This window comes from Mariniflexile sp. HMF6888, from assembly GCF_044335535.1.
Classification (GTDB): domain Bacteria; phylum Bacteroidota; class Bacteroidia; order Flavobacteriales; family Flavobacteriaceae; genus Mariniflexile.
The window spans coordinates 864,594-922,264 of sequence record NZ_JBIQVZ010000001.1 but is presented as its reverse complement, the minus strand read 5'-3'; the positions used below and the strand labels follow the sequence as shown (position 1 = coordinate 922,264).

Genomic DNA, 57,671 nt, shown 5'->3' with positions numbered 1-57,671 from the left:
TTGAACATAAAATCGGGAGTGTCTTTTTTAAAGGCTTAAAAAAATTTGAATATAAATAGGATAAAAATATCCGAAATAAACAATGATATGGAAACATTACATAAAAACACCCAAAAACAAATAGGGCAATTTGTTGCCGAAGATTTTAGAACCGCAGCGGTATTTACAAAATATAAAATTGATTTTTGTTGCAATGGCAATAGAACCATAGAGGAAGCCTGCACTAAAAAAGGTATAGACAGTAACATGCTAATAGATGAACTAGAAGCAGTTTTAAACTCTAAAACAGATCAAACGATTGATTATAAATCATGGCCTTTAGATTTATTGGCAGAATATATTGAGAAAAAGCACCACCGCTATGTGGAAGAAAAAATCCCCATTTTGCGTCAGTTTTTAGATAAATTGTGTAACGTTCATGGGGAAAGACATCCAGAATTGTTTGAAATTAATAAACTTTTTACGGCTTCAGCAGGTGAATTGGCAGCTCACATGAAAAAAGAAGAATTGGTTCTTTTTCCTTTTGTGAAAAGAATGGTGAACGCAAAATTGGGAAATACTACCATACAGCCGCCACCATTTGGAACAGTTGAGAACCCAATAGCTATGATGATGCAAGAACACGATAATGAAGGGGTACGCTTTAGACAAATTGCTGAATTGACAAATAACTACACACCTCCTGCCGATGGTTGTAATACCTACATAGTTACCTTTGCCATGTTAAAGGAGTTTGAACAGGATTTACATTTACACATTCATTTAGAGAATAATATTTTATTCCCCGAAGCTATTAAATTAGAACAACAATTTGGTTAATAGCAATAGCTTCAATTAAAAATCCAGAAAGACTTTTTGATTTTCTGGATTTTCTATGTTTATTGGTACATCACTTAAAGATAATTTGTAATGCCTAAAAAACTTGTTTTAGTATGTTTGCTTAACTTTTTTATAGCAGCTGTTTTTGGGTTATTATTGCGGTATGCTTTTGTACAGCCCATAGCGTTTAACTATCGGTTTTTAACGCATGCCCATTCGCATGTTGCTATGTTAGGTTGGGTGTATTTAATGCTTTTTACACTCATAGTCAACTATTTTATTCCTGATAAGAAGCCTATTTATTATCGGTTGTTTTGGGTCACTGAATTTGCTGTTGTTGGTATGTTGTTTAGTTTTCCCTTTCAAGGGTATGCAGCGGTTTCCATTGCGTTTTCAACATTGCATATTTTTTGTAGTTACTATTTTGCTTATTTAATTTTCAAACATCATAAAACCAACAATAAAGTTACAAGTCGTTTGCTTAAATGGGCATTGGCTTTTATGCTACTATCAACTATTGGAGTGTGGTGTTTGGGACCGGCAGTTGTTATGCTTGGGCAGGCATCGGCATTTTATCAAATAGCGATTCAGTTCTTTTTGCATTTTCAGTTTAATGGGTGGTTTTTGTTGGCTGTTACTGCTGTGTTTTTTCATAAGTTACAGCTTCAAGATTCTAAACAGTTTAGGTTGTTTTTTAAATTTTTAATCGTAGCAACTATTCTCACTTTTGCATTGCCTGTAAACTGGTTTGCGCCACATCCTGTTTTGGTATTGATTAACGGCTTTGGCGTTATTTGCCAATTATTTGCCTTATACTATTTTGTAATAATTATAAAACCGGCATTAAAAGCGTTCATTAAAACGCAGGCCAATGTTACTAAGTTCATGTATGGTTTTGCATTGATTTGTTTTGTGCTTAAAATGCTGCTGCAATCGGCATCTTTAATTCCTGAAGTTTCAAACATAGCATATCAACATAGAAATTTCGTCATTGGATTTATCCATTTAACCATGTTGGGTGTCATTTCTGGGTTTTTGTTTGCGTTTTTATTACAAAATAGTTTAGTAAAGCATTCTAAAACACTAACTTTTGGGATGTATGCCTTTATCTTGGGTTTTGTATTAACGGAACTTATTTTATTAATTCAAGGAGGCTTTTTTTACTTTGGAATAGGTCTGTTACCAAATTATTACTTAATACTATTCTTATTCAGTATCTTATTGCCTTTAGGTATTGGGTGCTTCATTATCAATGAAGTGGTTTAAACTTTTTTGATTGAAGCGAAAAATAGAGATTTTTTGCTCAGTTGAAGGCTTTTTTGAACTGCATAGCATCGTTACGGAGTAATAAAAAGACAAAAAGTGAGTGAAAAACATCATTTTGTAGCCAATTGAAAAAAGTTTAAACCAGTTCAATATTATTTAAACACTAAAAAAAATGTCCCAAAAACCACTTAAACGTCACAAAGCTTTACAGCCTTTAAGCAGAGAGCATCACCATGGTTTATTGTTATCATGGAAAATTAGAGCAGGATTCAGCAAAAATATAGCACCAGAGCGCATTAAGGTGTATGCCGATTGGTTTTTTAAAACGCATTTAATGCCGCATTTTGAAATGGAAGAACAGTTTGTTTTTCCGGTTTTGGATTCAAATAATGAGCTTGTAAAAAAAGCATTAGCAGATCATAGACTTTTAAAGCGTTTGTTTGAAGATGAACATATAGAAATTGCTTTAAGCAAGATTGAAAAAACGCTAGATGAGCATATTCGATTTGAAGAACGCGTTTTGTTTCCGGAAATTCAAAAAGCGGCTACCGAATTGGAATTACTGGAGATAGAAAAAATTCACCAGGAAACGGATTTTGTAGATAAGCTTGATGATGAATTTTGGAAGTAGATTTTATTATTCTTTCACTTAATCCCAATCCAATAGCCTTTTTTCGCCCTCAAGTTTCTGAATATCGGTTACATCTTGAGACATCTCAACAACACCTTTATATGTTTTGTTTTTATCCCGGATGGCAAAATACCGGATATGGATGATTCTTCCTTTAAAGTTAAACCAAAATTCAGCAACATCTTTAGTGCCTAATCTGAATTCTTCAACAATACGTAACACCATATTAACGCTTTTTGGCGGATGGCAAAATCGTACTTCTCGACCAATAATGCCTTTGCTTCTTGCAAAAACACGGTCGTTTCCTCGATTGTAAAAAATAACTTTGTCGTTTTCGTCAACATAAGTAATATCGACAGGTAAAAAGCTTAAAAGTAAATTGACTTGTTCAGGTGTCATATAACCTTCATCGTAATGAAAGGTGTTTTCTAACGAAAATGATAAATCCCTCTGACTGTGATCTTGACTTGGGTGAAGGTAGGCTTCTTCTTTTGTAACTGCAGGATAAGGTGTTGGTTTTTCTTTTAGCATCCAACCAATTTCCTCATCACCTATATAAAAATCCTTCCATTCTTCTTCGGTTATCAGTTCCATGGCGTTTGGAAATAGTCTTATATCTTCAATTGTCAACAAGCGTTCGATGCCATTTAATAAATAGGGGATATTCTCAATAATTTTTTTAATATCTTTTTTGGCGTTGTAATTATTTAGCAACTTTATCTGTTCCCGCAAATTATCATGAAACGACCACATGCCTTGACTGGGGCCTTCCCAACCATGCTTCTCTAAATAAGGAAATAATTGATTTTCTTTTCGTGCAAAACGTTTTTCAATGGTGGTTAATTGGTTGAAAATATTTAAATATTTCTGAAAATCTTCAACAGGATTGACAAGGTTTAATTCTAAAATTAAATCTTGTATTAAAGCACTTTCAGTATAATATATTTTTACGGGGTGTCCTTCTGCTAAGGTTTCAACAATGGGGTAAAATGAGTTCACTTTTTATGTTTTTTTTATGGAAGAGGCTGTCTAAATAGTCTAGTTCTATGTCATATTGAGCACTTCGACAAGCTCAGCACAGGCTTTGTCGAAATAGTTTAATTACTGATAATCAATATCGGTTTCGACAAGCTCAACCTGACAAATTAAATTTAAAGGACTTTTTAGACAGCCTCTTTATGATTAAATAATTTGTTAGGGTGTCATCTTTAAAATAGTTTCAATGGTTTCTTTGTTATCAACTCCCAGGCCTTCTTGTTGATGTTTTAGCTCCCCTTGCGGATTGAATACAGATATGATGTTGGAATGTGAAAAATCTATGGGTGAAATTTCTTTGTATTTTACCGATAACACATTGGCGAACTCACGAACACCGCTTTCGCTACCCTGTAAAAAAGTCCAATGCGCGTCGTCCATAAGGTTTTCTATGGCAAAAGCTTTTAGTTTTTCGGGGGTGTCGGTTTCTGGGTCGATGCTTACCATAACAAACTGAATGTTTTTTATTTTTTCATCGGGAATTTGAGATTCAATATGTCGCATATCGGCAACCAATCGGGGACACGCTGCTTTGCATGAGGTATAAATCATGACCATTACCAAAGTCTTTCCTTTTAAATCTTTAAGTTGGATAGCCTTGCCTTCTTCGGTATGCCAAATAGAGGTTAAATTGAAGATGGATTCTTCTGAAATACCGCCATCCTCCACTAATTCTGAGTTATTTTCAACTAGCGCTAAATCCATCTTACAAATCGGGCAACTTCCTTTTTCGTTATATGTTTTATCGCCTTCACATTGCATAGGGCATTGATATATTTCAGTCATATCGTCTTTTGATTTTTTATCAGACTTACAGCTTTGAAATGCTAAAGTGGTTATTAAGACTAGAGATATGTATTTTAAATACTTCATAGGTTTATTTTAGATTGAGATCTTTCACACAACGAAATCCTAAATTTTTCATAGAATATTTGGCTTTTAAACTACCACGAATGGCATAACGCATAAAAGCGGCATAATTCATTAAATCGGTAGCATTTACTGCGGCACTACCACAAAATAGATTGCTGTCTTTGTCTACGTCTTTTCTTGATTCTCCAGTAATTAAAACGGAGTTAAAGTCTAAAGTCCATTCCCAAACCAAACCATGTAAATCGTGTACACCCCAAGCATTTTTTGGTGTGCGTCCAATACTGTTTTCGTTAGATCGAGGGGCTTCATACCAAGCTAATATCTGTTTGTTGTATGAAGGCTTCACGCGGGCATCCTTGGTTGTTTCGTCTGCCATAGCCACATATTCCCATTCATCAACAGTTGGTAAACGCTTGCCTTGGCATTCACAATAATCTTTAGCAGCAAACCAAGACACATAAGTAACAGGGCTATTTGGTTTTTCTGAATCTTTAAGTTCTAAATCATTTTTCCAATTCGATAAATAGCTATCATCCACAAATAATTTGATGCTTTTTGTTTTTTGCCACTTTGGATATTTCTTAACAAAAGCAACATATTCGGCATTTGTAACAGGATAGATGTCCATTTCGAAATCTTTTACTTCAACAACGGTAGAATCTCTTCCGTATAGTGGGATATAGCGACTTCCTTTTATGGAAACCATGCCTTTAGATTGTGCAAAAACAAATGTTTGAAACACTAATAAAACAAGTAATATTCTAAAGGCATGGTTTTTCATTTGTAGATATTTAGCCCCCTAACCAACCCCCGAAGGGGGAACTCATACTGGTTCTAAGGGTTGTGTTTATTTGTTTATTTGTTTATTCGTTTATTTGTTAATTCATAATTCTGAATTCATAATTCTTCCAGTTACATTATTTCCTTTGTTTTACTTTATCTACCATGGCTTTGGTAACTACTTTTTTGGAGTTGCCCCAACTATTATAGACATAGGTTAATACATTTGCAATCTCATCAGATGATAATATTTGTCGCGTCATAACGCTGTTGTATTTCTGACCATTTACGGTAATCTCTCCTGTTAGTCCGTTAAGTACAACCCCAATGGCTCTATCTACATCGGCATTTAAGTAATCGGATTTTGCCAATGGCGGGAAAGCATTTGGAACGCCTTGTCCTTCACCTTGGTGGCAAGCAAAACAAGTTTGCATATAGGCTTGTTTTCCAAATTCCATTTGTTCTTCAAAGGATTTTGCAGGTACTTCTGAAGCTACAATCTCACCGGTTGTCGGCATTGATTGTATACCTGGACCTTCAGGCAAATAAATGTCGTCGCGTATTTCTCCTGAGTATATTTTTTTGTCTTTTTCGCCTTCTACTTTCAGCATGCCTAAGGCTCCTTTGTTAAAAGCTCTAAAAATAGAGTGGTCCACTAGAATAAATGTGCCTGGTACGTCTACACGAAATTCTATCATAGCAGCACCACCAGCAGGAATTAAAGTAGTTTGAACATTTTTATTAATTAAATCGCCACCTTCTATGTGTACGCGATCAAATATTTCTCCAATAACATGAAAAGACGATACCAATCCAGGACCTCCGTTACCCACAAAGAGTCTAACGGTTTCGCCAACTTTGGCTGTTATGGCATTGTCGCCAGTAAGTGCACCAACTTTGCCATTAAAAACAACATAATCGGCTTTTTCATCCACAGCTTTTTGCATATCGAAAGGCTGTAACCCACGTTCGCCATTTGCGCCTTTTGTATAAAAATCGCCTTGCATAATATAGTATTCTTTATCTACTAGCGGTAAACCGCCGTCTGGCTCCACTAAAATTAAACCATACATGCCGTTGGCAATGTGCATGCCAACAGGCGCCGTAGCGCAATGGTACACGTACAACCCTGGGTTTAAGGTTTTAAAGGAAAATACTTTTTCATGCCCTGGCGCCACAAATGATGATTCGGCACCACCACCTGGTCCGGTAACGGCATGTAAATCGATATTGTGGGGCAATTTATTATCTGGATGATTCTGCAAATGGAACTCCACTTCATCGCCTACACGTGTTCTAATAAAGCTACCGGGCACAGTGCCTCCAAAGGTCCAATATACATATCTCACGCCGTCGGTCATTTCTCCTTCTTTTTCAAGAATCTCCATTTTTACGATAAGCTTTTTTGCTTTTCTTTTTCCAACAGGTGTTGGTACATGGGGTGGCGATGTCAATTCCGCAATCATTTCCCTATTTACAGGAATGTCTGCTGCGTTGTCGTAAACCGTTTCTTTGTTATCGAAACAAGATGTTAAAAATAGCATACTGGCTACAGAAAACACAAGTGATAAATTTAAATGTCTCATTTTTAGTATTTTAGTTTATTAATAGTTTTTATTGTTTATTATAAAGGACAAAAATATCCTCTTTATTCAAAAATACGTGTAGAATTTGTTTGAGAATATGACATTTGTCAGATTCTAAATAAATTTATGAAACTCAGATAGTCTCTCTCAAATTTAATAGCTGAAATTTAACTATTATAAACTTATAAGATAGGTAGGATAGATTTTATTACCAAATTATTGCCATACAAAAGATAGGTTTATATACAGATTCCTGCTCCGCTATCGCGAGCGTCTCGCTCGTGACGGCATGAGTGTCAGGTGATTGACGATTGATAATTTAGAATTCAGAATTCAGAATTCTGGATTCAGAATGTGGAATTGAGAGCACAAATCTTGAAGCAAGAACAGAACCCGAGAGGTTAAAAGATGTTTTAAAACGATGACAAGATACCTTTTACGATTTCTGATTAACAATTAACGATTGACGATTCACGATTCCCCTTTCTCTAGACCTATCCCCAATCTAAAAATCTAAAAAGTCTAACATTCTAAGAAGTCTAACAATCAGAACCTTGAACCCAGAACGCTAACAAACAAACCCGTGACACAAATTGACACACATTGACACACATTGACACAAATTGACACAAATTGACACACATTGACACAAATTGACACACGTGCCTAAAAATAGAGGGGTTTTGTTCGAGTTTTGTTCGGGTTTTGTTCAGCTATGGTTCGGGGGTCTATTTTTTGGATGGGGGTTTGCCTGAACAAAGGGCGAACGAAACTAAACTAAGACTGCTGTCATACCTACTTTACATTTTAAAATGTTTTTTGTAGGTGGTTTTTTATTATATTCGTAAACCTAACAACATATAACTAGTCATAGCACCCTAAAGGGATACTACGATAGTTATACTAATGTTGTGTTTCATTCGTAAAAGCCAACCACACATTAAGCACATTTGGTTTTTTCCTCCACACATTCCAAAGCTGAAAAACCAAAAGAGCTTAATCTCCCCACCGCTCCCAATAGTTACGATTTTGATTTTCTTCTAGTTGGATACAAGACTTGCTGTTCTTTGAATTAACCGATTTCTTCTCTGAGTGTTTGATTGATGTTTTGGATTAAGTCATTTTGAAATTTCATAATACCCAATAAATCGTGCATTGCATTCAGATTTTCTAATTGTTTATAGACTATTTGCTCTTAGTCAGCTTTGGTATATCGTTTACTCACAGTGGATGTTTTTGAATTATATATTGTAATACAATACAAATATATACTGTTTTATCATATTTTACAATACATTTTTATATTGTAATTTCACATATTAATATAAACCATTCAAAATACAGTACTTAAACATATTATTAAACTGTATAAAAATGGTTTAAATGTCTCATAAATGAGCAGAATGAATAGGATTAAAGAGGTATTAAAAGAACAAGGAAGGACACAAACTTGGCTAGCTGAACAGATTGAAAAGAGCTATGTAATTGTGACTAATTATTGTAATAATAATGCACAGCCGAGTATTGAAGTACTCCGAAAAATTGCAAACATATTAGACGTTGATGTTAGAATATTATTAGTCCCCACAAAAGATAATAATCTAGAGGATGAGTGAAAAGAAAACATATATTGACCTTTTTGCAGGTTGTGGAGGACTTTCACTAGGACTTTATAATTCTGGTTTATGGAAAGGATTATTTGCAATTGAAAAAAGCCCTGATGCATTCGAAACATTCAATCATAACCTGATTGAACAAAACAGTCATTTCGAATGGCCAAATTGGTTGCCTAAAACAAATCACGACATTAATGAAATTATTAAAAATTACCCTAATGAATTAAAATCATTGAGAGGTAAAATTGATATGGTTGCTGGTGGACCTCCTTGTCAGGGTTTTTCAACCGCAGGAAAAAGAATTGAAAATGATTCGAGAAATAAATTAATCAAATCATACATTAAGTTTATTCGTCAAGTACAACCAAAAGTTGTATTCTTTGAAAACGTAAAAGGGTTTACCCAAAAATTTGATAAGAATAAAATTCAAGGAAAAGTATATTCCGAATATGTCAAAAGTGCATTGGAATACACTCCAAAAGACGGAAATTATTTAGGATATAAAGTGGAAGGTCGACTTGTCGATTTTTCTGAATATGGAGTCCCTCAAAAAAGAACACGTTTTATTTTAGTTGGAATTAGAAAAGACATAGCTGCCAAAACTAAACCTGTTGACTTTTTTGATTCATTAAGAAAGGAAAGAGAAAGATTCTTAATAAACAAAGGAATAGGTCTAACAAATAGTTTGGAGGATGCAATATCCGACTTATTGAGAATCAATGAAACGATATCACCTGACACTGCATCATTTAAAGCAGGCTTGTATAATAAACCTCAATCAGAATATCAAAAACTTTTAAAAGGAGACTACTCCGAAAAGATTCCTGATAGTCACAGGTTTGCAAAACATAGCAAAGCAACAGTTGAAAAGTTAGAGTTTATTTTGAAACATGCTGAGAAGAACAAAACCCTTTCAAGTGATTTAAAAGAAAAGTTTAATCTTAAAAAAAGAACTATAATCCCTTTGTCTGGCAGCACTCCTACCCCGACAATTACGACTTTGCCAGACGATTATATACACTATTGTGAACCCAGAATTTTCACTGTACGCGAATATGCTAGAATACAATCTTTTAATGATTGGTATGAGTTTAAAGGGAAATATACAACTGGAGGAAAAAGAAGAACACAAGAAGTTCCTAGATATTCACAAATTGGAAATGCAATTCCCCCACTTTTTGGAGAGCAAGCTGGTGTCACTCTGAATAAAATTATAGGATAATGGCTGAACAAAAAGATTTACATTTCAAAACGAATGTTCAGCTAAAGAGTATCATTGGTAAAGACCTTATTAATGATGATAACATAGCCATTTTAGAATTGGTCAAGAATTCCTTTGATGCAGATGCGAAACAGGTTAAGGTGAAATACTTTAACTTAAAAAATAATGACGATAAAAATGTAGAGTATTTTTCATCAAACACTTCACGATTAATAATTCAAGATGATGGTGTTGGAATGGATATTAATGATATTAGAGATAAATGGCTCAACATTGCCTATTCCGAGAAAAAGACAAATAAAACTCAACACAAACGCAGAATGGCTGGAGCCAAGGGTGTTGGTAGATTTTCTTGTGATCGACTTGGCGAGTATCTTAATCTATATGCAAAAACAAATGAAGATCCTCACTATTACAAGCTATCTATAGATTGGAAAAAATTTGAAATTGAGGACGAAGACAAAGAAATTCAATCTATCCCGTTAAAATATGAGATATTAACTCCAACTGAATTTCAATCATTAGGGTTTTCAAATTTCGAACACGGAGTATTGCTTGAAATAATAAAATTAAGAAGTAACTGGGCTTATCCTATTTCAGACAAAAGTGGAAATATCACAGACTGGGATGTCTCCAAATTTGTTGAATTAAAGAAGTATCTAGAAAAACTAATAAATCCTAATCAAGCTTTTGAAAGCAATGATTTTGGAGTGTATATAGATGCACCAGAATTTCGGGTGGAAAATAATTCACTAGAAGACAGTTCAAAATTTATTGGCAAAGTCGAAAATCGAATTTTCGAACATTTAGATTTTAAGACAACTAGTATTGAAACATATCTTACAGATGGAGGAAATGAGTTATTTACCGAATTAAAAGATAAGGGAGAAACTATTTTTTGGATTAGAGAAAAAAATCCATTTTACCCTGAGATAACGAATGCAAAAGCCACTGTTTATTATTTAAGTCCATATGCAAAATCATTTTTCACAAAACAAACTGGCATAAGGTCTGTTGATTATGGTTCGGTGTTTTTGTTTATAAATGGATTTCGTGTCCCACCGTACGGTGAATTAGGTAATGATTGGTTAGGAATTGACCAAAGGAAGGCACAAGGCTACAGTAGAAATATTGGACTACGAGAATTAGTCGGTCAAATAGAAATACTTGATGAAGAAAATAAATTTCAGATTGTCTCCAGTCGAGAAGGAATTGTGAAAAATGAGAGTTATGACACACTAACCTCATCTGAAAAAAACAATAGTTTTTTTTTCAAAGCTTTTAGGAGATTGGAAAGATACGTTGTTGAAGGCTTAAATTGGGATAGTGCGCCCGAACACAAGAACTTATTAGAAATTCACAAGAAAATTGTTAGCGGAGAAACTACTGAAGAAGATCTTGAATACTCGGAGGATTTAATTACTAAACAAAAAAGAGTTTATTCAACGATTCATAAAATTATTTCTGCAAAATCAAATGAAGTCATTGAGTTATATATAAACGAGAACCTCATTACCCAAAAGATTGAAGAGGAAAGAGAAGCCTCTGAAAGAGAATTCAACCAACTTATTGAAGATTTTAGCAACAAAAAAATTGATGGGGATACATTAAATAAAATACTTCAGAAAAAAGCACAAGAGAATGAAGAGCTAGAAAAGCAACTCAAAGAGTTTTCAAAATACACTACTAATGAGGCTACATCTAAAGCTATTTTAGAATTACAGGATTATAAAAACACAATTGAGAAGCAGACTCTTTTAATTCAAGACTTACAAAGTCAATTGGAGGAATTAAAACAACAAAAGGAATCTGCTGAAAAGTCTGCAACAACTTTAAAGGAAAAAGTCAATAAGGTCGAATCAGACTTATCAATTGAGAAAGAAAAAAACTTATACCTATTAGCAACTCGAAGGACGTTAAGTCCTGACGCAGATGGGTTGATTCATACTATCAAGATCAACAACGTTGAGGTTCGAGATGGTATAGAGAATATAATAGATGACCTTACTGAGAATGACTATAATGTCCAAGATTTAATTAAGAGACTTGGTTTTTTAAAAATTTGTGCTGAGAGGTCTTTGAAAATGGCCGAATTTGTAACAAGAGCAGATTTAAAAGAAGATATAGAAAAAAAGGATGTTGATGTTGTTAAATATATTATAGAATATATTTCACTTTATGGAGATACCTTTTCTGAGAATTTAGCTTTTTCATTTTCAAATAATCAAGAACAAATATCAAAAAATCTCAGTGTATTGAATATGTCAATTATACTGGACAATTTAATAAGCAATGCTGTAAAATGGGGTGCTGACAAAATTCAAATTGATTTTGAAAAAGTCAATGAAAAAAAACTTTTAGTATTTTTCTCTGATAATGGAAAAGGCCTTTCTGATAAGTTTATAAAAAACTCTGAAAAAATATTTGAATTATCTGTTCGTGACATTCCTCCTTCAGGTTATAGTGGGTCGGGCATAGGACTGTTTTACACTAAAAACTTACTTAATGAAATGAATTGCGATATTGAATTTGTCGGGAATAAGGAAGTATTGTCTGGGGCCACTTTTAAAATTACTATCAATACAATATGAGTGTAAAGAGACTACTTTATATCGATGATTCTAAAATCCCTGAACAAATAGGAAGTTTAAAGAAAAAACTTAAATCAAGAGGTTTTGACTTAGATGAGGTCTTTATTGATTTAGGAGATGATACTTTCAAGGTTAGAAATAATAACGGTAAAATCGTACTTGATAAAGACAAAATACACCAATTCATAAAAGATAATCTAGCAAATCAAAACTTTGACATAATTGCTTCTGATTATGATTTTAAAGACCCAAATCTAGACGGTTATGAATTATTAAGAAGGTTAAAAAGAGATAGTGAATCTCAAGGGTACAGATTTAAACGAGCCAAATTTTGTTTGTATTCTGCAGATCAAGATAATGTTGTAAAAATATTTGATACCCCGAATAAAATTAAAGAGTTAATAAGACTAAAAATAGATGATTTTATCAAAAGGGAAAATATACCTACAGAATTGACCGAGTTGTTTACTGCTAATGAGAAAACGTATTCTTTTAAAAATCATATTATTCCATATTTAGAGAAATACGGCACTTTCAAATTTAAAAGTGTTTATCCAAAATTCAAAGATAAATCACTTGCTGATATAGCTCACGAAATAGATAAGGATAATCACCACGGTATTGCACTCCAAAAGTATTTAGTAGAGTTAACGGTTGCTCATTTAATTGAACTTAATAATTTCCCAAAGGAGTGATTCAAATAATTATTTCCATAGATCCATCTACTCAATTTTTGTTTGAGATAATTACAAAGCTTAAGAGTTACAGCAATAAGTGTAATGTTTATGAAATTCACCCTAATGATGAATCTTATTCTAAAACATTTGATATAATTTCTAGCCTTGAACGAAATTCACGAATTCTTTTTTTGGGACATGGACAATCTAATCAATTATATGGTGGTGAATGTTTGGACTCATTTCCCAAAAAAGCATTTATCAAATTGAATGAAATGAGTGTTTTTAAAGACCAACACTTGTTTCTTCTTGCTTGTGATTCTGCCGCTTTAATTAAAAGCTCTTTTAGAAATTCTAAGATGTCAAAATCAATTGGATTTGGAGGCTTACCAACTTCAATGGAGGAGGTAGAAAAAGACAAGAAACTATCTTCAGAAGGTATTTCTGAACAAACAATTGAAGATTTCAAAAATGAAATTGTTTACACGGTTTCTAATGCTATATCAGTACATTATCAAGATTTCAATAAGTTGTCAGACTATTTGACGCTTTTACTTGACCAGAGAATAAATAATGCGGTTCTAGTGAAAAAAGACAGAAACCTAGCTGATTTACTGTATAAAATGAGACATGAAATGGTATTATATTAATAAACTCAACCCTGACAAGCCACACACATTGCCAAGTCGCACAAGTCGACACGCAGACCAAAACTTGGCAAAGAGTGTGTCTGCCCAACCGCTGAAAAAGAAGAAAAAATAAAGAACGAAAACACAACAATCTGTATAGTACATAGCTACCCTGCGGGATAGCTACGACACCATACATGGAACGTTGAAAATATTAAATCAACCTATAGCAGCGATTTTAAACTAAAGGAAACCACCACTTTGAGTGCGTCTAGGCAATTATTTTCTTCTGGTATGGTATTATTTATTGAGTAGTTTCTCCAAATACTCGATTTTGTCTTTTTCGGCTTGAACTAGACGCTCATATAGTTCAACTACTTTGTCTAAAGGATTAAAAGTACAATTGTTATGATTTACTTGAGCTGTACTATTGTCATAAAAATTACTAAAGTAGTTAAATACCGCTTCCTCAGAAAAATTCTCAATAGCTTCCTTTGTTACTCCCAAAGCATTGGCAATCTGCACCAATTTATCATCCTCAATCTTTTCGGATTGTTCCAAATTAGAAACGGATTGTTGGCTAATTCCAAGTTTTTCCGCCAAGGTTTCCTGTTTCATGCCTCTTAGCTCCCTGATACGGCTAATCTTTCTGCCTATGTGGTTTGGTTTTGTTGCTGTTTCCATGAACCAAATATAAGGTTTTTTGTGAAATTTACCACACTTGTAAAAAACAAATTCGATTTGGTTTTATACAACCTCTAACCAATATTATTGTAATACAAAAGATAGGTTTATATACATATTCCTGCCTTGTCTTGGTATGTTATTCCAATCGGCATAGGTTGAATAGTTGGTGTCGAATATATTTTCAATGCCGTATTTTAGCACGGTTTTTTGGTTGTTTATATAAAATATATTTCCAAGATTTAAATTTAAAACGGCGTATGGTGGTGTTTCGTCTTCACCATAAAAACGACTGTACTTACTTTGGTTGCCATTTCCTTCAAGTTGGATGGCTGCATTAAAGCTGGATGTGTTATAATTTATTTCAGCTAAATAAGAAAACGGTTTTATAAGCGGTAAGGGTTCTTTGTTACTCCCTTTTCCGTAGTTATAACCAACCGTTGCATTAACCGAGAATGTTTTTGAAAGTTGGTATGATGAATTTAAATAGACATCAAAAATGGTTGCATCATTTAATTGGGTATATACTTGCACACCATTAGCGCCAATAGTCATGGGACTTAATGTCGCATCAATTTCACCAATGATATAATCCGTAATATGAAAATAGGAGGATTCAATACCTATATGGAATTTTTTATAATGATAATTAGCTTTCAAATTGGCTTCTATAGCTTTTTCATTTTTTAAAGTGGGGTTGCCTATATAATCGTAATTATCAAAACTGTTGAAAAGGAAAAAACCGTAACCTTCACTAACTGTTGGTGCTCTTTCACCATATCCCAGACCAAATGCAACATCGAACTTGTGTTTTTTTATCTCATAATTTGATGACATGCTGGTTAGAAACCGGCTTTTTGACGCATCAATTTCAGGATAGAATATTTGAAGACTTTCCAAACCTGTTTTTTTTGCAATCCTGTTTTTATGAAAACCAAAACGAAGTGATGTTGAAAGGGTTTCATTTTCATTAAAACGATAGCTGTCTTTTGCATAAACACCTGTATAAAGTGTTCTGATATCTGGCCACGTGTACATAAACATAGCGGGTTGATTGGTGTCGTTTGGGTACATGGTCATTTCTGCCAAAGACCGGTTGTAAAATCCGTTAAAATTGAAAATCACATTATGCTTATTTTCTTTAATACTTGCTTTACTGTAAAATCCATAGGTGTCGCTCCACCCAGGCATATCCATGCGAATAGGCACTACGGGACGTTTGGAGTCGTCCATAATATGGGTTATCGTATTAAAATATATTTTTGTTTCCAACGATTTTATAAATGTTGAATCGTTTGCGTAATGATGTGTTAACGAAGTGATGAATGCTTCAGCCAACGAAACATCCATGGGTAAAGCTGGGTAACCGATGTTGGTTGCTTTATCATAGATTATATGGGCATCTAAAGATTCATATCTGCTTAGTTTATAACCGCTTTGTAAAGAAATGTTATATTTTTCAAATTGGGAATAGAGTACTTCTTTGTTTCCTCCAGCTTTATAATTATCGGATTTTCTATAAATTCCGTCGGCGTTTAAATAGAATTTATGGTTGGAATATTCCATGTCTAATCCCGTAGTTTTATAGTTGCCATTGGTTTCATACCCCACATCCATACTTGTTTTTAACCCTGAAACTCCAAAGGTGGATTGTGGTAATTGCAAGTCGATACCACCACCAACACAATGACCATGTTCGGTACCTTCTTGTCCTGAGCCAACACTTACTTTTTCAAGATTTGAAACATCAACATACGATGTAATAGGATCCATTTTATCCGTACAGGCTCCAAAAATTTGCATGCCATCAATAGTTATGGATAGCCTGTTGCTATTCATATTATTTAAAGAAGCCTCCCAAGCATAATTTCCACGCTTAATCATGGTGATTTTGTTGGATTTTTCTAAAAAATCATCAATACTGGATAGTGTTTTTTCCTGACGGTAGTTGCTTAGCTTATGCCTTCCAACCACCATAATTTCATTTAAATTAATAGTGTCCTTTTTTTCAAGGTGGTTTTCTATGTCTTGAGCGCATGCTAGTGTAGCAAATAGCAAACTAACGCCCCATATAATATACTTTTTCATTGGCAAAACTTTGTGAGACTGTCTAAAAAGTCTATTTAGAAGCAAATTGTCACATTGAGCGCAGTCGAAATGCATTGGTAATCTGATTCATAAGGTTTTCGACTGCGCTCAAACTGACATGAAAGTTTACTTTTTAGACAATCTCATATTAAATGTTGTTTAAGCTTAAAACTCCAACTCTAAATAAAGCGAGCTTTGGGTGTTTTCGGTTGTAACATCTTCACCTTTTAATACGTCGTTTTCAGCATTTAGTAACTTTAAATTAAGTACCCAATATCCTGTCATGGTAAGCGATAAATTGCCATGATACATAGCGTCCTCTGTATTAAAGGTTAAATCTGTGTTGTTGGGTGAACTGTGATTTCCCATCCCTGGCATGCGTGGGTCTAGGGTGATTTTATAATTTTCAACAACAGGAAACGACATCATGGTTTCCATTTTAAACAAACCAATTTTTAAATTGTTAATAGCAATTTTTGGTGTTTTTGGCTCAATGATAGCCATGACATAACGATTGTTATCGCTCCCCATAAAACTAGTTACATGTTGTTTAGCATTCTGTATGACGGTTATAGTATCTGTTATGGAATATTCAACGCCATTTATAGAATAATTAACAGTCAATGACCAGCCAGAACCATCCATACCAGTCATTTGATAAATAATAAATCCTTCATAGACTGTTTCTTTTCCTAAAGCTTTTCCGATAGCTGATTTAGGACAAGAATGTTGCATGTCCGGCATGTGCATTATTGGATTCCAAGATACGGTGGCATTTTCTATATAGGTGTTGGACGTATTGTCTTTAATTCGAATACTTATTGCATTGTATCCTGTTTTAAATTGCCCTGTAGCATTATATAGTTCAATAGTATGGGTACTGTTTGAAAGGTCTTGGATTTTAACAAGTCCTTCAATCTCATTAATCGTTATTTCGTCATCATTGTCGGTTGAGCAAGATGTTGCTAGTATAGCAATGAACACTATCTGTAAAATATATTTTAATTTCATCTGTTATTATTTAGCCCCTAACCCTAAGCCTCCCCAACCCCTCCGAAGGAGGGACTTAACAAAGGTTACTCATACTGGTTTTAAGGGTTTTGTTTGTTATTTTAATTTTGGTTAATTGTTAATCCTTAACCCGTGGTTAGACTCTTTGCCCATAACTCATAACTCATAACTCATAACTCATAACTCCTTCAGTTATGGGCATTTCATCTATATTATTTTTTAAATTTCGCGTAGCATGACAAACCACACATTTTTTTGTAATGCATAATACCTCATGCTCGCTTAGGTTATAAGCCAGAAAAGGGTCATTAATAAGCTGTAAAAACTAGTGTCCTGTCAACCCTACTTTAGCCATTCCAAGTCTTGTTCTTTTTCACCTGACCTTCGTTAAAAAACAGTTCCGTAGCTACGGCTATGCAACATTTTTTTGCCTTGGCCAGATAAAAAATAACGGCGACTTAAACGACACAGTAGCATTGACACGACACTAGATGAATATGGGAGGTGGCGTATCGATATCGAAATACGTGTGAAGTAGATTTTGTGAATATGGGCTAAACCCAATTTGGTATGCTTTATTTACAAAATTTAGATGTTCTGAGGAATTAATTTTATAAAGACAAAATGCATCTAACGAGAAACGTTTTGTTTCTTGCACAGGTATCGTTGTATTTGATTCCGGGGCATTTTTCTTTAATTCCTTCATTAAATGACATTTACCGTTACACCCTTGTTGGTTGTCTTTTTGAATACACAGGGTTTTTGCAATGAAGTCCTGATTTATAACGAAATCGCCAATAATAGCCAGTGTGTTTACATTATGTGCAAATAATATAAACACTAAAACAAATGCTGTTATTTTATTAGCGATTGTTGAAATCATGGGTCAAATTTACTGAACTCTTTTAAACTTAATATGATATTTTGAAATAATTAAAAATCCTTCTTTTTTGCCTTAAAAGTGATGCTTAAAACGGGTAAAACCACCCAAAGGGATAGGGCTATAAATGACACAATTAACCCGAAACTAGTTCCGAAAAATTGTTTAAAAATAGCGCCTGTATATCCCAATAATGCCGAGATATCAAGTTTTAAAAGAATGAGTGTTCTCGATAAATCTATTGGATTTAGCATGGTTCCTATTAATGACATTTTATCTAATGGATACGCTTCAAATAATATTAATGACATTAAAAAGATGCCATCGTAAATAATGCCCAAAAACAACCATAGCAGAATGGCATATCCAAAGCCTTTAATTTTGTTTTCATTGGATAAGGCAATATTAAACGCCAATGCTGTAAATATTAAGGTTAAAAAAGTGCCGGTAATAAGCAATAATGAAAAATCCCAAATAGCATGGCTTTTAAATAATCCGTAAAAAATAAATGGCAATCCTAAGCCTAAAATCAAACTCATAGACAATGACAAGGCAACACCTAGATATTGACCTAAAAATATGGAAGAGCGTTTTATGGGTTGTGCTAAAAGAAGCTCGGTAAATTCTTTGGAATTGTAATAATACATAACACCAAAAATGGTTCCGATTAGTGGCACTAATATGATGATCACATTCATTAAAGTAATGACTGCTTTAGATAGATCATTGTTTAAAAAAAGGAGGACTATCCCAAGCATTAAATAAAAAGCGAAATACACATAACTCCAGCGGCTTCGCATTAAATCGTAAAAACTATATTTTAATATTTTAAGCATGGTTCTCGGTTAAAATGGATGCAATGGCGTGTTCGAAATCGGGTTGATTTGTTTTTATTTTTAATTCTGAAATGCAACCTTTAAAGTAAATTTTCCCTTCTAAAAGAAATACGACTTCATCGGAAACTTCTTCAACAAAACTCATGATGTGCGAGGTTATTAAAATGGTTTTTCCTTTAGCCTTTTCTACTTGAATTAAATCTTTAAGTCTAATAAGTGATATGGGATCGAGTCCGGATGTGGGTTCATCCAAAATAATAAGCGGACTATTAAACATAAAGGTTAAAACCAGATTTACTTTTTGCTTGGTTCCGCCAGAAAGTGTTCCTAATTTTTTGTCTAAAAACGGATTTAGTTTGAATAATTCAATAAGGTGTTCGTCGTCGCTGGTTTTACCACGCAAATCCTTAATCATTTTAATAAGCTCTTTTACTTTTAAATTGCTAGGGAAGTTGGCGATTTGTGGTAAATAATCAATGTTATAGCGGTAATCCGAATTGTTTTTTATGTTTTGACCATAAACAGATATGGTGCCTTTATTGGGAATTACCATGCCTAATATAGATTTTATTAAGGTGGTTTTTCCAGAGCCGTTAGGTCCAAGTACTGCAAAAATACCCCCTTCTTTAATAGATAAGTCGACACCACTTAGCACGGGGTTTTTTCCAAACTTTTTATGTAGATTTTGAATACTTACCATGAGATTTTTTTTGTTACAGGATTGTTGTCTAATAGATTATCGGGTGTAAATACGGGTGACACTTTTTCGGAAAAATCTATAATATCAATAAACAAACTTCGCAATAGAATGATGGTTTCCGGTGTGCGGTTTACAATGTATGAAAACAACTTGACCGGTCTGTAAGGTACATCGCCAATACCATCTTTATTCAAATCGTAACCCGTGTAGTTACTCCAATAATTTTTGTCAAAAACATTGTCGTTTATATTGCTATTATATGAGATATCGAAAGAGTTATATAAAAAATTGTTTTCAAGAAAACTGTTGGCATAACAGGCGCCACGAACCTTAATTGCCCATCCATTATTAATAAAATTGTTGTTTTTATAAATAATTCTGTTCGAGCCTTCTATGTTGATGCCTACGGTGTTTTCTTCAAATGTATTCCCAATAATTTCAGCGTCATTTATTTCTTTTAAAAGCATGCCGTATGATGCAGTTCCCCAATTTTCTTTAAACGTATTGTTGAACATTTTTATCTTTTTTGAAAACATCACCGCCACACCAGCACCATTGCTTTCGAACGTATTGTCTTGATATATATCGTTATTGCTGAACATGAAATGCAACCCATAGCGTAAGTTCTGTGCGCTTACATTATTTTTGATGAGGCAATCGTCTGAAAACTCTAAATAAATCCCATCGCGAACATGTTCGATATAATTATGTTCAATCTCTATATGATTACTATACCATAATTGGATGCCATTTCCGGAATTGTATTCCTGTACCGCATCGCCAATTATTTTGTTGTGGTAAATTTTTCCGTAGCTTGATTTTTCTATATAAATACCAAAAAACAACTTTTCCAAGACGAGGTTTTTGATAACAAAATGTTTGCTTTGTTTAATACGAATTGCAGCATAATCTTCGGTATAACTAGAGCCAACATTTATAATGAACAAGCCATCAATCGTTACATGGTCTGAAATAATGGTAAAAATTTCACCTTTTTTTTCACCATCTATAACGGGGTGGTTTTTTCCAATAATTGTGAGAGGTTTATTTACTAAAATTTTATGCGCTTTATAAGTCCCTTTTTTTACTATAATCGTGTCATAATCCTTGGCTTGAGCTATGGCTTCCTTTAATGAAGTGATGGCACAAGAATGGCATACTTCAATTTTTTGAGCATAATTGGGGAGAGCCATTAAAATGACCAGTAAAAAAATCACTGTTTTGTACATGATACTAGTTTTTTAGATGTTCTAGTAGTTGGTTCCAGGAATATAGCATCCCGCCTTTTTCCGATTGGAATTTTTGTGCTTCTCCTTCAGTTTTAAAGGCCGATAAAAACGCTCCCATTGGGCTCGGGATATTTTTACTTATTAAAAAAGTAGCTTTGGTTGCGTCTATAAGAGCTTCGGGTTCTGTGTAATTATTTGAAAGGTATAGTTCAATTTCGGCATTGTCGAATTCATCCATAAAATGAATCATGCATTCTGTTGAATCAAATTTATATAGTTTGCCTTTTTTAGTAACAATTTCGGCAGCGTGAACTTTGTCTACAATAGTCATTTTACAAAAATAACAACCATCGTTACCATAGTTTATGGCTTTTGGAGATACATTACAGCCATAAAATAACAGCAATAGTGAGCCTATTAATAATTGTTTTAGTGTTTTCATGTTATAGTGTTTTAGTGTTTTTTGAGATTTTTTTTTCTACATAGCCTTTGTTTTTTTAATGTTTTTTTTTCCAATCAGATAAGCAATAAATGAGGCTGCAATACCCAACCCTAAAAACAAAGCGCCTAATCTTGGGTACGAATGTGCCGTAAAATTTAAGATGTATTTAGTGCCAAATAAAGGTGGTTGAAAGCCCATTACCGAACCATCAGGGTTGGTGAATTTCATAATCGCTTTGGGATCTAAATTATGACCGTAATCATGCTCCCATAAATAAAAATCGTATAGCCCAGCTGTACTTAAAACGATCATCAATATGAACCAGTATAAGAACCATTTATAATTGCCTTTAAACGCAATGATGAGTCCCAATAAAGTCGTTATCAAAATACCCGTAGGGAAAATTTTGAATTCAGGAATGGCATCTGGAATATATTTCATTCCCACATAATGATTCATTAAATTGATGTTTTTAATATCAAAAGGGTTCACATCTGAAAAATCATTAATATGAATATACATTCCTAAAGGAGTTGGATATTGAGGTGCTTCTAAAGTAATTTTCCAAAGTGGGAAAAAAAACAATCCTAAAGGCAATAAAGCCGCAATAAGCATTATTATGTTTGACTTTTTCATCTGTTTGTATTTAATTGTTTTAACTCGTTGGGTATAATTGCTTTATCAATACTAATTTTATATAAATTGTCACATTGAGCTTGTCGAAATGTATCTTCTAATGTCTTCGACAGGCTCAGACTGACACTAGAGTGCTAAATTGACTTTAAATTATAATCAAAATTCGTTATAAATTAAATTTTCTTAATTTCAGCCAACGGATTTGTTTTAATGTTTTAAAAGAAAGGCGAGAGCGACAATTCAACTCTCGCCTTATATGGGAAATAAACACTAAATAAAATTCCCCAATACTATATTAGTCTCCTAAAGACCAAGATAATGGTATGCTAGATGATGCAGGAGATACGCGAACATAACCTTGCATTTCTTGATGTAAAGCAGAACAGAAATCTGTACAGTAAAATGGCCATACACCAACTTGTTTTGGTTCCCAAACAAACGTTTCGGTTTGCCCTGGCATTATTAGTAGTTCAGACGTATTGGCTCCTATCATAGCGATACCATGAGGGACATCATAATCTTGTTCTAAATTGGTGATATGAAAATATACTTTGTCGCCTACTTTGATACCTTCAATATTATCAGGTGAAAAGTGACTGCGTATCATGGTCATTTGTACATGAACCTCTTTGCCATTTCTAACCACTTTAGTATCGGCATCACTTTTAGCAGCATATGGATGTTTGTTTTCTGCCAGTTTATAGAGTTTTTTAGAATTGGCTTTAATTAATGATGCAGGGCAACCAGCAGCATAATGCGGTTCGCCAATAGTTGGGAAATCTAAAAGCAGTTCCATTTTATCACCAGAGATATCATACAGCTGTGCCGATTGTGTTACTTCAGGACCTGTTGGTAAGTAACGGTCTTTGGTAATTTTATTCATGGCAAGAACATATTTGCCAAAAGGTTTTGCTGAATTTCCTCCAGGTATCATTAAATGCCCCACGGAATAATATGTTGGTTTTCTATCAATAACTTCCCAAGTGCCTAATTTCCATTTTACAACTTCCGAAGAAATAAAGAAGGTGGTATAGGCATTGCCTTTGCCATCAAATTCTGTGTGTAATGGTCCTAATCCGGATTGTTTTACTGTACCTGCAAGCACATCTTCAAACTTTAAAATTGGAATGCCGTAAGCTTCGCCATCATGTTTTTTGTTGGCAATAGCATCCTGCATTTTGGTAAAGGAATGTACTGTGAGGTCAGCTGAAAGTTTTCCGTTGCCAACAATATATTCTCCACTTGGATCTACATCACAACCATGAGGTGATTTTGGTGTTGGTAAAAAGTATATGGCACCAGGAACATCTAATGGGTTAACTGTTAAGACTTCTTTGATCATAGTAGATGTTGCAGAATGTGTTTCTTCGCTATATAAATTATGCGCATAATTAGTAGGCATTTTGGTGCCACCTCCATTATTTACATATGCTTCAATTTTTTTCCAGTTAATGGCTGCAATAAAATCTTTATCATTTTGTGAGGCATTAACTTCTAAAAGTGAACTAGCTTCCTCGGTATTATAAGTAGTAAAGAAGAACCATCCATGAGACTTTCCACGTCCTGGGTGTGATAGGTCATAATTAAATCCAGGCATTAATATTTGAAATTTTATAGACATTTCACCATTGTCTGGATTTATTTTAAGGAATGATAAGGCCCCTTTAAAGTTTCCTTTATAGTCTTTTATAGACATATCTTTTTGAGGAATAGGTACAGAAAAACGAGTTCCTGCAACAACATACTCCGTATTTTCGGTTACAAACGAAGAACTGTGATTTCCTGCGCTGTTTGGAATTTCAATAATCTCTGTAGTTTCAAATGTTGTTAAATCTATTTTTGCGATTCTAGGTGTATTGTTCGCATTAATATATACATATCTTCCATCTAATTCCCCTTTAGTTTGGGAAATGTCTGGATGGTGTGAATCATCCCAAGGAATAAATCCATGAGATGTATTTAGCATAGGTTTGGTTTCTTCATTATATCCATAAGCTTTTTCTGCATCTTGGGAGAAAACGGGGATAACTTTAAAAAGGCGTCCCGATGGCAAACCATAAACAGATAACTGTCCGCTAAATCCACCAGAAATAAAAGCGTAAAATTCATCATGCTGCCCAGGGGCAACATATACTTTTTCGGCAGCATTCGAGCTTAGCGCACCGTTTGATTTTGAGGATTCTCCATTATTACAACTTGTAAAAGTGAAGGCAATAATTAGAAATCCAATGGAAATATTTAATATTGTTTTCATATGTAGATAATTATTTGTTTTTTAAAGGTCATACCTGCCTGCCGGCAGGCAGGTGGTATCGCATTAATCTTCATTGGTGGTTGTGTATCCAAATCATGGCGATTTCATTATGTTTTTTGTTTAAAATGTTTAGTTTTCTGGTAAAATAACTTTGTCAACTACATGTATAATACCATTGCCGGCAGATACACTAGCGATTATTTTGGCTCCTCCAACAAATACATCGTCACCAATAACCTCAACGGTTACATTTTGATTATTGGCCTGACCTAATTTTTTGAACTTTTTAAGAAAGTCTTTTGAGTAGTTGCCCGGCGTTACATGGTTTAATAGAATATGAGCCAAAGTCGCTTTATTCTCTGGCTTTAATAGGTTTTCAACTGTTCCTGCGGGTAACGCAGCAAAAGCTTCGTTTGTAGGCGCAAAAACCATTAATGGACCTGCATTGACCAAGGCATTTTCCAATTCGGCAGCTTGAACAGCAGCCACAAGTGTTGTGTGGTCTTTGGAACCAATGGCTATTTGCAATATATTAGGTGTTGAGCCGTCATCTGCTATAAAGGCTTGTCCTTGTTTTTCAACAGTTGATGTTGTTGTGGTGGTGGTGTTTGTGGATGTTTCTACAGAAGTTTCTTTATTATTTTTACAATTAAAAAAGAAGACAACAAGTAAAACAGTAAATAAAATGTTTAAGTTGGTTTTCATCTGACTTTATTTTAATGTTCTAAAGTATTCAAGTACAGCTCTGGCTTCGACTTCCGTAAGATTTTGATTAGCCATAGGAGCACCGTTAAATTCGGTTAGTAAATCTTTAGCTAAAGGATTGCTTTGAATCATTTCTTCCGGGTTTAAAATCATATTCATAACCCATTCAGGAGTTCTGCGTTCTAATATTCCGGTAGGCGCAGGTCCAATAAATTTTTTGTCTGCTCTGTGGCATGCTGTACACATTTTTGTGTATATATCTTCACCATGAGTAGCCATTGCTTGGTCTATTTCGGGTGTTAACTCCAGCGATTTTATAGGACCAATACCTTTGTCGCTTAAATTGACTCTTTTTGATGCAGGAACAGATTCAACCGCAGGTGCAGTTTGTTCTGTAGGCACTGTTTTTTCATAAGAAAAATTCTCTTTTTTCTTTTCTTTTCCACCACAACTTATAAAAATGGCTGTGGTGAGAAGTATTAATAATTGTGATGTTTGTTTCATATATAAATATTTATTGTTTTTTTAATGGTTATATAGTATCGCTTTATTTTCATTGGTGTTTATCTCACAAATTTTATTTTCATTGGTGTTCGATGATTATCAATTGCGTTTCCGAATCATGGCGATTTCATAATATGAATTATATTAAGTCAAGCAAATTTATGTACCTTATTAAGGAAAAAATATGACAAAAGTCATAAAAGGACTTTTTTGTCCTTTTTATTTTTGCATTATTAAAATGGTATAAATTAGGTGATTACAAGAATTAAGAAAAGCCAATAATAAGCTTAAACAAGTTTAGCCATTTTTGAAGTTAAGTTTTTTTGTTAGGTTAAAAATAAAACCTCACAAATGGTGCCCAAGGATCGGCATAAATACTTTTTTCATCATCATACAATACGTCGTATCTAACACCAAATGTTACGTTGCCGTTTCTATAGCCAACGCCTAAGAATAGGGCAGGAGACCAATAGGTGTCGTTTTCTAAATTTAAACGACTATCGTAGCGTCTATTAACGTGAAGTTCTTCAAATTCGGCAGATAGTTGAATCTCATTAATAGGGCTAAATAGGCCTATTAGGCTACCTCCCAAAATGGTGGATTTGTAAAAGTCTTTTTGTTTATTGTAAGTTCCGTTTAATCCAAACCCTAAAGCGACTTGGTTGTTAAACTCATAAATAGCACTTGGAGCCAGTGTACCGCTAAAAAAACCATCACCAAAACTCAATCCAATACCACCGCCAAAGCGCACGGAATCCCAGAAATTATCTTGGCTTTGTTGGGCGTTTAAAGTACTTACAGAACTAAGAATTATGAAGAAAAACAGTAACGTGATTTTAATGATTAAATAAAATCTATTCATATAATTAGAAATATTTAAAAAATTAACATAAAAAAATAATTTATCAATATTACGATTGTAATTGGCTTATAAATATAGCAAAAGAAACACCTGTTTTTGGTAAAAGTTGTACTTTTGCATGAAATTTGATTTAAATTAAGTGTATCAATATTATAATGGATAAATTTTCCTTTTTAAACGCAGCACATACATCGTATTTTGCCGATTTATATGACCAATATTTACGAAGTCCAGATTCAGTAGAGCCCAGTTGGAGAGCCTTCTTTCAAGGGTACGATTTTGGTAGTGAAAATTATGGATTACAAGGTGAAATTATTGAAGGTGTTTCAACTCAAATGCCAGAATCTCTCCAAAAGGAGTTTCAAGTAGTAAAACTTATTGATGGCTATAGAATGCGAGGGCATTTGTTTACCAAAACAAACCCTGTACGTGAACGGAGAACTTACGAGCCATCATTGGCAATCGAAAATTTCGGACTTAGTGCAAACGATTTAGATACCGTTTTTAGTGCTGGTGAGATTTTAGGTATTGGTACTCAAACTTTACGGGAAATTTTAATTCATTTAGATAAAATTTATTGCAGCTCTATCGGGGTTGAATACATGTATTTGCGTAATCCAGAAGTTATAGGATGGTGGCAAAGTCAATTAAATATTAATGATAACCAGCCTAATTTTAACGAGGATTCTAAAAAATACATTCTTTCTAAATTAAATCAAGCAGTTACTTTCGAGAATTTTTTACAGACCAAATATGTGGGTCAGAAACGATTTTCGTTAGAAGGTGGCGAGTCGCTTATCCCGGCATTAAGCAACACATTGTATATTTCAGTTGAAAAATATGGCGTAAAAGAATGCGTATTAGGAATGGCACACCGTGGTCGTTTAAGCACTTTAGTTAATATTTTTAGAAAACCAGCTCACGAACTTTTTAGCGAGTTTGATGGTAAAGATTTCGAAGATTTAGATATCGATGGTGACGTGAAATATCATTTAGGCTTAACCCTAGATAAAACCTATCAAAACGGGAAAACCATTAAGATGAATTTGGTGCCAAATCCATCACATTTAGAAACCGTTGCATCAGTAGCCGAAGGTATTACCCGTGCTAAAATAGATACCGATTATAATGGTGATGATTCTAAGATTTTACCAATTATAGTTCATGGAGATGCTGCGATAGCTGGTCAAGGTATTGTATATGAAGTGGCGCAAATGAGCCAACTTAATGGGTATAAAACTGGAGGAACGGTTCATATTGTTGTAAATAACCAAATTGGGTTTACTACCAACTATTTAGATGCACGTTCCAGTACCTATTGTACCGATGTTGCTAAAGTAACATTATCACCTGTTTTACACGTAAATGCAGATGATGCCGAGGCCGTTGTACATGCAGTGGAATTAGCATTGGCGTACAGAATGCGTTATAAAAAAGATGTTTACATCGATTTATTAGGCTATAGAAAATATGGGCATAATGAAGGTGATGAACCTCGTTTTACACAGCCAAAACTATATAAAGAAATAGCCAAGCATAACAATCCGTTTCAAATATATTCAGATAAATTAATTGCTGAAAAAACAATAGATCAAGCATATACCGATGGTATTGTAGACGAATTTAAAAATGTTTTAGAAGAAGCTTACGAAAAATCTAAAGACGAAAAATCGTCTAAAGTAAGAGAGTTTATGATAGAACGATGGAACGGTTTTAGTCGTAGAGGACTAAAAGAAATGCTTCAAACTGAAAATACATCATATCCTAAAAGTAATTTAGAAGGTATTGCCAAAGTAGTGTCAACTGTCCCAGATGGTGTGAAGTTTGTTCGTAAAGCAGAGCGAATTTTAGAAGGTAGAGCCTCTATGGTTTTTGAAACCGACACCTTAGATTGGGGAATGGCTGAGACACTAGCTTATGGAACTTTGCTGGAAGAAGGTTATAATATCCGTATTTCAGGACAAGACGTCGAACGTGGTACATTTAGTCACCGTCATGCTATTTTACGCGATGAAATCTCTGAAGAGCGTATTAATTTATTAAATACCAACCCTTTGAATAAAGGTAAAATGGATATTTTCAATTCCTTTTTATCAGAATATGGGGTACTTGGTTTCGATTATGGTTATGCCATGGCAAACCCAAATACATTAACCATTTGGGAAGCTCAATTTGGTGATTTTAGTAATGGAGCTCAAATTATTTTCGACCAGTATTTATCAGCTGCTGAAGATAAATGGAAATCCCAAAACGGTATTGTTGTATTGTTACCTCATGGTTACGAGGGACAAGGATCTGAACACTCATCTGCAAGAATAGAGCGTTATTTACAATTATGTGCAGATGATAATATGACGGTTGCAGACTGTACAACACCTGCAAACTTTTTCCACTTATTGCGTCGTCAAATGAAACGCGATTTTAGAAAACCTTTAATCGTATTTACGCCAAAAAGTTTATTGCGTCATCCAAAAGCGGTTTCAACATTAAATGAACTGGCAACTGGTGAATTTCAAGAAGTTATAGACGATACTTTAAATCCAGAACAAGTCACTAAACTTGTTTTCTGTACAGGTAAATTCTATTACGATTTATTGGCACAACGCGAAAAATTAAATAATAATAGTGTAGCTTTAGTTCGAATAGAACAATTGTTCCCACTTCATGAAGATAAGATAAAACAAGTGATAGCGAAGTATCCAAATGTAAAAAATTATGTTTGGGCACAGGAAGAACCAAAAAATATGGGCGCTTGGAGTCATGTAGTACAACGCTTGGATTTTATTAAGCTAGAAGTTATGTCAAGACCTTATAGTTCTGTACCTGCACCAGGTTCTAGCACAAGAGACAAGAAAAGACAACAAACAGTTATTGACAACGTATTTGATATAGTATAACATATAAGTTGAGTTGGAAAACTCGTAAAAATATTAAAATAAGAAGAATGATTTTAGAAATGAAAGTGCCTTCACCAGGCGAGTCTATAAAAGAAGTTGAAATAGCAACTTGGTTAGTTCAAGATGGCGATTATGTTGAAAAAGATCAAGCTATTGCAGAAGTAGACAGTGATAAAGCAACATTAGAACTTCCAGCTGAAGCAAGTGGTGTTATTACCCTTAAAGCAGAAGAAGGTGATGCCGTGGCTGTAGGTGCTGTAGTATGTTTAATTGATACTAGCGCAGCAAAACCAGAAGGTGGAGCAGAAGCACCAAAACAAGAAAAGAAAGAAGAAGCTCCAAAAGCTGAGGCTCCTAAACCAACCGCAGTAGAAACAAAAACATACGCAACGGGAACAGCAAGTCCTGCAGCTAAAAAGATTTTGGCCGAGAAAGGCATGGAAGCTTCATCAATTTCTGGAACAGGAAAAGACGGACGTGTAACTAAAGAAGATGCTATAAGTGCTGTTCCATCTATGGGAACACCAACAGGAGGTAGCCGTGGCGCTTCAAGAAGTAAAATGTCTATGCTGCGTCGTAAAGTTGCAGAGCGTTTAGTGGAAGCTAAAAATACGACGGCGATGCTTACGACTTTTAATGAAGTTGATATGTCGCCAATTTTCGCTTTGCGTGATGAATATAAAGAAGTATTCAAAACGAAACACGGCGTTGGTTTAGGGTTTATGAGTTTCTTTACACTTGCTGTTGTAAGAGCATTAAAAATGTATCCTGCTGTAAACTCTATGATTGATGGAAACGAAATGGTTTCTTATGACTTTTATGATATTAGTATTGCGGTTTCAGGACCAAAAGGATTAATGGTTCCTGTAATTCGTAATGCTGAAAATTTAAGTTTTAGAGGCGTTGAATCTGAAGTTAAACGATTAGCTCTTCGTGCAAGAGATGGTCAAATTACTATCGATGAAATGACCGGGGGAACATTCACAATTACTAATGGTGGTGTTTTTGGTAGTATGTTATCAACTCCAATTATTAACCCTCCCCAAAGTGGTATTTTAGGTATGCACAACATCGTAGAACGTCCAGTTGCCGTTAATGGTAAGGTTGAAATTCGCCCTATTATGTATGTCGCATTATCTTATGATCATAGAATCATTGATGGAAAAGAAAGTGTTGGCTTTTTAGTAGCTGTAAAAGAAGCTTTAGAAAACCCTACAGAGTTGTTAATGAATAATGATGTGAAAAAAGCTTTAGAACTTTAATAAAATACGCTTAATTAAATAAAAAAGTGCTAACAACGTTTTTAATGTGTTAGCACTTTTTGTTTTTTAAAAAGCGACCCCTATACAATAAACAATGTTTATGGTTATTACAATAACAACTAACATAGCTAATCCAATTATAAAGTATTTATCTAGATAACGGTTATCCTTTTCCATAGTTTTTAGTTTTCGGATATTTAAAATAGCATTGATAAATTCTTTACGCATTTTAGCGTAGAGAATTTATATAGGTTACTCTTTTAAATAAATGATTAATTAATAGCACTGTAAAAGTATGTTTTGATTAAGTGAAAAAAAATACGCACTTCTACGTATTTTTTGTTTAAATCAGTTCCCCTTAAGGTTTTAAAAGCCCTGTAGGTATGTTTTCTCTAAACCTAAACAGTACAATCCCATACTAAAACCATCCCGTTTCCGGTTTCTTTTGGCGAAACTGAATCCATTGCTTCTTTTAAAGGAGAAGAACTTTAATGGCAGTAAATACGATAATCATATCCGTCTTCAAATCGAAGCAACAAACAACTTCTTCCCTTTATTAATAAGGGAAAGTGGATTTAAATCTGATAAGATTTAAAGACGGAAGAGTGAAATGCTTTGGAGGTCAATATATTGGTCTCACAGGGCGTAATACATTTCAAAGATTAAACGTAAGATTGATAGAAAACAAAGAAGGCTCTAAACATTATGTCTAAAGCCTTCTATAATTCTCCCTAAGAACTAATTAATAGCACTGTAAAAGTATGTTTTGATTAGGTGAAAAAAAATAAGCACTTCTACGTATTTTTTATTTAACACCATTTCAAAGATTAAACGTAAGATTGATAAGAAAACAAAGAAGGCTCTAAACATAGCGTCTAAAGCCTCCAGTGATTCTCCCTAAGAACTAATTATTAGCACTGTAAAAGTATGTTTTGATTAGGTGAAAAAAAATAAGTACTTCTACGTATTTTTTGTTTAACACCATTTCAAAGATTAAACGTAAGATTGATAGAAAGCAAAGAAGGCTCTAAACATAACGTCTAAAGCCTCCAATGATTCTCCCTAAGAACTGATTAATAGCTCTGTAAAGGTAATATGTGTAATTGATAAAAAAAATAAGCACTTCTACTTATTTTTTATAGATGTTGCTTGTTAAGGTTAGCCCAAATTGAAAGAGATGTAGGCTTATTATCTAAACCTAATTTGCTAACAATATTGCTTCGGTGTTTGTCAACTGTGCGAACCGATATGGAAAGTGCTTCGGCTACATCAAGACTTGTTTTGTTTTCGGAAATAAGTTTTACAATTTTCAATTCAGCTTTGGTAAGTGAATCTAATTCCGCTGGTTTATTATTTAAATTACGGTTTAAGTACGAAGCTATTTCATTACTAAAATAAGCTTTGTTGTTTAGAACATGCCCTATACACGTTTCAATTTCTTCAACAGCAAATTCTTTTAAAATGTAGCCATACACATTAAATTCCTTTGCTTTATCGTATAGTTCTTCTTCTTTGTCAAAAGTTATAAGGATAATTTTTGTTGGAAGATTGTTTTTTTTACAAGCTTCGGCAATTTCTAAACCTGTTTTATGGGGCATTCTAATATCCAGAACGGCAATTTCAGGCTTAAGTTTTACAATAAGATTGTAAGCGGAATTGCCATCTTGCGCACTTCCAACAATGTTAAAACCTTTAGCGGTCAAAAAATCGGTAAGACCGCGAAGCATCAGCGGATGATCGTCTGCAATTACAATTGAAGTGTTCATTAAAGGGAGTTAAATGCTATTAATTTATGCTATAAATATAAGGATATTAAAGTTTTAAGTACAGGTATTTCTTCTCATAGTCTATAACAGCATTCGATTTCTTTAAAATATCGGCACCAATAATGCCATCAACAGGTTTTGATTTATGATTTATAAGTGCCGTATTTACATGGGTAAGATTAAATAAAACCAAAACAACTTTTTTTATTTCCCATTTGCCGATTCTAATCTTGTTCTTTTTAGACATTTTAGTTTCCATATTACTGGCACCAGCTCCAGCTGCCAAAATATTGGAATTTTTTACTTTTAAATTAAAATGGTCTACTGCTTCAAAACCAACACACGAATTTGAGGCACCAGTATCCAATATAAAACGCCCTTTAATACCATTTAAAGTTGCTTTTATTTCGAAGTGATTGGTTTTGGTAAGGCGTAACTTTACCCTGATATAGCCTTTGTTAAGAAGAAATTCCTCTAGTGTTTCTGTCATGTCTTTTAAATTTCAAAATTAAAAGTAACACAATGCTTGCTATAAATATGCTAAAAATTATATAAAATGTGGTGTTGTCCGATTTTGCTGGTTCAAGTGTTCCGTAATAAACAAAAGCACTCCAGTAATAAGGTGATTTTTTTACATTGTTAATGGCTTCATTTTCTATGTAGTCTATTTTTGATTGGTGATTAGCTAAATATGCCGATTCCGATGTATTGTAATTTTCATAAAAAGATTGCATGATTTGAGAGGTCGATAAATCATTAATTTGCCAAAGTGAAAACAGTAAGTTTTCTGCACCCGCATATTGAAATCCTCTAGCAATACTCATAGCGCCTTCACCTTTATAAAGTGTGCCAATACCCGTTTCGCAGGCACTTAAAACTACTAAATAGGGTTTTAAGTCTAAACTGTATAATTCATTTAAAAACATCGTATCGTTGTAAAACGATATACTGGCTGGGTTTGCAAAATCACCACTACTAGCATGACTGGATACGTGTAAAATATCATAATTACTAGCGTTTTCTATAAAATTTTGTTTAGATGCATTGGCATTCATAAACAGCTTAGAAGACATTTCTTTTTCAATGGCATGAGCTTCGTTAACCGAATAAGTGAGTTTTTGATTGGTGTTTTCAAAAACAGGAAAAAAACCAAGCAGGTCTTTGTTCTTATGTTCTTGATTTTCGGTTAAATATAGTGTTGCACTCGAATTATAAATAATATGTTGACTTTTAATTACAAAAGGCATTTTTGAGAATGATGTGGTGGTGGTTTTAGAAGTAAGGAGTGCTTCAAATGGTATAAAATTTAACAATCCGTCGGGAATTATCACCACATTTTTAAGGGTTGAAAGCTTATTAAAGTTTAGTAATTTAAAGATAGTAAAAGCCTGATCGGTGTAGTTGTTTATATCATTATTTATTATGGAAGCATTATTAAATAAATGAATAAAGCTTACGATGTCTTTTTTGATTTTTTCGGTTAGCTGAATGCCTTCAATGGCGATATCTTTTTCTGAAATCACGAATTGGTATAAGGTGTTTTTGCCAAAGAAATATGCAACCAAAACAGCTTTATCCTTTGCTAATTTGCTTTGAAGACTTTCTAAAGTATATGCTTTGTTGCTTTCTGGATACTTTTTTGAAATCGCTGTTTTTAGTGTTTTTAATTGAAGGCTAATAGTACTTAATTTTTTGCTTAAATGGTTTACTGTTGAAGCTTTATTGGTGCCAAGTTGTTCGTTTTTTAATAGGCCTGTGTAATATTCTTGGGTTTTTAGAAGATGAAGTTCCTTGGCTAGTAAACTGTCGTTAGGAAACTGTTGTAAGCGTATTTTTTTTAGGTTCATATCTTTTATAATCGAAGCTTTATTGTTTTCTGAATATTGAAAGGCTTCAAACAAAAGTGATTTTTTTTTGGTTTGTTTATAGATGTTAAAAAGGATATCGATGCAGTACTCACTCCTCATTCGGTTTGAGTTAGAGGCTTCATTAAAAATTTTGGTTTCTTGCGAGGTCCAATTTTCTTGTAATAAATCAGAAACATAAAAACTTAAATCGTAACTCTCTAATGCTTTTCTGTGATTGTTTTGAATAGCAGCATACAAATCGAAAATATCTATAAATGTATTTTCTGGGTACAAATCTTTTTTGTTGGGCAATCCTTTTTCATTAAAATTTGGCAACAATGTTTTGATGGCTTGTTGCAAATTCTTTAAAGCATCATTTGGCTGTTCAAGTAAATAGTATAATTGTGCTTCTTCAAAATAAAACTTCGCCAAATATCTTGCAGATAAATTTATTTCGGAAAGATATTCCTTTGCTTTGTTGAACGCATTTAGAGCTTCCGGATAATTGCCTTTTTGAAATTCTATTATATAATTGTTTTTATACTTTTCAAAGTTTAAGGAAGTTGAAGTGTTATTTAATAGTGAAGCGGCTTCGTAATTATTTAAAGCCGCTAAACTACTTGTTTTTATATTTTGAAGCCATGCTTTTTGATGACTGTCTATATTAGAAAATTTAAGAGCATCATTAACAATTTTCAATACCGTTTCGTGCTTATTAAGGGTTTGGTATAGTTTGGCTAAATTGATAGCACCGCTAATTTGATGCTTGGTATTTTTATTTTTTTCAGCTAAAAAAATGTATTGGTTTATGGTGCTTACGGCATTGGTGTAATCACCTGTTTTGGTGTATAAATTACCCAAAGGTTTTAGGCAACTTTCAATGATGTCAAAATCTGAAAATTTTGAAAGCTCATTATTGTTGAATCGTTTTAGGGCATCTTCATACGTGGCAAGGGCTTCTTTTAATTTGGAATGTTCATCTAAATAATAACCTTTGTGGCACTGTAAAAAAACGAGCGCTAATTGTTCATCTTTAGTTTTTACATGAGTTTTAAATGAAGATTCTTGCTGATTTAAAAGCTTTAAAGATGCTTCATTTTTATTGCTAATAAATGTTTCGGCAGCAGTATAAATGGCTTCTTCTAAATTTTGGGAAAAAGAGATTTCGAAGATTAAAAAGAAAATAAAACAAAGTTTTTTCATAAAAATGGGCTGCTAAAAGAGCCTTAGGCTCAAAACTTCCAAATGGCGTAAAACTGCCAATAATTAAAATCGTTTTCAAAATTCATAATATAGCGTGCGCCTAAACTGGGACCAATTCTTGCAAAACCTGCAGTGGCTTCAAATAACAAGCCAGTTCTTAAATTGGTAAATGAATTGGTTGTATTTACAGATTCTTCTTTGGAATCTATAATAGGACCATCTGTGGTATCGCCTTCGAACCGCTCGGTTAAAACCGATTGTTCTTGTTTTTCGCTAAGTGACACAGTGTTTTGTAAACCTGCCCCAAGACCAATGTAATTATTCATATTATAACGAATTAAAATGGGTACATCCCAATCGATGTTTTCAAAAGAATTTCGGGTTGTGGTACGCTGTAAAAAGCGAATGCCTTGTGCATCTTGAACAAATTCTTCAGTGATATTGGTGTTGGCATCATAATTATGAAAGTTATTCATCAATTCAACCTGCCAATACCAACGGTACGATTTGTACGGTGATAGGGTAGCTCCAAAAAAGTAGCTTTCAGAATTATTTAAATCTGAAAACGAATTAATCCCAACTTTGGCACCAATAGAAATTCCCGGTAAAAAACGTGTGGTGGAATAGTTGGTGATTATCGGGTCGTTTTTATCGAAGATAATAGCAGTTCTGCTTTTGGTTTTTTGTTTATGAAAATCTTTGGCAAACTTGATACTATACTTTACGAAGCCTTTGGTAGAATCGTATTCTTTAACGTTTTTTTGCTCGCTTCCGGGCAGGTAAATATTTTTAAATGTGAATATAGCCTGAGTATCTGTAAACATGGTATCTAAGCAGCTATACAGTACTTCTTTTTTTGGACAGATATCGCATTTGGGATACATATCCAAAACTTTCAGTGTCGATTTGTCCAGCATTTCAGGAATATCGGTTTCCAAGCGAATGGTGCGTGCAGGCCCTTCACCGTTGTTTTGAAATTTAATTTTATATTTTAAAGTTTTAAAACGTACCAATCTGTAATTTAAGAAGGTGCCGTTTGATGACATTTTATTAGGATCGTGGGAGGTTACGATTTCCATTTCCATATCCTTTACTTTATGGTTGTCGTAATTGGCATCAGGCACATAAATACCTCTTACCGAAATAATGGCACTGGTATCTTTAAGCATTTCGGGAGTGGTTTTTAAACTGAAAAAAAGATTGCGTTCTTCTTGAGGTTTCATGTTGTCAAACTCCAAAAGACTCCAGTTTTTGTAATAGGTTTTAGAGTTTGCAATGGTTAAAGGCAGGTTGGTTTTTTCGGTAGAATCTTGCGAAAAAGTACGAGCTTCAATAAACCCATTATCAGAAGATGCTAAATAAGTACCATCGTCATCAATATGATGTGTGAAAGCAAACCCATCTGCCGAAACATTTTTTTCGTTGTGATAAGTTCGAGTATCTATTAATTCAAAATTATTGGCTTTGTATTGATGCTCGTTATAAAACAAATACAATTTTCCATTTGTTGTGTAATCTTTTGGGTTTTTATAACTAACAATGACCACCATTTCTTCGTCGGGTACGGGTTCTCGGTTGCGTTTTAATATGAAATCATCTTCCATGCTTGCAACGTCGTTATATGCTGTTGTTATATTACTTATGGCAATTTTCTTAGGACGTGTTGTGGGTGGTTTGCCGGTATCATAATTGTTGGTTGCCCAAAGCTTTACTTCGTATTCTCCAGTTTTTTTATAAACGTGTTTTGGTTTTTCTTCGGTGCTATAATGGCCATCACCAAATTCCCAGTAATGGGTGTAAAATGCTTTAGGAGCTCCCGCTATTTGATTTAATGTGGGTGTTTCAGGAGTAAACAAAACGGCATTGCCATGGGTTGTATTTTTAATGGTTGCAACTCTTGTTAACGTATCGTTTACAATTAGTTTTTGAGCATAACTGTAAACGCCAATTAAAAATAAACATAGAAAAGAAAACCGTTTGTTCATGATAATAAGGTTTGAATAGATTTTAAATATACAAAAAGCGACATTTATAAAGCTGTTTTTAATGGGTATCTGTTTTTATAAGGAATATAAGTTAGATAGTATGATAGCAATGTTAGCACCAATTACGAATAATATGATGCATACCATAATGAATATAAAAACAAACTTTTTCATGATATGTTCTGTATACCATTATATCAATAAAGTTGTTGTTTTGTTACCCTTTTTTCTAAATTGAAGAAGACCTCACAGGTTTTTAAAACCTATGAGGTCTAAAAAATCCCAGAAACGAAGTCTCTGGGATAAAAAAGCAGGTTAAGAATTGTGGCAAACCATGATTTTTAAGTAGATAATTAAAATGAGTAGCTGTTTATGGTAAACCATTTATAATGGTTGTAAGTTGTGCTTCGGTAGCTATAGATGTTTCACCTTCTGTAAATGTGATAACACCGTTTTCAACAATAGTCACAGCTTTTATAGCGTATTTCCAGTTGTCATCTTCTTCGGTTGCGAAAATAACGTGACATTCCAGTCCAACGGGAATTTGTCCGTAATGCTCGCTGAATAAACCAGTTTGTGAGTCATAAGTGTCTAAGTTGGCAAGACCAGAATCTTCACCATCGTAAGATAAATATACTGAGCTATTTGTGTTGTCGTATCCTGTTGGAACACCAACTAAAATAGTTGTTTTTGGTCGTGGGTCACTGTAAAATCTATCAACGTTAGACCATCCAAACGATTGGAAAAAGCCGTAGTATTGATTGCCTTCTGCAAAAACACCACCTTCACCATTGGCGCCATCACGTTTGTCTTCAGCCCAAGCAAGATCTCCGTTATCATCAATAATACCATTCCAAAGTATCATATCGTTATCTATACCACCTGTTAAATCAGCAGGAATTAACATTTGGAATCCGCAGTTGGTATCTAAAGCAACACCGTTTTGGGTAGCTTGTACAAAAAACTCACCACCAGAAATCAATAAGGCCTTGTCACCGCTTGGTAAAATACCCATTGTAGGTTTGTTTGTTGTAAGCATGTTTCCTTTATCAAATAACTCAACAAATTCTAATTCTACGGCACCGGTTACGGCGTCCCCGTTTTTGGTTAAACAGGCACCATTAATGTAAATTTCAACACCTTTATCAGATGTAAAGTTTACCGAGCCATCTTCGGCATTAAATTGAAATGTTTGGGTTAAAGCGGTTAAAGCTTCTTCTCTTAAAGCATCAAATTCTTGAGCTGTTGCGGGGATTACTAAATCCTCATTGTCGTTTTTTGAACAGCTAGTAAATACTAAAGCCGTTAATAAAAGTGTTCCTAAAATGTGTTTTAAATTTTTACTCACGTTGTTTAAATTGTTAAAGTGTTCGTGAAATTGCTTTGTAATTTTCATGATTATTGGGTTTTAAAGTTATTGTTCATTGTTATATAAACAGGGCAACTGTTTTGTTACCCTGTTTTGGTAATTATTTTTTATTGTTGAGGTTGGCTGAAGATTATTTTAGAGATTACAGCATCACCAGAGGCTACTAATTGTATCATTTTGTTGGCATAATCTTCAGAAGAAGCATAGCCTTTTGCAGAACCTGTAGCTGTTTCAACTTCCCAGAAATAATTTCTATGAGTGTTGATTTCAGATTTTAGAACCAAGTAACTTTGAATTTCGGTTCCTAAAACAATTTCTCCAGAGCTAGATAAAGCAATCATTTCTTTAGCGTTTTCAAGAGAAAGGGAAGTTCCTGAATAGCTGCCTTTATCGGTTTCTACTTTCCAGTCAAATACTTGAGCAATGTTTTCTTTTGTAAAGTTTACAACTTCATTTGAAGTGTTAAGGGTCGATTTCTCATTTGTAGCGTTTATGTTTAATATTGAAAAAGCTACTGTTGCGATAATTAAAATTGATTTCTTCATGATTTCTAATTTTTATGGATTAATTAAAATTTTGTTTTAGCATTTTGCTGTTACACCCTTATATCAAAACCATTTAAAAATTGTTACCCGTTTATTTTAAAGTTTTTTTAAATTAGCAGTAAATACAAGGGTTAATGAGCGAAAAAAAAATACATGAAGACCAAAAATATATTGATGGTTTACTGAAAAACAATTCCTTTATTATACAAGCAATCTATGATAAATTCGTGCCTAAGGTTATTAATTATATCAAGCAGAACAGTGGGGATGCAGACCAAGCGCAAGATGTGGTACAGGACACATTAATGACCATATATAACCAGGCAAGCGAAAAGAAATTGGAGCTTACATGTCCGTTTGATGCTTATTTCTTTTTATTGTGTAAACGCAAATGGCTAAATGAGCTGAAAAAAACAGCCCATAAAGAGGTAACAATTAATGAGGAAGTTTTATATAAAGATGACGACGCTCAAGAACTAGCATTTGAAACTGATATGTTTGGTGAAAAGCAAGCCTTATTTACCGAAATGTTTCAAAAACTAGGAACTGCTTGTAAAGAATTATTGAACGCTACTTTTAAAATAAAATCGATGGAAGAAGTAGCTTCAAGTTTAGGTGTAACATACGCTTATGCCCGAAAAAAGAAATCTTTATGTATTGGTAAACTAACAGAGTTGGTTCAAGGGTCGCCAAAGTTTAACCTACTTAATAAGTAACCATTATGAAACATCTATAACTAAATCTTTAATGCTATAACAAAAGATTAAATAGATGTAGCATGTGACTGCTAAAAAACAATAAAATTGAACACATGAATGAGCAAGATTACATATTGTTTGAAAACTACCTTTTAGGAGACCTTTCTGAAACCGAAAAAAACGCTTTTGAAACCCGATTGGAAGCAGATCCAAAATTCAAAGACAGTTTCAATACCTATAAAGAACTTTCCTCTTTTTTAGAACATAAGCTTGGTAACGAGGAAGCTTCAACAGCATTTCAAAATAATTTAAAAAATATTTCAAAAACTTATTTTGAAAAGCTAGACGCCCCTAAAAAAGTGGTTCGTTTTAAAATTTGGAAATATGCCGTGGCGGCTAGTGTTGTTTTATTAATTGGAATCACCATATTTAATAAGCTTTCAAGTCCGGTTTATGAAGATTTTGCAAATTATAACAGCATTAGTTTAACCGTGAGAGGCGAACAAGATGCTTTATTAAAAACGGCCGAAAATGCTTTTAACACTAAAGATTTCGCTAAAGCGGAAGAAGCCTTTAAAAGTTTAATACTAATAGATAAAGACAATGCAGAATTACAATTTTATAGAGCTGTAGCCAATGTAGAATTAAACAAATATGAAACGGCTGAACGTTTATTAAGTAGTTTGAGTAAAGGACAATCGGCATATAAAAATAAAGCTATTTGGTATTTGGCATTAAGTCATTTAAAACAAAAAGACTACGATGCGTGTTTGGAAATTTTAAAAACCATTCCAGAAGATGCTGATGATTATAACAAAGCCCAAAAACTTATAAAAAAGTTAGAGTAAAGATTTACCTGCAAGGTTGAGTCGTGATTTACCTGCAAGGTTTCCAAAACCTACCTGCAAGGTTTCCAAAACCTACCTGCAAGGTTTCCAAAACCTTGTAGGTATTATAATTCTGTTTTTTGCCTTGAAAAGATTCCAGACCTCACAGGTTTTTAAAACCTGTGAGGTCTTTGTTTATTAAAATACTTCTTATTTTTACCGAATGATAATTACCGATACCCATACCCATTTATATAGTGACGCTTTTGATGAAGATAGAAATGCCATGATAACCCGTGCATTGAATGAAGGCGTTTCACTTTTTTTTATTCCAGCCATCGATTCTACATATATAGAGTCGATGCTCCAACTTGAAAAGGATTATCCTAATAATGTGTTTTTAATGATGGGCTTGCATCCAACGCACGTAAAAGATAATTATAAAGACGAATTAAGGTTTGTTGAAGACATGCTCGCAAAACGAAAATTTTATGCAGTGGGTGAAATTGGTATTGATTTGTATTGGGATAAGTCAACACTAGGTATTCAGCAAGAAGCGTTTAAATATCAAATTCAATTAGCTAAAAAATATAAGTTGCCTATAGTTATTCATTGTCGTGAGGCTTTTAATGAAATCTTTGAAGTTTTAGAAACAGAAAAGAGTGATGATTTATATGGGATTTTTCATTGCTTTACTGGCACTTTAGAACAGGCGCAGCAAGCGATGTCCTATAATATGAAATTAGGAATAGGAGGTGTAGCAACTTTTAAAAATGGGAAAATCGATCAGTTTTTAAATCAGATAGACTTAAATCATATTGTATTAGAAACCGATTCGCCCTATTTAGCACCGGCACCATACAGAGGTAAGCGCAATGAAAGTGCCTATATATTAAAGGTTTTGGAAAAATTATCAGAATTATATGGTGTATCTTTAGAAGCAATAGCAGAAATAACCACCCAGAATTCTAAAGATGTATTTAGAATTTAAATTGTAAATCAAAATGAGTAAATCAAAACCAAACATATTACTTATATACACAGGCGGTACTATTGGTATGATTAAAGACTTTAAAACCGGCGTATTGAAGGCTTTCGATTTTAAAAATCTTTTAGATAAAATTCCAGAGCTTCAATTGTTAGATTGCCATATTGAAACGGTTTCTTTTGAAAAACCTATCGATTCAAGTAATATGAATCCAGGGTATTGGGTTCAAATTGCTGAAATAATAGAAGCACATTATAATAAATTTGATGGATTTGTTGTGTTACACGGAAGCGATACCATGAGCTACACAGCATCGGCATTAAGCTTTATTTTGGAAAATTTAGTAAAACCAGTAGTATTTACAGGCTCACAATTGCCCATTGGTGATTTAAGAACCGATGCTAAAGAAAATCTAATCACCTCAATTCAAATGGCATCTTTGCAAGAAAACGGGAAGCCTTTGGTTAAAGAAGTCTGTTTGTATTTTGAATATAAATTGTACAGAGCTAATAGAACGACGAAACTAAATGCCGAAAATTTTAAAGCATTTGCATCATTAAATTATCCCGAATTGGCAGAATCTGGGGTGCATTTAAAAGTAAATCAAGATTATTTGTTGAAGCCAGACTTAAAAAAAACGTTGATAGTCCATAAAAATTTAGATACCAATATAGCGCTTATTAAACTGTTTCCGGGTATGTCTGAGACGTTTTTAAGGGCCGTATTAGCGACACCAAACTTAAAAGCGGTTGTTTTGGAGACTTACGGCGCTGGAAATTGCACTACAGAAGCATGGTTTATCGATCTTTTGCAAGAAACGATTAAGCGTGGTGTGCATATTATAAATGTAACGCAATGTGTAGGTGGAAGTGTGATGATGGGGCATTACGAAACCAGTAATCACCTGAAAACCATAGGGGTTGTTTCTGGTAAAGACATGACAACCGAGGCTGCAATTTGCAAATTAATGTACTTGTTGGGTGAGAATATACCGTTTAAAACATTCAAAATGACCTTCGAAAATGCATTACGAGGTGAATTGTCTTAAAATTAACTTATAAAATTTTAACGTTCAAAGTTTTTTTTGTTATTTGCCCACCCATAGAAAAGTATAATATAAAATAAAGAGAGGTGGCCGAGTGGTCGAAGGCGCACGCCTGGAAAGTGTGTATACCCCAAAAGGGTATCGAGGGTTCGAATCCCTTCCTCTCTGCTGTTATTTTTATTTTTTTATTGTATTTTTTTTATATCTTTAACACATTAATTAACTAATAAAATTAAGATTTAGAACATGAAAAGATTATTTTCTATCCTTGCCATTGCTGGAATGATGGCTTTTGGAACTGTTAATGCAACAACAAATGCAAACACAAGCACAGTTGCAACAACTGTAGCAAGTATGGCACAAGATGAAGAAACTGCAGCACCAGCAGAAGAACTTGGGTTTCATCAAGAATTAAAAAAGAGATTTATTGAAGGTGGTCCTGGATTTATGGGGATTGTATTATTATGTTTGATTCTTGGATTAGCCATTGCTATAGAAAGAATTATCTTTTTAAACCTTTCAACTACAAACACAAAAAAATTAACCCAAGAGGTTGAAGAAGCACTTGCTTCTGGAGGTGTTGAAGCTGCAAAAGAAGTTTGCAGAAATACAAAAGGCCCTGTTGCTTCTATCTATTACCAAGGTTTGGATAGAACAGACGAAGGTTTAGACGCTGTTGAAAAAGCTGTTGTAGCTTATGGTGGTGTTCAAATGGGACAATTAGAGAAAAATGTATCTTGGATTTCATTGTTTATCGCGTTGGCACCAATGTTAGGGTTCATGGGAACAGTAATAGGGATGATTAATGCCTTCGATAAAATTGAAGCTGCTGGAGATATGCAGCCATCACTTGTTGCAGGGGGGATTAAAATTGCACTTTTAACAACTGTATTTGGACTTGTTGTAGCAATGATTCTTCAAGTTTTTTATAATTACATTATTGCTAAAATTGATAGTATCGTTAATGATATGGAAGACGCTTCTATTACATTAATGGATCTATTAATTAGAAATAAAAAGTAATAATTAAAAAAAAAGAATCATGAATTTATATAAAATATTCAAGTATTTAGCTTTTGCTCTTGGTATTATTGGGGCTGTTTTTGCACTATTGCTGATGACAACAGACTCAGATGGCATGATAGATAATATATTAGTAGTTACTTATATTGTACTTTTTATTGTAATAGCATTAATAGTTGTATATGTTTTAAAAGGCATATTTGCAGGAAACATTAAAAAAACGCTAACTACCGTAGGATTGTTTTTGGCAGTTATTCTAATATCTTACCTAATATCATCTGGTACAGATTTGAATTTAAAGCAATTTAACGATAAAGGTTTGGGCATTACAGAAGGGATCTCTAAGAACGTAGGAGCAGGTTTATATGCTTTTTACTTTCTTGCAGTCATTGCAATAGTTGCTACCTTTCTTTCAAGTGCAAAAAAATTATTAAATAAATAAATTATGGCAAAAAGAGCAGCACCAGAAGTAAATGCAGGCTCCATGGCCGACATTGCGTTCTTACTATTAATATTTTTCTTAGTAACAACTACTATTGAAACGGATTCTGGATTAAACAGAAAGCTACCTCCTATTGAAGATAACGTAGAACCACCTGTTATTAAGCAAAAGAATATTTTTACCGTGCTTTTAAATGGTAAAGATCAATTGCTTGTTGAGGACGAGTTAATGGAACTTAAAGATTTAAGAAAGGCAGCCACTGAGTTTTTAGACAATGGTGGAGACGGTACTTGTAATTATTGTAATGGTAAAAAAGATCCTGAATCTTCTGATAATCCAGATAAGGCTGTAATATCATTAAAGAATGAGCGTGAAACAACTTATAAAACGTATATAGCGGTTCAAAATGAATTAGTAGCTGCATACAACGATTTAAGGAATATTAGAGCTCAGTCGCTATATGGAAAATCTTTTGTTGAAATGGAAGCGAACCTTAATGATGTGAATTGGCCAGGAAATAAAACGTTATTGAAGGAACAACTTGAGAAAATAAAAATTGAGTATCCTCAAAAGCTTTCGGAAGTACAAAATTAAAATTTAACACATTATTATGGCTAAATTTAAAAAGAAACAAGGAGGCGATATGCCAGCAATATCTACGGCATCATTACCAGATATTGTGTTTATGTTATTATTCTTTTTCATGGTGGCAACTGTTATGAGACAGAACACTCTGAAGGTGGAAAATAATTTACCATTTGCAGATCAGGTTGAAAAATTAGATAAGAAAGATTTGGTTATGTATATATATGCAGGTAAACCAAGTGCGAATTATAGAAATTATGGTACTGAAACCAGAATTCAACTTAACGATGATTTTGCAGATGTTAATGAAATAGCTGCTTTTATTGCTGCAGAACGCGCTTCTAAAAGAGAAGAATTAGTTCCGTTTTTAACTACTGCTTTAAAAGTAGATAAAGATGCTAATATGGGATTAATTGGTGATATTAAGCAAGAATTACGAAAAGTAAATGCGCTTAAAATAAATTACACTACTAAAAAAGGTAGTGTATTAGAAAATAACTAATTTCTATATTCTTAATTTTATATAAAAGGCGTTTTGAAATTTCAAAACGCCTTTTTATTTTTAATAAATATGGTATGTTTGTATAATGAATTATAACTGTTAAAGATGAAATTTTTATACGGAATCCTATTTATTTTGTTTAGTGTTCATTTATGTTATTCGCAAGAGGATAGTATTAGCAGCGTTGATAATTTTTATAAAGAAGACCAATTTTACATAGGTACCACATATAATTTATTAGGTAAAAAGCCAAAAGATTTATCGCAAAGTGGGTTTTCAAGTGGTATTCATTTTGGTATTATAAAGGACATACCTTTAAATGAAGAGAGAAATGTTGCTCTTGGTATTGGCTTAGGATATTCGTTAAATTCATTCATCCAAAATTTACTTATTGATAAAGATAATAATGGTAACATAACCTATACTATTTTAGAGGATGCTACTACCTATTCAAAGAACAAGTACACAAACCAATTAATTGAACTACCTATTGAGTTTAGATGGCGGACATCGACACCAACCGAATATAAGTTTTGGCGCATTTATACAGGCTTTAAATTAGGTTACTTGGTTACCAGTACAACAAAGTTTAAAGGAGACTCAGGGTCTTTTAAACACCATAATATAAGCGACTTTAATAAGCTTCAGTATGGGTTGACCCTTTGTGTAGGTTATAATACTTGGAATTTTTATATGTATTATGGTTTATCTCCCATTTTTTCAGACAAGGCTATATTGAATGGTAATGATATAAAAACGAATACCATAAAAGTAGGGTTGATGTTTTATATTTTATAGTTTTTAATTGGAGTTCAATATAAATTTTAACAAAGTTAGATGTTAAAAATGCAATGTTAGAAGTACAATATTAAAAGTACAATATTAGAAGTACAAAGTTCAAAGTTCAGAGTTTGATGTACCGGTGGAGTTTGTGATACACGATTCAACGATTACACGGTTAAACTGTTAAAAGTTACAGGGTATGTTTATAACCAGGACACAGGTTTTGTAATGATATCTTTTTTTAAAAGTACAATGTTAAAGTTAAAAGTTAAAAGTTAAAAGTTCAGAGTTTGATGTACCGATGGAGTTTGTGATACACGATTCAACGATTACACGGTTAAACTGTTAAAAGTTACAGGGTATGTTTATCAACCAGAACTCAGGTTTTGTAATGATATTGTTTTTAAGTAATAAACTAATTCAACCAATAATTCACTAAGATTAACTGAGGCATCACGCCAATAAAAAAGCCCATAATTAACTCTTTATAGTTATGTGCTTTTACATGCAGTCTAGAAGTAGCTACGGCACCCATTATGATACTCATTAAAGCCAGTATTTCGTTAATGTTTATACTAAAATGAATGCTTAAAATAATAAAAAACATAAAAAGTCCCGATACACCAATCATATGAATACTTGCTTTGAATTTCAAAATGGCTAATATTAAACACGCCATTGTTGAAATTAAAATACCTACAAAAAAGAAATAGAGTTCTATAAATTGCGTTTGAGTTAAAATACGTAGCAATACTATTAGGACAATAGCTCCATTTAAAACTAAGGGTAAAATGCGTTCGTTAGTTGTTTTTAAATAGACAGATTGTACTCTACCTAAGGTCTTTAATAAAAAGTATATTAAAACAGGTAATATAATAGTCAGTATAGCTAAAGAAATAAGCTTGGCATGTATTACTTCTTTAGGGGTAAAGCGAGGAGATACTAAAAAATAAAAAGCAACCCCCATAAACGGTATAAGTAATGGGTGAAAAATAAACGAGATGCTTTTTAAAATTCTATCCATTATATTTTTTTTCGTAATCGGGCTACAGGAACATCTAATTGTTCTCTGTATTTAGCAACAGTGCGTCGTGCTATAGGATAGCCTTTTTCTTTTAAAATCAAAGCCAAAGTTTCATCGGTTAAAGGCTTTCTCTTATCTTCTTCTTCAATAACGGTTTCTAAAATTTTCTTTATTTCTCTTGTTGAAACATCTTCCCCTTGGTCGTTTTTCATTGATTCCGAAAAGAACTCTTTGATCAATTTGGTGCCATAAGGCGTGTCAACATATTTACTATTGGCAACCCTTGAAACGGTAGAGACATCCATAGAAATTTCATCGGCTATATCTTTTAGAATCATAGGTTTTAAGTTGCGTTCATCGCCTGTTAAAAAATACTCTTCTTGGTAGTGCATAATGGCACTCATGGTAATGAATAAGGTTTGTTGGCGTTGTTTGATAGCTTCAATAAACCATTTGGCAGCATCTAGTTTTTGTTTAATAAAAATAACAGCATCTTTTTGGGACTTCGATTTGTCTTTCGACTCTTTATAACCTTTAAGCATATTGTTATACTCTCTAGAAACATGAAGTTCGGGAGCATTACGCCCATTAAGCGTTAATTCTAATTCTCCATCAACTATTTTAATGGCAAAATCTGGAACCACATGCTCTACAATTCTATTATTGCCAGCATAAGATCCACCGGGTTTTGGGTTTAAATGTTCAATTTCGTGAATGGCATCTTTTAATTGAATTTCTGAAATATCAAACTTCTGAATAAGTTTATCGTAATGCTTTTTAGTGAATTGCTCAAATGCGGTATCAATAATATCAATAGCCAATTCGGTATCGGGCGTTTTTTCTTTTCTATGCAGTTGAATACTTAAGCATTCTTGTAAATTTCTAGCACCAACACCTGCAGGATCCAATTGATGTACAATTTTAAGAACTTTACCTATTTTTTCTTCGGTAGTATAGACACTTTGTGTAAAAGCCAGATCGTCCATAATATCTGATAAAGAACGACGTATATAACCACTTTCATCAACGCTACCAACTAAAAATTCAGCGATTTCGTACTCCTCATCGTCTAACCTATAGGTATTCAACTGATTTATTAAATGCTGTGTAAAAGAAGTTCCTGCGGCATAAGGCATCGTTTTTTCTTCGTCGTCACTGCTATAATTGTTTGCCTGGGTACGGTAATCTGGAATTTCATCATCACTCAGATATTCATCCACATTGATGTCGTCGTCCCCAATAGATTCGCTATCATTAAAATCGTCATTTGAATTGTCCAAATCAGAATCAAAATCGTTTTCTAATTCTTCTTTACCGGCTTCTAAAGCAGGGTTTTCTTCTAATTCTTGTTTTAAACGTTGCTCAAATGCTTGCGTAGGCAACTGTATCAATTTCATTAACTGAATTTGTTGCGGTGACAGCTTTTGTGATAATTTGAATTGTAAATGTTGTTTGAGCATACTTCGATTTGGTTTAAAATAATAGTAAAATAACTATTTACTAATTTGTTACCAAGATACTAATGTTTTTTAAAATTCGGCGTTTTGTGGTGTTCTTGGAAACGGAATAACATCTCTAATATTGCTCATGCCTGTAGCAAACATTACCAAACGTTCAAATCCAAGACCAAACCCAGCATGTACAGCAGTACCAAACTTGCGTAAGTCTAAATACCACCAAAGGTCTTCTTCAGGAATATTGATGGCTGCCATTTTTTGTTTCAGCACTTCTAAACGTTCTTCACGTTGTGCTCCACCCACAATTTCGCCAATACCAGGGAATAAAATATCCATAGCGCGAACTGTTTTTCCGTCATCATTCAAACGCATATAAAACGCTTTAATGTTTGCGGGATAATCGAACAAAATAACTGGACATTTAAAGTGTTTTTCAACAAGAAAGCGTTCGTGTTCACTTTGTAAATCGGTTCCCCATTCTTTAATAATATACTTAAATTTCTTTTTCTTATTTGGGGTGCTGTCTCTAAGAATATCAATGGCTTCGGTATAACTAACGCGTTTAAAATTATTATCGATAACAAAATTTAACTTTTCAATTAAACCCATCTCTTGACGCTCATTTTGTGGTTTGGTTTTATCTTCGTCCTGCAAACGAGTGTCTAAAAATTCTAAATCTTCACGATTATTTTTAAGAATGTATTTTAGCACGAATTTCATAAAATCTTCGGCTAAATCCATATTGCCAGCCAAATCCATAAAAGCCACTTCGGGTTCTATCATCCAAAATTCGGCTAAATGGCGGGAGGTATTTGAGTTTTCAGCCCTAAAAGTAGGCCCAAAAGTATAAACCTTTCCTAAAGACATGGCATAGGTTTCGGCTTCTAACTGCCCAGAAACGGTTAGGTTGGTTTCTTTTCCGAAGAAATCTTTAGAATAATCTACATGACCTTCTTCATTTAGAGGTGGTTTTTTTGCATCGAGATTGGTGACTCTAAACATTTCGCCCGCGCCTTCGGCATCACTTCCTGTTATAATTGGCGTATGTACATAGTAGAATCCATTATCATTAAAATATTTATGAATGGCAAATGATAAGGCTGAACGCAAACGCATCACAGCACTAAAGGTGTTGGTTCGAGTGCGTAAATGGGCATTTTCCCTTAAAAATTCAAAAGAATGTTTTTTAGGTTGAATGGGGTAGGTTTCAGGGTCTGAATCTCCTAAAATTTTGATGTCTTTGACTTGAATCTCTACTTTCTGCCCTTTGCCTTGGCTTTCTACCAAGTCGCCTTTAATATGTATGGCTGCACCGGTTGTAATCCGTTTTAAAAGTGCTTCATCTAAGGTTTCAAAATCGACAACACATTGTATGTTATTGATTGTAGAGCCATCGTTTAAAGCGATAAATCGATTTGCTCTAAAGGTTCTAACCCATCCTTTTATATCAACTTCAGAACTAACAAAATCTTGTGACAATAATTCTGAAATAGTACGTGATTTCATCTGTTATATTTATTGTTTGTTAATTGTCAGATGGAACACCCTTAACAATCATCCTCGTGTGTGTGGATGCTATTCTCATAGGTGTTTCATCTGTTTATATATATATTGTTTTTTTTTAAGTCATACGCATACCGTCAGGAAAATCTTCTTAAGCTTTCGTTTTTGGCATTTCATAAGCATTAAAATTTATTAATGTAAATATAGAAAATTCTGAATCCCGAATCCTGAATTTTTTAGACTAATCGGTTTCGTCTTCCTCCGGAATAATATTTATAGCTGGTTCTCTTAATACTTCTTTATTGGCAATGCTGCGTTCTAACGATAATAGTAAAGAAGGAAGCAACAATAAGTTTGATAACATAGCAAAAAGTAAGGTTGCTGAAACCAATGCTCCTAAAGCCACTGTGCCTCCAAAACTAGAAATGGTAAACACCGAAAATCCAAAGAACAGTACAATAGAAGTGTAAAACATACTAACTCCGGTTTCGCGCAAAGCCCCGTAAACGGATGTTTTAATTTTCCAGTTGTTTGCCTGTAGTTCTTGCCGGTATTTTGCCAAAAAGTGAATGGTATCGTCTACCGAAATTCCAAAGGCAATGCTAAACACCAAAATGGTTGAAGGCTTAATAGGAACACCCAAATAGCCCATAAGACCTGCGGTTACCAAGAGCGGAATAAGATTAGGTATTAACGAAACAATTATCATACGTCCAGACCTAAACATATATGCCATAAACAGCGCTATTAGAAGAATGGCAAGCGATAAAGAAATAGCTAGGTTTTTAACCAGATAGGCTGTGCCTTTTTGAAATACCAAGGCTTTACCTGTCATGGTAACGTTGTATTGCTCTTTAGGGAAAAGTTTGTTTATTTTGGTTTGAATGTCTTCTTCAATGCGCTCCATTTTATCAGTTCCAATATCTTTCATAAAGGTTGTGATGCGGGCATATTGACCTGTACTATCAACAAAATTCTTAAGCAAATCGACGTCCGATGTCGAGTTTTTTGCATACGATAATATAAAGCTATTCTCTTGTGATGTAGGCAGTTGGTAAAAATTGGGGTTGCCGTTGTAATAGGCCTGTTTTGAGTATTTAACCAAATCAACTACCGAAATGGGCTTTGATAATTCAGGTATTTCGTTAATTAATTCCTGAAGTTCGTCCATACGCCTTAACGTTGAAAGTTTCATAACACCTTGTTTGCGCTTGGTGTCAATCATAAACTCTAAAGGCATGATGCCATTAAATTCATCTTCAAAAAAGCGGATATCATTAACAAATTCAGAATCTTGCGGCATGTCTTCAATTAAACTGCCCGAAATTTTTATTTGATAGATACCAATAATGCTTACGATTAATAAAACCAAGGCTACCGAGTAAATGGCTATGCGCTCATGTTTTACCATACGCTCCATCCAGTTTACAAAACCACCAATCCAACGCTTGTTTAGGTGTTCTAAATGTCTGTCTTTAGGAAAAGGTAAAAATGTATAGATAATAGGGATAATTAGCAAACACAATATAAAAATTGATAAGATACTTAAAGAAGCTACAATACCAAATTCTTTTAAAAGTGTACTTTCAGTGAAAATAAACGTAGCAAAACCAGAAGCTGTGGTCACATTGGTCATTAAAGTCGCATTGCCAATTTTTGTAATAACGCGCTGTAACGATTTTACTTTATTACCATGTAGTTTTACTTCGTGTTGGTATTTATTAATTAAAAAGATACAGTTTGGGATACCTATAACAATAATTAATGGCGGAATAAGAGCGGTTAAAACGGTTATCTCGTAGTTTAAAGCACCAATAATGCCTAAGGTCCACATGACTCCGACACATACTACTACCAGTGAAATGAACGTGGCTCTAAACGATCTAAAAAAGAAAAAGAAGATAAGAGAGGTTACCAACAAAGCAGCTAAAACAAACCAAACAATTTCATCTACTATTAATTGGGCGTTTAGCGTTCTAATATAAGGCATGCCCGAAATGCGAAGATCTAAATTTTCGGAAGCCTCAAAAGACTCAATTTTAGGTACTAATTCATTAATTATAAAATCTTTTCTAGTGGATGTGTTAACAATAGCCTTATCAAGATAAATAATAGTTCTTATGGTTTTTGTTTTCTTATTGAATAAGAAATTATCGTAAAAAGGGTATTTGTTGAAAAGTTCGTCTTTAAGTTCATTTATTTGACCTAAGGAAGTAATGGAATCTTTAATGAACGGTTTTAAGCTAAACTTTTGTAGAACTGTGTCTTTTACAAGTTTTTGAAGGTCTTTAACTGAAATAACAGTTTCTACTTCATCATATTTTTTAAAACTATCTGCTAATTCATTCCAAGCATTTAGTTTGTCAACCGATAATAAAGTGCTGTCTTTTACACCAATTATAATAAGGTTTCCCTCTTCTCCAAAGGTTTTTAAAAAGTTATTGTAAGTAATATTTACTTCGTGGTCATCTGGCAACAGGTTCGCTTCGGTATTGGAAAAACGCATGTTTTTCCATTGCGTACTAAATAAAACGGTTATAATAATAATACCAACAAGAATGCCTATTTTATTGCGTAAAATTAACCTTGCGATAACGTCCCAAAAATCTTTGGTAAAAAGTTTTAACATGCCTTAAATAAAAGTTGCGCAAAGGTAGAAAAAATGAGGGTACTACCTCATAAAGTCAGGTTAAATGTAAACTTAAAAGCAACATTGTCACCAATTTCAGGTAAGTGGTAAGCACCATAGCGGTACGTAAAGCTTAATCCAAACCCGAAAAGTAGTTTGTTAATCTCGAAACCCGATTCGGTATAGCCCTTTTTAAGCGAACCAAAAGTGACGTTTTGGTGTTTTTCCGGTTGCTTTGTGTCGCCAATGGCATAACGGGTAATTAAAACCATTTGGGGCTTATAGCGCTCTGAAATATGAAAGGGTTTAAGAAAATGTTTAAATTGAAGCGTTGCAAACTTATCAGAAAAAAACTCATTAAAAAACATGGTTTCAAAACTATTGGTGCCTGCAACCGAAAAGCGTTGCATAATGGTTTCTTTATTAATATTATTGGGGTAGGCGTGGTATAAGTGGGTTAAGGGAACGTCTCCTTTTGCTATTCCTGCAACTAAAGTAATCTCAGAAAGGTTGTCCTTATTTTTGCCAATTTTATGAATCGTTCTAAAGTCTAATTTTGAAAAACTTAAATCGCTTTTAAAGACATCGTTAAAGCTTTTTGTGTATTGCATGGTAACTAGTGGAAACTCGTTTTTAGTGTCTTTTAACCCTGTTTCAGAAATGTTGGAACTTTTAAAAGGACTCCATTGTAATGCAAATTTTGCAAGGCTCAAGTCAAAAGTATTTAGAATGCCATTACTAGTTACATATCCGTAATTATAAGTGGGTTCAATCTTGTTTACTGAAAATTCTGTTTCGGCGTTTAGGTTGTTTGAGATTTGATGCTCGAATGCTACCGCTTTTGTGATGTGCTTATGGAACAAATCGATGTTAAGTAAACGGGGTTCGAAAAATTGAAAAAAACGTTTATCTGTTAAAAACTTGGTACTTCCGGTTTCTTGTAAGTCATCGGTATAGGAAAGTGTCATCCAAGTATTGGTTTTTTTGTTTAAGCGAAAACTGCTGCCAACACTGTATTTAAAACGGTGGTCTCTAAACCCATAAACACCGTAACCATTTATTTTTATTTTTTCTGAAAACGTATCGTTTGTAACACCGCCAATTCCTGTTCGCACACCTTCATATTGATTGTATTTTATGAGATATCTTAAGTCGAAATTGAAATATTTTGTTGGAATGTATCCGTTACCAAGACCTTTTACTAAAGCACTTTTTTTAATAGAATCTTGAGCGGTTTCTGAATAGGTTTTATAACTGGATTGTGCCTGAAATATTGTAGCCTGCAAAATAAAAAAGAAAAAGATACAATATTTACACATAGGTACAATGCAAAGCTAAAGTTTGTAAAAAAAGCGACTAACAAGTCGCTTTAAAATGAACTCGTTTAAACTTTTTTGATTGATGCAAAAAGACCATTTTTTAGCCAATTATGAAAAGTTTAAACGAGTTTAATTATACAGTCATAATTTCCTTTTCTTTGGAGTCGAAAAGGTCATCAATCTTTTTAACGTACTTATCAGTTAAATGTTGCACATCTACTTCGGCGTTCTTTTTTAGGTCTTCAGAAACGTCGTCTAATTTTTTAATCTCGTTGTTGGCGTCTTTTCTAGCAGAACGAACCCCTATTTTAGCGTCTTCAGCTTCAGATTTGGCTTGTTTTGCTAAATCACGGCGACGTTCTTCAGTTAATGGTGGTACATTAATGATGATGGTATCGCCATTGTTCATAGGGTTGAAACCAAGATTTGCAATTTGAATGCCTTTTTCAATCTCTTGAAGCATCTTTTTTTCCCAAGGCTGTACTGTTATGGTTCTACCATCGGGTGTATTAACATTGGCAACTTGGGTTAAAGGTGTTTGGGCTCCATAATAATTAACCATGACACTTCCAAGCATAGCAGGACTTGCTTTTCCCGCTCTAATATTAACAAATTGCTTTTCTAAATGCTTGATGGCATTATCCATTGCTTCTTTTGCAGTGTCTAATATAAATTGTATGTCTTCATTCATAACATTAAATTTTTCAATCAATTACTCAAAAATTACGCCAAATTTAGAGGTTTACTTCGGTTCCTACTTTTTCACCAGAAACAACTTTTAATAAGTTGCCCTTTTTATTCATATCAAATACTATTATTGGAAGTTGATTTTCCTGACTAAGCGTAAAAGCTGTAGTATCCATTACTTTTAAGCCTTTTCGCAATACATCGTCAAACGATATGAAATTGAATTTAATCGCTTTAGCATCTTTTTCTGGGTCTACATTATAAATACCATCAACACGTGTTCCTTTTAAAATAACATCGGCTTCAATTTCAATAGCACGTAAAACGGCTGCCGAATCGGTAGTAAAATAAGGATTTCCTGTGCCACCGCCAAAAATAACAACGCGCCCTTTTTCTAGGTGTCGCATGGCTTTACGTCTAATAAAAGGTTCAGCAACTTGGTTAATGTGTACGGCAGATTGTAAGCGTGTTGGTAATCCAGCATCTTCTAAGGCGCTTTGTAAGGCTAAGCCGTTTATAACGGTTGCCAGCATACCCATATGGTCGCCTTGTACACGATCCATACCGTTGCTTGCTCCAGCCACACCTCTAAAAATATTGCCTCCGCCAATGACTATGGCAACTTCTACGCCTTTATCGGTAATAGCTTTAATGTCTTGTGCATATTCGGATAAACGTTCTGGATCGATACCGTATTGGCGATCTCCCATTAGGGCTTCACCAGATAGTTTTAAAAGAATTCTTTTATATTTCATCTATAGTTTTTATTGCTTTTAAAGGTCAGGTGCCATTCGCAAATCAATTATTTAGTTCTTTTCTAAATATTATTAGTTGCTTATTACATCTTAGTTTTTGAAAGTTCAGCAAATATAAACAATATCTTAAATTGCTAAAGCGGAATTTTTATGAAGTGGCTTAAACTTTTTCGATTGAAGCGAAAATCAGTCATTTTTTTGTCCAATCGAAGTCTTTTTAGAGTTGCATAGCATTGCTACGGAAAGAAAAAAAGACATAGAGTGGGCAAAAAAGGGCGGTTTTTTAGCCAATTGGAAAAAATTTAAACCACTTCTATAAAAAAAACCACTACCTGATATAGTGTAGTGGTTTTTTAAAAATATTTTATTGCTTTTTTAGATTTTCATTTCCTGAAAAAATGAAAATTATCCTAAAGCAACACGTTTAAATCCTGAAATAGCAACATCTCCGTAAGATGCAACATATTTAGCAACGTTTATTTTGTCATCTTTAATAAAGTTTTGATCTAATAAACATTGTTCTTGGTCTAAAGTGGTGTTGTCTGAAATGAAACGTTCAATTTTACCAGGTAAAATTTTATCCCAAATTTGTTCTGGTTTACCTTCAGCTTTTAATTGTGCTTTAGCATCTTCTTCCGCTTGAGCTAATACTTCTGGCGTTAATTGTGCCATAGAAATATATTGAGGTACGTTTTTAAGCGTTTTACCTAAACGTGCTAATTCTTCGTTGTCTTTTTCAATAACTGCAATTCTTGCCTCTAATTCTGAATCGATAAAAGCAGGATCGAAATCTTTATAAGATAATGTAGAAGCTCCCATAGAAGCTACTTGCATAGCAACGTCTTTTGCCAATGTTTCAGCATTTTTCACATTAGCAGATAAACCTACTAAAGCAGCAATTTTGTTAATGTGAACATAGCTACCAACGTAAGGTGCTTCTAATTTTTCAAACGCATTGATATCTAATTTTTCGCCAATAACGCCCGTTTGCTCAATTAATTTATCAGCAACTGTCATTCCACCAAAATCGGCAGCTAAAAGCTCTTCTTTTGTGTTGTAGTTAAAAGCTAAATCTGCTAATTGGTTTGCTAAAGCAACAAAGTTTTCGTTTTTACCAACAAAGTCGGTTTCGCAACCTAAAACAATAGCAACACCTACGGTATTGTCTGCATTAACTTTTGCAATGGCAGCACCTTCAGAAGACTCACGGTCTGCTCTATTAGCAGCTACTTTTTGACCTTTTTTACGTAAAACTTCAATGGCTTTGTCGAAATCGCCTTCAGCCTCAACTAAAGCTTTTTTACAATCCATCATTCCTGCACCAGTAGCTTGTCTTAATTTATTAACCTCAGCTGCTGTAATTTTTACTGTAGATTCCATATATTTTTAAAATTTAAAAAAGTCGTTCAAATATTCCTGTAAAGAAAATAATTAAACGACTTATTTGTATTGTGAAATTGTTAATTATTCTTCCTCGTCAGCAACAACTGCTTTAGAAGCACGCTTTTTTGTTGGTGCAACTACTACGTCGTCATCTTCTTGGTCTGTATCTTTATCAGCTTTTCTATCGGCTAAACCAGCAGCAATAGATGCTGTTACATAAGATAGCACTTTATCGATTGATTTAGAAGCATCATCATTTGCAGGTATAACATAATCAACTTGACGTGGATCGGAGTTGGTGTCTACCATTGCAAAAATAGGAATGTTTAATTTTTGAGCTTCTTTAATAGCGATGTGCTCACGTTTAATATCAACTACAAATAATGCACCTGGTAAACGTGTCATGTCTACAATAGAACCTAAGTTTTTCTCTAACTTAGCTCTTAAACGATCTACTTGTAAACGTTCTTTTTTAGAAAGTGTTAAGAACGTACCGTCTTTCTTCATTCTATCAATAGAAGCCATTTTTTTAACAGCTTTTCTAATAGTGACAAAGTTAGTTAACATACCACCTGGCCATCTTTCTGTGAT

53 protein-coding genes and 1 tRNA gene (2 of these 54 cut by a window edge) are annotated in these 57,671 nt (G+C 33.7%); 21 read left to right on the top strand and 33 right to left on the bottom strand.

The annotated features are described in order from the left end of the window. The 4 genes from ACGLWY_RS04240 to ACGLWY_RS04225 all read left to right on the top strand — a co-directional run. Positions 1-39, top strand: partial view of an RrF2 family transcriptional regulator gene (locus ACGLWY_RS04240; RefSeq protein WP_396618411.1) — the final stretch only. 396 nt of this gene lie to the left of the window's left edge; the window shows 39 of its 435 coding nt (coding positions 397-435); the start codon falls outside the window, past its left edge; the stop codon is at positions 37-39. Positions 40-87: 48 nt separating this feature from the next. Then, positions 88-819, top strand: a complete 732-nt coding sequence (gene ric / locus ACGLWY_RS04235) for an iron-sulfur cluster repair di-iron protein (RefSeq protein WP_396618410.1) — start codon at positions 88-90, stop codon at positions 817-819. 90 nt (positions 820-909) lie between these two features. Further along, positions 910-2,085: a hypothetical protein gene (locus ACGLWY_RS04230; RefSeq protein ID WP_396618409.1), complete on the top strand. Its 1,176-nt coding sequence runs from the start codon at positions 910-912 to the stop codon at positions 2,083-2,085. Between the two features lie 172 nt (positions 2,086-2,257). Further along, the gene (locus tag ACGLWY_RS04225) at positions 2,258-2,716 is read left to right on the top strand and encodes a hemerythrin domain-containing protein (protein WP_396618408.1); all 459 of its coding nucleotides are present in this window, start codon (positions 2,258-2,260) and stop codon (positions 2,714-2,716) included. Positions 2,717-2,734: 18 nt separating this feature from the next. Here the strand turns inward: ACGLWY_RS04225 and ACGLWY_RS04220 are convergent, their stop codons facing one another. The 4 genes from ACGLWY_RS04220 to nirK form a co-directional block, all read right to left on the bottom strand. Next, positions 2,735-3,697: a DUF438 domain-containing protein gene (locus ACGLWY_RS04220; protein WP_396618629.1), complete on the bottom strand. Its 963-nt coding sequence runs from the start codon at positions 3,695-3,697 to the stop codon at positions 2,735-2,737. A gap of 213 nt (positions 3,698-3,910) precedes the next feature. After that, the gene (locus ACGLWY_RS04215) at positions 3,911-4,624 is read right to left on the bottom strand and encodes an SCO family protein (RefSeq protein WP_396618407.1); all 714 of its coding nucleotides are present in this window, start codon (positions 4,622-4,624) and stop codon (positions 3,911-3,913) included. A gap of 4 nt (positions 4,625-4,628) precedes the next feature. Continuing rightward, positions 4,629-5,405 (bottom strand): formylglycine-generating enzyme family protein, encoded by a 777-nt coding sequence (locus tag ACGLWY_RS04210; protein WP_396618406.1) that lies wholly within the window; start codon positions 5,403-5,405, stop codon positions 4,629-4,631. A 136-nt stretch (positions 5,406-5,541) separates the two neighbouring features. Further along, on the bottom strand, positions 5,542-6,990 hold the full coding sequence (nirK, locus tag ACGLWY_RS04205; protein ID WP_396618405.1) for a copper-containing nitrite reductase: 1,449 nt from the start codon (positions 6,988-6,990) through the stop codon (positions 5,542-5,544). Between the two features lie 1,403 nt (positions 6,991-8,393). Here nirK and ACGLWY_RS04200 point away from each other — a divergent pair. From ACGLWY_RS04200 to ACGLWY_RS04180, 5 genes are read left to right on the top strand one after another with little or no spacing between them, the layout of a single operon-like run. Continuing rightward, positions 8,394-8,606, top strand: coding sequence for a helix-turn-helix transcriptional regulator (locus ACGLWY_RS04200; RefSeq protein ID WP_396618404.1), 213 nt, complete (start codon positions 8,394-8,396; stop codon positions 8,604-8,606). Then, on the top strand, positions 8,599-9,828 hold the full coding sequence (locus ACGLWY_RS04195; RefSeq protein WP_396618403.1) for a DNA cytosine methyltransferase: 1,230 nt from the start codon (positions 8,599-8,601) through the stop codon (positions 9,826-9,828). The genes ACGLWY_RS04200 and ACGLWY_RS04195 overlap by 8 nt, the downstream gene beginning before the upstream one ends. After that, positions 9,828-12,419, top strand: coding sequence for an ATP-binding protein (locus tag ACGLWY_RS04190; protein ID WP_396618402.1), 2,592 nt, complete (start codon positions 9,828-9,830; stop codon positions 12,417-12,419). The genes ACGLWY_RS04195 and ACGLWY_RS04190 overlap by 1 nt, the downstream gene beginning before the upstream one ends. Continuing rightward, positions 12,416-13,114 carry a hypothetical protein gene (locus tag ACGLWY_RS04185; protein WP_396618401.1) on the top strand — a complete coding sequence of 233 codons (699 nt, stop codon included), beginning with the start codon at positions 12,416-12,418 and terminating at the stop codon, positions 13,112-13,114. Before ACGLWY_RS04190 ends, ACGLWY_RS04185 begins: the two co-directional genes overlap by 4 nt. Continuing rightward, positions 13,111-13,746 carry a hypothetical protein gene (locus ACGLWY_RS04180; RefSeq protein WP_396618400.1) on the top strand — a complete coding sequence of 212 codons (636 nt, stop codon included), beginning with the start codon at positions 13,111-13,113 and terminating at the stop codon, positions 13,744-13,746. The genes ACGLWY_RS04185 and ACGLWY_RS04180 overlap by 4 nt, the downstream gene beginning before the upstream one ends. A gap of 279 nt (positions 13,747-14,025) precedes the next feature. Here ACGLWY_RS04180 and ACGLWY_RS04175 read toward each other — a convergent pair whose 3' ends face one another. From ACGLWY_RS04175 to ACGLWY_RS04115, 13 genes are all read right to left on the bottom strand, one after another. Beyond that, positions 14,026-14,409 (bottom strand): helix-turn-helix domain-containing protein, encoded by a 384-nt coding sequence (locus ACGLWY_RS04175; RefSeq protein ID WP_396618399.1) that lies wholly within the window; start codon positions 14,407-14,409, stop codon positions 14,026-14,028. A gap of 84 nt (positions 14,410-14,493) precedes the next feature. Beyond that, entirely contained in the window at positions 14,494-16,497 is a 2,004-nt protein-coding gene (locus ACGLWY_RS04170; protein WP_396618398.1) for a TonB-dependent receptor, read from the bottom strand. Positions 16,498-16,662: 165 nt separating this feature from the next. Next, positions 16,663-17,508: a hypothetical protein gene (locus tag ACGLWY_RS04165; protein WP_396618397.1), complete on the bottom strand. Its 846-nt coding sequence runs from the start codon at positions 17,506-17,508 to the stop codon at positions 16,663-16,665. Positions 17,509-17,995: 487 nt separating this feature from the next. After that, positions 17,996-18,391: a hypothetical protein gene (locus tag ACGLWY_RS04160; RefSeq protein ID WP_396618396.1), complete on the bottom strand. Its 396-nt coding sequence runs from the start codon at positions 18,389-18,391 to the stop codon at positions 17,996-17,998. 50 nt (positions 18,392-18,441) lie between these two features. After that, the gene (locus ACGLWY_RS04155; RefSeq protein WP_396618395.1) at positions 18,442-19,224 is read right to left on the bottom strand and encodes an ABC transporter permease; all 783 of its coding nucleotides are present in this window, start codon (positions 19,222-19,224) and stop codon (positions 18,442-18,444) included. Continuing rightward, positions 19,217-19,924 (bottom strand): ABC transporter ATP-binding protein, encoded by a 708-nt coding sequence (locus tag ACGLWY_RS04150; protein WP_396618394.1) that lies wholly within the window; start codon positions 19,922-19,924, stop codon positions 19,217-19,219. Before ACGLWY_RS04150 ends, ACGLWY_RS04155 begins: the two co-directional genes overlap by 8 nt. Then, positions 19,918-21,153: a nitrous oxide reductase family maturation protein NosD gene (locus tag ACGLWY_RS04145; protein WP_396618393.1), complete on the bottom strand. Its 1,236-nt coding sequence runs from the start codon at positions 21,151-21,153 to the stop codon at positions 19,918-19,920. The genes ACGLWY_RS04150 and ACGLWY_RS04145 overlap by 7 nt, the downstream gene beginning before the upstream one ends. 4 nt (positions 21,154-21,157) lie before the next feature. Continuing rightward, positions 21,158-21,595 (bottom strand): nitrous oxide reductase accessory protein NosL, encoded by a 438-nt coding sequence (locus ACGLWY_RS04140; RefSeq protein ID WP_396618392.1) that lies wholly within the window; start codon positions 21,593-21,595, stop codon positions 21,158-21,160. Between the two features lie 36 nt (positions 21,596-21,631). Next, on the bottom strand, positions 21,632-22,231 hold the full coding sequence (locus ACGLWY_RS04135; RefSeq protein ID WP_396618391.1) for a hypothetical protein: 600 nt from the start codon (positions 22,229-22,231) through the stop codon (positions 21,632-21,634). 295 nt (positions 22,232-22,526) lie between these two features. Continuing rightward, positions 22,527-24,485, bottom strand: coding sequence for a Sec-dependent nitrous-oxide reductase (gene nosZ, locus ACGLWY_RS04130; RefSeq protein ID WP_396618390.1), 1,959 nt, complete (start codon positions 24,483-24,485; stop codon positions 22,527-22,529). A gap of 129 nt (positions 24,486-24,614) precedes the next feature. Then, complete coding sequence (locus ACGLWY_RS04125; RefSeq protein WP_396618389.1) at positions 24,615-25,190, bottom strand: fasciclin domain-containing protein; 576 nt, start codon at positions 25,188-25,190, stop codon at positions 24,615-24,617. A gap of 6 nt (positions 25,191-25,196) precedes the next feature. Then, entirely contained in the window at positions 25,197-25,694 is a 498-nt protein-coding gene (locus ACGLWY_RS04120; protein WP_396618388.1) for a c-type cytochrome, read from the bottom strand. A gap of 331 nt (positions 25,695-26,025) precedes the next feature. Continuing rightward, positions 26,026-26,556, bottom strand: coding sequence for an alpha-ketoglutarate decarboxylase (locus ACGLWY_RS04115; RefSeq protein WP_396618387.1), 531 nt, complete (start codon positions 26,554-26,556; stop codon positions 26,026-26,028). 155 nt (positions 26,557-26,711) lie between these two features. Between ACGLWY_RS04115 and ACGLWY_RS04110 the strand changes: the two genes are divergently transcribed. Both ACGLWY_RS04110 and odhB read left to right on the top strand, forming a co-directional pair. Next, positions 26,712-29,453: a 2-oxoglutarate dehydrogenase E1 component gene (locus ACGLWY_RS04110; RefSeq protein WP_396618386.1), complete on the top strand. Its 2,742-nt coding sequence runs from the start codon at positions 26,712-26,714 to the stop codon at positions 29,451-29,453. Positions 29,454-29,500: 47 nt separating this feature from the next. Next, complete coding sequence (gene odhB / locus ACGLWY_RS04105) at positions 29,501-30,715, top strand: 2-oxoglutarate dehydrogenase complex dihydrolipoyllysine-residue succinyltransferase (RefSeq protein WP_396618385.1); 1,215 nt, start codon at positions 29,501-29,503, stop codon at positions 30,713-30,715. A 66-nt stretch (positions 30,716-30,781) separates the two neighbouring features. Here the strand turns inward: odhB and ACGLWY_RS04100 are convergent, their stop codons facing one another. The 7 genes from ACGLWY_RS04100 to ACGLWY_RS04070 form a co-directional block, all read right to left on the bottom strand. After that, entirely contained in the window at positions 30,782-30,943 is a 162-nt protein-coding gene (locus ACGLWY_RS04100) for a hypothetical protein (RefSeq protein ID WP_396618384.1), read from the bottom strand. A gap of 908 nt (positions 30,944-31,851) precedes the next feature. Continuing rightward, positions 31,852-32,481, bottom strand: a complete 630-nt coding sequence (locus ACGLWY_RS04095; protein ID WP_396618383.1) for a response regulator — start codon at positions 32,479-32,481, stop codon at positions 31,852-31,854. A gap of 46 nt (positions 32,482-32,527) precedes the next feature. Further along, positions 32,528-32,971, bottom strand: coding sequence for a retropepsin-like aspartic protease (locus ACGLWY_RS04090; RefSeq protein ID WP_396618382.1), 444 nt, complete (start codon positions 32,969-32,971; stop codon positions 32,528-32,530). Further along, positions 32,940-35,531: a CHAT domain-containing protein gene (locus ACGLWY_RS04085; protein WP_396618381.1), complete on the bottom strand. Its 2,592-nt coding sequence runs from the start codon at positions 35,529-35,531 to the stop codon at positions 32,940-32,942. Before ACGLWY_RS04085 ends, ACGLWY_RS04090 begins: the two co-directional genes overlap by 32 nt. A 29-nt stretch (positions 35,532-35,560) precedes the next feature. Beyond that, complete coding sequence (locus tag ACGLWY_RS04080) at positions 35,561-37,516, bottom strand: PKD domain-containing protein (RefSeq protein ID WP_396618380.1); 1,956 nt, start codon at positions 37,514-37,516, stop codon at positions 35,561-35,563. Between the two features lie 370 nt (positions 37,517-37,886). After that, complete coding sequence (locus ACGLWY_RS04075) at positions 37,887-38,912, bottom strand: hypothetical protein (RefSeq protein WP_396618379.1); 1,026 nt, start codon at positions 38,910-38,912, stop codon at positions 37,887-37,889. Positions 38,913-38,992: 80 nt separating this feature from the next. Next, complete coding sequence (locus ACGLWY_RS04070) at positions 38,993-39,430, bottom strand: hypothetical protein (RefSeq protein ID WP_396618378.1); 438 nt, start codon at positions 39,428-39,430, stop codon at positions 38,993-38,995. Between the two features lie 134 nt (positions 39,431-39,564). Here ACGLWY_RS04070 and ACGLWY_RS04065 point away from each other — a divergent pair, with 134 nt between their 5' ends. The 10 genes from ACGLWY_RS04065 to ACGLWY_RS04020 all read left to right on the top strand — a co-directional run bounded on the left by ACGLWY_RS04065 (position 39,565) and on the right by ACGLWY_RS04020 (position 46,338). After that, positions 39,565-40,146, top strand: coding sequence for an RNA polymerase sigma factor (locus ACGLWY_RS04065; protein WP_396618377.1), 582 nt, complete (start codon positions 39,565-39,567; stop codon positions 40,144-40,146). A 95-nt stretch (positions 40,147-40,241) separates the two neighbouring features. Beyond that, a complete protein-coding gene (locus ACGLWY_RS04060) occupies positions 40,242-40,976 on the top strand; it encodes a tetratricopeptide repeat protein (RefSeq protein ID WP_396618376.1) in 735 nt (244 codons plus the stop codon). 202 nt (positions 40,977-41,178) lie between these two features. Then, positions 41,179-41,946, top strand: coding sequence for a TatD family hydrolase (locus tag ACGLWY_RS04055; RefSeq protein WP_396618375.1), 768 nt, complete (start codon positions 41,179-41,181; stop codon positions 41,944-41,946). Positions 41,947-41,959: 13 nt separating this feature from the next. Beyond that, the gene (locus tag ACGLWY_RS04050; RefSeq protein ID WP_396618374.1) at positions 41,960-42,991 is read left to right on the top strand and encodes an asparaginase; all 1,032 of its coding nucleotides are present in this window, start codon (positions 41,960-41,962) and stop codon (positions 42,989-42,991) included. A gap of 77 nt (positions 42,992-43,068) precedes the next feature. Next, positions 43,069-43,156: transfer RNA gene (locus ACGLWY_RS04045), tRNA-Ser, on the top strand. A 78-nt stretch (positions 43,157-43,234) separates the two neighbouring features. Further along, positions 43,235-44,011: a MotA/TolQ/ExbB proton channel family protein gene (locus tag ACGLWY_RS04040; protein ID WP_396618373.1), complete on the top strand. Its 777-nt coding sequence runs from the start codon at positions 43,235-43,237 to the stop codon at positions 44,009-44,011. Between the two features lie 19 nt (positions 44,012-44,030). Continuing rightward, a complete protein-coding gene (locus ACGLWY_RS04035) occupies positions 44,031-44,453 on the top strand; it encodes a hypothetical protein (RefSeq protein WP_396618372.1) in 423 nt (140 codons plus the stop codon). Positions 44,454-44,456: 3 nt separating this feature from the next. Next, the gene (locus ACGLWY_RS04030) at positions 44,457-45,047 is read left to right on the top strand and encodes an ExbD/TolR family protein (protein ID WP_396618371.1); all 591 of its coding nucleotides are present in this window, start codon (positions 44,457-44,459) and stop codon (positions 45,045-45,047) included. A 16-nt stretch (positions 45,048-45,063) separates the two neighbouring features. Beyond that, positions 45,064-45,540, top strand: coding sequence for an ExbD/TolR family protein (locus tag ACGLWY_RS04025; RefSeq protein WP_396618370.1), 477 nt, complete (start codon positions 45,064-45,066; stop codon positions 45,538-45,540). A 105-nt stretch (positions 45,541-45,645) separates the two neighbouring features. Beyond that, positions 45,646-46,338, top strand: coding sequence for a porin family protein (locus ACGLWY_RS04020; protein WP_396618369.1), 693 nt, complete (start codon positions 45,646-45,648; stop codon positions 46,336-46,338). A 400-nt stretch (positions 46,339-46,738) separates the two neighbouring features. On the opposite strand, the gene ACGLWY_RS04015 is transcribed toward ACGLWY_RS04020, so the two are convergent. From ACGLWY_RS04015 to rpsB, 9 genes are all read right to left on the bottom strand, one after another. Then, the gene (locus ACGLWY_RS04015; RefSeq protein WP_396618368.1) at positions 46,739-47,347 is read right to left on the bottom strand and encodes a hypothetical protein; all 609 of its coding nucleotides are present in this window, start codon (positions 47,345-47,347) and stop codon (positions 46,739-46,741) included. After that, a complete protein-coding gene (rpoN, locus tag ACGLWY_RS04010) occupies positions 47,347-48,807 on the bottom strand; it encodes an RNA polymerase factor sigma-54 (RefSeq protein ID WP_396618367.1) in 1,461 nt (486 codons plus the stop codon). Before rpoN ends, ACGLWY_RS04015 begins: the two co-directional genes overlap by 1 nt. 69 nt (positions 48,808-48,876) lie before the next feature. Then, positions 48,877-50,310, bottom strand: a complete 1,434-nt coding sequence (asnS, locus tag ACGLWY_RS04005; RefSeq protein WP_396618366.1) for an asparagine--tRNA ligase — start codon at positions 50,308-50,310, stop codon at positions 48,877-48,879. A gap of 238 nt (positions 50,311-50,548) precedes the next feature. Continuing rightward, the gene (locus tag ACGLWY_RS04000; RefSeq protein WP_396618365.1) at positions 50,549-52,936 is read right to left on the bottom strand and encodes an RND family transporter; all 2,388 of its coding nucleotides are present in this window, start codon (positions 52,934-52,936) and stop codon (positions 50,549-50,551) included. Positions 52,937-52,983: 47 nt separating this feature from the next. Continuing rightward, entirely contained in the window at positions 52,984-54,222 is a 1,239-nt protein-coding gene (locus tag ACGLWY_RS03995) for a hypothetical protein (protein WP_396618364.1), read from the bottom strand. Positions 54,223-54,388: 166 nt separating this feature from the next. Then, positions 54,389-54,946 carry a ribosome recycling factor gene (gene frr / locus ACGLWY_RS03990; protein ID WP_396618363.1) on the bottom strand — a complete coding sequence of 186 codons (558 nt, stop codon included), beginning with the start codon at positions 54,944-54,946 and terminating at the stop codon, positions 54,389-54,391. Between the two features lie 43 nt (positions 54,947-54,989). Beyond that, positions 54,990-55,697: a UMP kinase gene (pyrH, locus tag ACGLWY_RS03985; protein ID WP_117174690.1), complete on the bottom strand. Its 708-nt coding sequence runs from the start codon at positions 55,695-55,697 to the stop codon at positions 54,990-54,992. Positions 55,698-56,102: 405 nt separating this feature from the next. Further along, positions 56,103-57,077, bottom strand: a complete 975-nt coding sequence (gene tsf, locus ACGLWY_RS03980; protein ID WP_396618362.1) for a translation elongation factor Ts — start codon at positions 57,075-57,077, stop codon at positions 56,103-56,105. Between the two features lie 84 nt (positions 57,078-57,161). Beyond that, positions 57,162-57,671 carry the 3' portion of a 30S ribosomal protein S2 gene (gene rpsB / locus ACGLWY_RS03975; RefSeq protein ID WP_396618361.1) on the bottom strand. The gene runs 270 nt beyond the window's last position, so the window shows 510 of its 780 coding nt (coding positions 271-780); the start codon falls outside the window, past its right edge; it ends in the stop codon at positions 57,162-57,164.

Coding starts and splice junctions, on each gene's coding strand:
- ACGLWY_RS04225 (WP_396618408.1), top strand. CDS start 2,258: ATGTCCCAAAAACCACTTAAACGTCACAAAGCTTTACAGCCTTTAAGC.
- ACGLWY_RS04110 (WP_396618386.1), top strand. CDS start 26,712: ATGGATAAATTTTCCTTTTTAAACGCAGCACATACATCGTATTTTGCC.
- nosZ (WP_396618390.1), bottom strand. CDS start 24,485: ATGAAAACAATATTAAATATTTCCATTGGATTTCTAATTATTGCCTTC.
- frr (WP_396618363.1), bottom strand. CDS start 54,946: ATGAATGAAGACATACAATTTATATTAGACACTGCAAAAGAAGCAATG.
- odhB (WP_396618385.1), top strand. CDS start 29,501: ATGATTTTAGAAATGAAAGTGCCTTCACCAGGCGAGTCTATAAAAGAA.
- ACGLWY_RS04150 (WP_396618394.1), bottom strand. CDS start 19,924: ATGGTAAGTATTCAAAATCTACATAAAAAGTTTGGAAAAAACCCCGTG.
- ACGLWY_RS04215 (WP_396618407.1), bottom strand. CDS start 4,624: ATGAAGTATTTAAAATACATATCTCTAGTCTTAATAACCACTTTAGCA.
- ACGLWY_RS04135 (WP_396618391.1), bottom strand. CDS start 22,231: ATGAAAAAGTCAAACATAATAATGCTTATTGCGGCTTTATTGCCTTTA.
- ACGLWY_RS04040 (WP_396618373.1), top strand. CDS start 43,235: ATGAAAAGATTATTTTCTATCCTTGCCATTGCTGGAATGATGGCTTTT.
- ACGLWY_RS04195 (WP_396618403.1), top strand. CDS start 8,599: ATGAGTGAAAAGAAAACATATATTGACCTTTTTGCAGGTTGTGGAGGA.
- ACGLWY_RS04065 (WP_396618377.1), top strand. CDS start 39,565: ATGAGCGAAAAAAAAATACATGAAGACCAAAAATATATTGATGGTTTA.
- ACGLWY_RS04020 (WP_396618369.1), top strand. CDS start 45,646: ATGAAATTTTTATACGGAATCCTATTTATTTTGTTTAGTGTTCATTTA.
- nirK (WP_396618405.1), bottom strand. CDS start 6,990: ATGAGACATTTAAATTTATCACTTGTGTTTTCTGTAGCCAGTATGCTA.
- ACGLWY_RS04095 (WP_396618383.1), bottom strand. CDS start 32,481: ATGAACACTTCAATTGTAATTGCAGACGATCATCCGCTGATGCTTCGC.
- ACGLWY_RS04025 (WP_396618370.1), top strand. CDS start 45,064: ATGGCTAAATTTAAAAAGAAACAAGGAGGCGATATGCCAGCAATATCT.
- ACGLWY_RS04000 (WP_396618365.1), bottom strand. CDS start 52,936: ATGTTAAAACTTTTTACCAAAGATTTTTGGGACGTTATCGCAAGGTTA.
- ACGLWY_RS04060 (WP_396618376.1), top strand. CDS start 40,242: ATGAATGAGCAAGATTACATATTGTTTGAAAACTACCTTTTAGGAGAC.
- asnS (WP_396618366.1), bottom strand. CDS start 50,310: ATGAAATCACGTACTATTTCAGAATTATTGTCACAAGATTTTGTTAGT.
- ACGLWY_RS04230 (WP_396618409.1), top strand. CDS start 910: ATGCCTAAAAAACTTGTTTTAGTATGTTTGCTTAACTTTTTTATAGCA.
- ACGLWY_RS04085 (WP_396618381.1), bottom strand. CDS start 35,531: ATGAAAAAACTTTGTTTTATTTTCTTTTTAATCTTCGAAATCTCTTTT.
- ACGLWY_RS04190 (WP_396618402.1), top strand. CDS start 9,828: ATGGCTGAACAAAAAGATTTACATTTCAAAACGAATGTTCAGCTAAAG.
- ACGLWY_RS04210 (WP_396618406.1), bottom strand. CDS start 5,405: ATGAAAAACCATGCCTTTAGAATATTACTTGTTTTATTAGTGTTTCAA.
- tsf (WP_396618362.1), bottom strand. CDS start 57,077: ATGGAATCTACAGTAAAAATTACAGCAGCTGAGGTTAATAAATTAAGA.
- ACGLWY_RS04100 (WP_396618384.1), bottom strand. CDS start 30,943: ATGCGTAAAGAATTTATCAATGCTATTTTAAATATCCGAAAACTAAAA.
- ACGLWY_RS04070 (WP_396618378.1), bottom strand. CDS start 39,430: ATGAAGAAATCAATTTTAATTATCGCAACAGTAGCTTTTTCAATATTA.
- ACGLWY_RS04140 (WP_396618392.1), bottom strand. CDS start 21,595: ATGAAAACACTAAAACAATTATTAATAGGCTCACTATTGCTGTTATTT.
- ACGLWY_RS04185 (WP_396618401.1), top strand. CDS start 12,416: ATGAGTGTAAAGAGACTACTTTATATCGATGATTCTAAAATCCCTGAA.
- ACGLWY_RS04165 (WP_396618397.1), bottom strand. CDS start 17,508: ATGAAATTAAAATATATTTTACAGATAGTGTTCATTGCTATACTAGCA.
- rpoN (WP_396618367.1), bottom strand. CDS start 48,807: ATGCTCAAACAACATTTACAATTCAAATTATCACAAAAGCTGTCACCG.
- ACGLWY_RS04175 (WP_396618399.1), bottom strand. CDS start 14,409: ATGGAAACAGCAACAAAACCAAACCACATAGGCAGAAAGATTAGCCGT.
- ACGLWY_RS04125 (WP_396618389.1), bottom strand. CDS start 25,190: ATGAAAACCAACTTAAACATTTTATTTACTGTTTTACTTGTTGTCTTC.
- ACGLWY_RS04160 (WP_396618396.1), bottom strand. CDS start 18,391: ATGATTTCAACAATCGCTAATAAAATAACAGCATTTGTTTTAGTGTTT.
- ACGLWY_RS04115 (WP_396618387.1), bottom strand. CDS start 26,556: ATGAATAGATTTTATTTAATCATTAAAATCACGTTACTGTTTTTCTTC.
- ACGLWY_RS04050 (WP_396618374.1), top strand. CDS start 41,960: ATGAGTAAATCAAAACCAAACATATTACTTATATACACAGGCGGTACT.
- ACGLWY_RS04170 (WP_396618398.1), bottom strand. CDS start 16,497: ATGAAAAAGTATATTATATGGGGCGTTAGTTTGCTATTTGCTACACTA.
- ACGLWY_RS04145 (WP_396618393.1), bottom strand. CDS start 21,153: ATGTACAAAACAGTGATTTTTTTACTGGTCATTTTAATGGCTCTCCCC.
- ACGLWY_RS04035 (WP_396618372.1), top strand. CDS start 44,031: ATGAATTTATATAAAATATTCAAGTATTTAGCTTTTGCTCTTGGTATT.
- ACGLWY_RS04120 (WP_396618388.1), bottom strand. CDS start 25,694: ATGAAACAAACATCACAATTATTAATACTTCTCACCACAGCCATTTTT.
- ACGLWY_RS04055 (WP_396618375.1), top strand. CDS start 41,179: ATGATAATTACCGATACCCATACCCATTTATATAGTGACGCTTTTGAT.
- ACGLWY_RS04030 (WP_396618371.1), top strand. CDS start 44,457: ATGGCAAAAAGAGCAGCACCAGAAGTAAATGCAGGCTCCATGGCCGAC.
- ACGLWY_RS04155 (WP_396618395.1), bottom strand. CDS start 19,224: ATGCTTAAAATATTAAAATATAGTTTTTACGATTTAATGCGAAGCCGC.
- ACGLWY_RS04090 (WP_396618382.1), bottom strand. CDS start 32,971: ATGACAGAAACACTAGAGGAATTTCTTCTTAACAAAGGCTATATCAGG.
- pyrH (WP_117174690.1), bottom strand. CDS start 55,697: ATGAAATATAAAAGAATTCTTTTAAAACTATCTGGTGAAGCCCTAATG.
- ACGLWY_RS04015 (WP_396618368.1), bottom strand. CDS start 47,347: ATGGATAGAATTTTAAAAAGCATCTCGTTTATTTTTCACCCATTACTT.
- ACGLWY_RS04080 (WP_396618380.1), bottom strand. CDS start 37,516: ATGAACAAACGGTTTTCTTTTCTATGTTTATTTTTAATTGGCGTTTAC.
- ACGLWY_RS04200 (WP_396618404.1), top strand. CDS start 8,394: ATGAATAGGATTAAAGAGGTATTAAAAGAACAAGGAAGGACACAAACT.
- ACGLWY_RS04075 (WP_396618379.1), bottom strand. CDS start 38,912: ATGAAAATTACAAAGCAATTTCACGAACACTTTAACAATTTAAACAAC.
- ric (WP_396618410.1), top strand. CDS start 88: ATGGAAACATTACATAAAAACACCCAAAAACAAATAGGGCAATTTGTT.